General features: G+C 70.2%; 52 protein-coding genes and 3 tRNA genes (1 of these 55 cut by a window edge). 20 read left to right on the plus strand and 35 right to left on the minus strand.

Annotated features, from left to right (window positions below):
* A protein-coding gene (gene ftsY, locus BLT97_RS07300) for a signal recognition particle-docking protein FtsY (protein ID WP_093607945.1) crosses the window boundary here: on the minus strand, positions 1-953 show its 5' portion. The gene continues 262 nt to the left of window position 1, outside the view; 953 of the gene's 1215 nt are visible here — the first part of the coding sequence; it begins with the start codon at positions 951-953; its stop codon lies beyond the left edge, outside the window.
* Between the two features lie 156 nt (positions 954-1109).
* Between ftsY and BLT97_RS07305 the strand changes: the two genes are divergently transcribed.
* Both BLT97_RS07305 and BLT97_RS07310 read left to right on the plus strand, forming a co-directional pair.
* Entirely contained in the window at positions 1110-2627 is a 1518-nt protein-coding gene (locus BLT97_RS07305; RefSeq protein ID WP_093607946.1) for a cytosine permease, read from the plus strand.
* A gap of 122 nt (positions 2628-2749) precedes the next feature.
* Entirely contained in the window at positions 2750-3730 is a 981-nt protein-coding gene (locus BLT97_RS07310; protein ID WP_093607947.1) for an LLM class flavin-dependent oxidoreductase, read from the plus strand.
* Positions 3731-3773: 43 nt separating this feature from the next.
* On the opposite strand, the gene BLT97_RS07315 is transcribed toward BLT97_RS07310, so the two are convergent.
* The 4 genes from BLT97_RS07315 to BLT97_RS07330 all read right to left on the minus strand — a co-directional run bounded on the left by BLT97_RS07315 (position 3774) and on the right by BLT97_RS07330 (position 9923).
* Positions 3774-5183 (minus strand): sugar porter family MFS transporter, encoded by a 1410-nt coding sequence (locus BLT97_RS07315; RefSeq protein ID WP_245769199.1) that lies wholly within the window; start codon positions 5181-5183, stop codon positions 3774-3776.
* A 61-nt stretch (positions 5184-5244) separates the two neighbouring features.
* The gene (gene smc / locus BLT97_RS07320) at positions 5245-8799 is read right to left on the minus strand and encodes a chromosome segregation protein SMC (RefSeq protein WP_093607948.1); all 3555 of its coding nucleotides are present in this window, start codon (positions 8797-8799) and stop codon (positions 5245-5247) included.
* 251 nt (positions 8800-9050) lie between these two features.
* A complete protein-coding gene (locus BLT97_RS07325; RefSeq protein ID WP_093607949.1) occupies positions 9051-9251 on the minus strand; it encodes a hypothetical protein in 201 nt (66 codons plus the stop codon).
* A 390-nt stretch (positions 9252-9641) separates the two neighbouring features.
* On the minus strand, positions 9642-9923 hold the full coding sequence (locus BLT97_RS07330; protein WP_093607950.1) for an acylphosphatase: 282 nt from the start codon (positions 9921-9923) through the stop codon (positions 9642-9644).
* Between the two features lie 147 nt (positions 9924-10070).
* Here BLT97_RS07330 and BLT97_RS07335 point away from each other — a divergent pair, with 147 nt between their 5' ends.
* A complete protein-coding gene (locus BLT97_RS07335) occupies positions 10071-10946 on the plus strand; it encodes a CAP domain-containing protein (RefSeq protein ID WP_093607951.1) in 876 nt (291 codons plus the stop codon).
* 78 nt (positions 10947-11024) lie between these two features.
* Here the strand turns inward: BLT97_RS07335 and mutM are convergent, their stop codons facing one another.
* The 7 genes from mutM to rsmD all read right to left on the minus strand — a co-directional run bounded on the left by mutM (position 11025) and on the right by rsmD (position 16339).
* Positions 11025-11879 carry a bifunctional DNA-formamidopyrimidine glycosylase/DNA-(apurinic or apyrimidinic site) lyase gene (gene mutM, locus BLT97_RS07340; protein WP_093607952.1) on the minus strand — a complete coding sequence of 285 codons (855 nt, stop codon included), beginning with the start codon at positions 11877-11879 and terminating at the stop codon, positions 11025-11027.
* A 203-nt stretch (positions 11880-12082) separates the two neighbouring features.
* Entirely contained in the window at positions 12083-12877 is a 795-nt protein-coding gene (gene rnc / locus BLT97_RS07345) for a ribonuclease III (RefSeq protein ID WP_093607953.1), read from the minus strand.
* A gap of 19 nt (positions 12878-12896) precedes the next feature.
* Entirely contained in the window at positions 12897-13070 is a 174-nt protein-coding gene (gene rpmF / locus BLT97_RS07350; protein ID WP_093607954.1) for a 50S ribosomal protein L32, read from the minus strand.
* Positions 13071-13072: 2 nt separating this feature from the next.
* On the minus strand, positions 13073-13726 hold the full coding sequence (locus BLT97_RS07355) for a YceD family protein (protein WP_245769227.1): 654 nt from the start codon (positions 13724-13726) through the stop codon (positions 13073-13075).
* Between the two features lie 215 nt (positions 13727-13941).
* Positions 13942-15090 (minus strand): F0F1 ATP synthase subunit B, encoded by a 1149-nt coding sequence (locus BLT97_RS07360; RefSeq protein ID WP_093607956.1) that lies wholly within the window; start codon positions 15088-15090, stop codon positions 13942-13944.
* A 107-nt stretch (positions 15091-15197) separates the two neighbouring features.
* Positions 15198-15680 (minus strand): pantetheine-phosphate adenylyltransferase, encoded by a 483-nt coding sequence (coaD, locus tag BLT97_RS07365; protein WP_218137292.1) that lies wholly within the window; start codon positions 15678-15680, stop codon positions 15198-15200.
* Between the two features lie 35 nt (positions 15681-15715).
* Positions 15716-16339 carry a 16S rRNA (guanine(966)-N(2))-methyltransferase RsmD gene (rsmD, locus tag BLT97_RS07370; protein WP_093607958.1) on the minus strand — a complete coding sequence of 208 codons (624 nt, stop codon included), beginning with the start codon at positions 16337-16339 and terminating at the stop codon, positions 15716-15718.
* Between the two features lie 116 nt (positions 16340-16455).
* On the opposite strand from rsmD, the gene recG reads away from it, so the two are divergent.
* Complete coding sequence (gene recG / locus BLT97_RS07375; protein WP_093607959.1) at positions 16456-18648, plus strand: ATP-dependent DNA helicase RecG; 2193 nt, start codon at positions 16456-16458, stop codon at positions 18646-18648.
* Positions 18649-18799: 151 nt separating this feature from the next.
* On the opposite strand, the gene BLT97_RS07380 is transcribed toward recG, so the two are convergent.
* A complete protein-coding gene (locus BLT97_RS07380) occupies positions 18800-20575 on the minus strand; it encodes a DAK2 domain-containing protein (protein WP_093607960.1) in 1776 nt (591 codons plus the stop codon).
* 225 nt (positions 20576-20800) lie between these two features.
* On the opposite strand from BLT97_RS07380, the gene rpmB reads away from it, so the two are divergent.
* A complete protein-coding gene (rpmB, locus tag BLT97_RS07385) occupies positions 20801-20986 on the plus strand; it encodes a 50S ribosomal protein L28 (protein WP_004924906.1) in 186 nt (61 codons plus the stop codon).
* 170 nt (positions 20987-21156) lie between these two features.
* Here rpmB and thiD read toward each other — a convergent pair whose 3' ends face one another.
* The gene (gene thiD / locus BLT97_RS07390) at positions 21157-21942 is read right to left on the minus strand and encodes a bifunctional hydroxymethylpyrimidine kinase/phosphomethylpyrimidine kinase (RefSeq protein WP_093608333.1); all 786 of its coding nucleotides are present in this window, start codon (positions 21940-21942) and stop codon (positions 21157-21159) included.
* 44 nt (positions 21943-21986) lie between these two features.
* A complete protein-coding gene (locus BLT97_RS07395) occupies positions 21987-22952 on the minus strand; it encodes a thiamine-phosphate kinase (RefSeq protein WP_093607961.1) in 966 nt (321 codons plus the stop codon).
* A gap of 299 nt (positions 22953-23251) precedes the next feature.
* Here BLT97_RS07395 and BLT97_RS07400 point away from each other — a divergent pair, with 299 nt between their 5' ends.
* Together BLT97_RS07400 and BLT97_RS07405 are read left to right on the plus strand one after the other, a co-directional pair.
* Positions 23252-23485, plus strand: a complete 234-nt coding sequence (locus BLT97_RS07400; RefSeq protein WP_052579718.1) for an Lrp/AsnC family transcriptional regulator — start codon at positions 23252-23254, stop codon at positions 23483-23485.
* A 20-nt stretch (positions 23486-23505) separates the two neighbouring features.
* A complete protein-coding gene (locus tag BLT97_RS07405; RefSeq protein WP_093607962.1) occupies positions 23506-23997 on the plus strand; it encodes a DUF3515 domain-containing protein in 492 nt (163 codons plus the stop codon).
* 140 nt (positions 23998-24137) lie between these two features.
* Here BLT97_RS07405 and BLT97_RS07410 read toward each other — a convergent pair whose 3' ends face one another.
* The 3 genes from BLT97_RS07410 to BLT97_RS07420 all read right to left on the minus strand — a co-directional run bounded on the left by BLT97_RS07410 (position 24138) and on the right by BLT97_RS07420 (position 27213).
* Positions 24138-25334: a D-alanine--D-alanine ligase family protein gene (locus BLT97_RS07410; protein ID WP_093607963.1), complete on the minus strand. Its 1197-nt coding sequence runs from the start codon at positions 25332-25334 to the stop codon at positions 24138-24140.
* A gap of 71 nt (positions 25335-25405) precedes the next feature.
* Positions 25406-26416, minus strand: coding sequence for an NAD(P)H-dependent glycerol-3-phosphate dehydrogenase (locus BLT97_RS07415; RefSeq protein ID WP_093607964.1), 1011 nt, complete (start codon positions 26414-26416; stop codon positions 25406-25408).
* Positions 26413-27213, minus strand: coding sequence for a lysophospholipid acyltransferase family protein (locus BLT97_RS07420; protein ID WP_093607965.1), 801 nt, complete (start codon positions 27211-27213; stop codon positions 26413-26415). The genes BLT97_RS07415 and BLT97_RS07420 overlap by 4 nt, the downstream gene beginning before the upstream one ends.
* A 228-nt stretch (positions 27214-27441) precedes the next feature.
* On the opposite strand from BLT97_RS07420, the gene cofC reads away from it, so the two are divergent.
* Entirely contained in the window at positions 27442-28080 is a 639-nt protein-coding gene (gene cofC, locus BLT97_RS07425) for a 2-phospho-L-lactate guanylyltransferase (protein ID WP_093608334.1), read from the plus strand.
* Positions 28081-28107: 27 nt separating this feature from the next.
* On the opposite strand, the gene BLT97_RS07430 is transcribed toward cofC, so the two are convergent.
* The 5 genes from BLT97_RS07430 to leuC form a co-directional block, all read right to left on the minus strand.
* The gene (locus tag BLT97_RS07430; protein WP_093607966.1) at positions 28108-28311 is read right to left on the minus strand and encodes a hypothetical protein; all 204 of its coding nucleotides are present in this window, start codon (positions 28309-28311) and stop codon (positions 28108-28110) included.
* A 142-nt stretch (positions 28312-28453) separates the two neighbouring features.
* Entirely contained in the window at positions 28454-29119 is a 666-nt protein-coding gene (locus tag BLT97_RS07435; protein ID WP_093607967.1) for an HU family DNA-binding protein, read from the minus strand.
* Positions 29120-29267: 148 nt separating this feature from the next.
* Positions 29268-29513, minus strand: a complete 246-nt coding sequence (locus BLT97_RS07440) for an SCO5555 family protein (RefSeq protein ID WP_093607968.1) — start codon at positions 29511-29513, stop codon at positions 29268-29270.
* Positions 29514-29764: 251 nt separating this feature from the next.
* Positions 29765-30358 carry a 3-isopropylmalate dehydratase small subunit gene (leuD, locus tag BLT97_RS07445; RefSeq protein ID WP_093607969.1) on the minus strand — a complete coding sequence of 198 codons (594 nt, stop codon included), beginning with the start codon at positions 30356-30358 and terminating at the stop codon, positions 29765-29767.
* 6 nt (positions 30359-30364) lie between these two features.
* The gene (gene leuC / locus BLT97_RS07450; protein ID WP_093607970.1) at positions 30365-31798 is read right to left on the minus strand and encodes a 3-isopropylmalate dehydratase large subunit; all 1434 of its coding nucleotides are present in this window, start codon (positions 31796-31798) and stop codon (positions 30365-30367) included.
* 186 nt (positions 31799-31984) lie between these two features.
* Between leuC and ndgR the strand changes: the two genes are divergently transcribed.
* A complete protein-coding gene (gene ndgR / locus BLT97_RS07455; RefSeq protein ID WP_026278050.1) occupies positions 31985-32701 on the plus strand; it encodes an IclR family transcriptional regulator NdgR in 717 nt (238 codons plus the stop codon).
* A gap of 168 nt (positions 32702-32869) precedes the next feature.
* Here the strand turns inward: ndgR and BLT97_RS07460 are convergent, their stop codons facing one another.
* The gene (locus tag BLT97_RS07460; protein WP_093607971.1) at positions 32870-33355 is read right to left on the minus strand and encodes a DUF4188 domain-containing protein; all 486 of its coding nucleotides are present in this window, start codon (positions 33353-33355) and stop codon (positions 32870-32872) included.
* A gap of 85 nt (positions 33356-33440) precedes the next feature.
* On the opposite strand from BLT97_RS07460, the gene BLT97_RS07465 reads away from it, so the two are divergent.
* Positions 33441-34082: a MerR family transcriptional regulator gene (locus tag BLT97_RS07465; RefSeq protein WP_176953709.1), complete on the plus strand. Its 642-nt coding sequence runs from the start codon at positions 33441-33443 to the stop codon at positions 34080-34082.
* 81 nt (positions 34083-34163) lie between these two features.
* Here the strand turns inward: BLT97_RS07465 and BLT97_RS07470 are convergent.
* From BLT97_RS07470 to BLT97_RS07500, 7 genes are all read right to left on the minus strand, one after another.
* Positions 34164-34236: transfer RNA gene (locus BLT97_RS07470), tRNA-Glu, on the minus strand.
* A 62-nt stretch (positions 34237-34298) separates the two neighbouring features.
* A tRNA-Glu gene (locus BLT97_RS07475) sits at positions 34299-34371 on the minus strand.
* A gap of 40 nt (positions 34372-34411) precedes the next feature.
* Positions 34412-34483 (minus strand) — tRNA-Gln (locus BLT97_RS07480).
* Between the two features lie 85 nt (positions 34484-34568).
* Positions 34569-35291, minus strand: coding sequence for an HAD family hydrolase (locus tag BLT97_RS07485; protein ID WP_245769201.1), 723 nt, complete (start codon positions 35289-35291; stop codon positions 34569-34571).
* Positions 35292-35381: 90 nt separating this feature from the next.
* Positions 35382-36875, minus strand: coding sequence for a glutamate--tRNA ligase (gene gltX / locus BLT97_RS07490; RefSeq protein ID WP_093607973.1), 1494 nt, complete (start codon positions 36873-36875; stop codon positions 35382-35384).
* Positions 36868-37641, minus strand: a complete 774-nt coding sequence (locus BLT97_RS07495) for a fumarylacetoacetate hydrolase family protein (protein ID WP_093607974.1) — start codon at positions 37639-37641, stop codon at positions 36868-36870. Before BLT97_RS07495 ends, gltX begins: the two co-directional genes overlap by 8 nt.
* A 234-nt stretch (positions 37642-37875) precedes the next feature.
* Positions 37876-38088 carry a hypothetical protein gene (locus BLT97_RS07500; protein ID WP_093607975.1) on the minus strand — a complete coding sequence of 71 codons (213 nt, stop codon included), beginning with the start codon at positions 38086-38088 and terminating at the stop codon, positions 37876-37878.
* 576 nt (positions 38089-38664) lie between these two features.
* On the opposite strand from BLT97_RS07500, the gene BLT97_RS07505 reads away from it, so the two are divergent.
* The 8 genes from BLT97_RS07505 (at position 38665) to BLT97_RS07540 (ending at position 49082) form a co-directional block, all read left to right on the plus strand.
* Entirely contained in the window at positions 38665-42279 is a 3615-nt protein-coding gene (locus BLT97_RS07505) for a sensor histidine kinase (protein WP_093607976.1), read from the plus strand.
* Between the two features lie 9 nt (positions 42280-42288).
* On the plus strand, positions 42289-42702 hold the full coding sequence (locus BLT97_RS07510) for a roadblock/LC7 domain-containing protein (RefSeq protein WP_176953686.1): 414 nt from the start codon (positions 42289-42291) through the stop codon (positions 42700-42702).
* Between the two features lie 103 nt (positions 42703-42805).
* Positions 42806-43210 carry a DUF742 domain-containing protein gene (locus BLT97_RS07515; protein WP_093607978.1) on the plus strand — a complete coding sequence of 135 codons (405 nt, stop codon included), beginning with the start codon at positions 42806-42808 and terminating at the stop codon, positions 43208-43210.
* The gene (locus BLT97_RS07520; protein ID WP_093607979.1) at positions 43191-43775 is read left to right on the plus strand and encodes a GTP-binding protein; all 585 of its coding nucleotides are present in this window, start codon (positions 43191-43193) and stop codon (positions 43773-43775) included. Before BLT97_RS07515 ends, BLT97_RS07520 begins: the two co-directional genes overlap by 20 nt.
* Positions 43776-44173: 398 nt before the next feature.
* Positions 44174-47434 (plus strand): sensor histidine kinase, encoded by a 3261-nt coding sequence (locus tag BLT97_RS07525; protein WP_093607980.1) that lies wholly within the window; start codon positions 44174-44176, stop codon positions 47432-47434.
* 10 nt (positions 47435-47444) lie between these two features.
* The gene (locus BLT97_RS07530; protein WP_093608336.1) at positions 47445-47858 is read left to right on the plus strand and encodes a roadblock/LC7 domain-containing protein; all 414 of its coding nucleotides are present in this window, start codon (positions 47445-47447) and stop codon (positions 47856-47858) included.
* A 92-nt stretch (positions 47859-47950) separates the two neighbouring features.
* Positions 47951-48520 (plus strand): DUF742 domain-containing protein, encoded by a 570-nt coding sequence (locus BLT97_RS07535; protein WP_093607981.1) that lies wholly within the window; start codon positions 47951-47953, stop codon positions 48518-48520.
* The gene (locus BLT97_RS07540; protein ID WP_093607982.1) at positions 48501-49082 is read left to right on the plus strand and encodes a GTP-binding protein; all 582 of its coding nucleotides are present in this window, start codon (positions 48501-48503) and stop codon (positions 49080-49082) included. Before BLT97_RS07535 ends, BLT97_RS07540 begins: the two co-directional genes overlap by 20 nt.
* A 320-nt stretch (positions 49083-49402) precedes the next feature.
* Here the strand turns inward: BLT97_RS07540 and BLT97_RS07550 are convergent, their stop codons facing one another.
* Both BLT97_RS07550 and BLT97_RS07555 read right to left on the minus strand, forming a co-directional pair.
* On the minus strand, positions 49403-49612 hold the full coding sequence (locus tag BLT97_RS07550; RefSeq protein ID WP_093607984.1) for an acyl-CoA carboxylase subunit epsilon: 210 nt from the start codon (positions 49610-49612) through the stop codon (positions 49403-49405).
* A 53-nt stretch (positions 49613-49665) separates the two neighbouring features.
* Positions 49666-51258, minus strand: coding sequence for an acyl-CoA carboxylase subunit beta (locus BLT97_RS07555; RefSeq protein WP_093607985.1), 1593 nt, complete (start codon positions 51256-51258; stop codon positions 49666-49668).
* Positions 51259-51557: 299 nt separating this feature from the next.
* Between BLT97_RS07555 and BLT97_RS07560 the strand changes: the two genes are divergently transcribed.
* Together BLT97_RS07560 and BLT97_RS07565 are read left to right on the plus strand one after the other, a co-directional pair.
* Positions 51558-52166, plus strand: coding sequence for a YceI family protein (locus tag BLT97_RS07560; protein ID WP_093607986.1), 609 nt, complete (start codon positions 51558-51560; stop codon positions 52164-52166).
* Between the two features lie 102 nt (positions 52167-52268).
* Positions 52269-53429, plus strand: coding sequence for an epoxide hydrolase family protein (locus tag BLT97_RS07565; RefSeq protein WP_093608337.1), 1161 nt, complete (start codon positions 52269-52271; stop codon positions 53427-53429).
* 23 nt (positions 53430-53452) lie between these two features.
* Here the strand turns inward: BLT97_RS07565 and BLT97_RS07570 are convergent, their stop codons facing one another.
* Positions 53453-54796, minus strand: a complete 1344-nt coding sequence (locus BLT97_RS07570; protein ID WP_093607987.1) for a hypothetical protein — start codon at positions 54794-54796, stop codon at positions 53453-53455.
* 81 nt (positions 54797-54877) lie between these two features.
* Entirely contained in the window at positions 54878-56518 is a 1641-nt protein-coding gene (gene cimA, locus BLT97_RS07575) for a citramalate synthase (protein WP_093607988.1), read from the minus strand.
* Between the last annotated feature and the right edge of the window lie 283 nt (positions 56519-56801).

Below are 56801 nucleotides of genomic sequence, written 5' to 3' on the forward strand. Positions count from 1 at the left end.
TGCTTCTCGACCACGCGCTTGACCTTGCCGAGCTCGTCCATGAGGCCCGTCTTGGTGTGCAGGCGGCCGGCCGTGTCGATGAGCACGACGTCGACGCCCATCTCCTTGCCCTCCTTCACCGCGTCGAACGCGACGGAGGCCGGGTCGCCGCCCTCGGGGCCGCGCACGGTGTAGGCGCCCACGCGCTCGCCCCAGGTCTGGAGCTGGTCGGCGGCGGCGGCACGGAAGGTGTCCGCGGCGCCGAGCACGACGGTGGAGCCGTCGGCGACCAGGACACGGGCGAGCTTGCCGGTGGTGGTGGTCTTGCCGGTGCCGTTGACGCCGACGACCATCACGATGCCCGGGGTGTCACCCTCCTTCTCGGTCTTGACCTGACGGTCGAAGTCCGTGCCGACGAGGGCCAGGAGCTCCTCGCGCAGCAGCGTGCGCAGCTCCTCCGGCGTGCGGGTGCCGAGCACCTTCACGCGCTCGCGCAGGCGCTCGACCAGCTCCTGGGTGGGCTGGACGCCGACGTCCGCGGTGAGCAGCGTGTCCTCGATCTCCTCCCAGGTGTCCTCGTCGAGGTGCTCGCGCGAGAGCAGCGAGAGCAGCCCCTTGCCGAGCGAGTTCTGGGAGCGGGCGAGCCGGGCGCGCAGCCGGACGAGCCGTCCGGCGGTGGGCTCGGGGACCTCGATCTCGGTCTTCGGGAGCTCCTCGACGACCTCGGGCTCGGCCTCCTCCACGGGGGCCGTGGCCTTCGGGAGCTCCACCTCCTCGATCGTGCGGCGCGGCTCTTCCTTCGGCTCCGCGGCCTCGTCGCCGACGTGCGGCTCGGCCGGAGGCGCGGTGATGGTCGGCGTGCTCGACGGGGCCGAGGGCGGCAGCTGCTTCTTCTTGCGGCCGCTGACCACGAGCCCGCTGATCGCTCCGACCGCGACCAGGGCGATGACTACAGCAAGGATGACGATTTCCATAACCCAGCCAGTATCGGCCATGGGCGGCCGAGGGTCGCCGCTTGTACTTTCCCACCAAGGACCTAGGGCTCTATCGGGGCATTTTCGGGCGAATGTACGATGGATCCTTCCCGCCCGCCCCACAGGGCACCCCCGTCCCCCCCACGGAGCATGTGCATGTCCGCGTCTGCCACGCCCGAAGCGCCGCCCGCGATAGCCCCGCCTGCGACAGCACCAGCGGCACCGGAGCCCGAGAGCGCGATCGAGACCCGCGGCCTCGAGCCCGTCCCCGACGCCGAGCGCACCGGCAAGGTCCGCGAGCTCTTCCCGACCTGGGTCGCCGCCAACATCAGCGTGCTGCTCCTGACTATGGGCGCGGGCCTGGTGGTGTTCAACGGGCTCAACATCTGGCAGGTGCTGCTCGTCGCCGCGGTCGCGCCGGTCGTCTCGTACGGGATCGTCGGTCTGATCTCGATCGCCGGCAAGCGCGGCGGCTCCCCCGGCATGGCACTGTCCCGCGCGGTTTTCGGCCAGCGCGGCAACCTCTTCCCCGGCGCCCTGATCTGGGTGGCCCGCTGGGGCTGGGAGACGATCAACGCGGTCACCGGCGCGTACGCGATCCTGACCGTCCTCGACCTGCTCTTCGGCGTCGAGTCCAACACCCTGCTGATCGTGGTCACGCTGCTCGTCTTCGTGGCCCTGACCTTCCTGGTGTCCGGGCTCGGCATCAACGCCGTGCGCGTGTGCAGCAAGTGGTCCACGTACCTCTTCGGCGCCTTCACCGTGCTCGTGCTCTGCTACCTGGTCGCGAACACCGACTGGTCGGCCGTCTTCGGCAAGCCCGCCGGTTCGGCCGCGATGGTGGTCGCGGGCATCGGCATGATCGGCGCGGGCGGCATCAGCTGGGTGCCTTCGGCCCCCGACTTCACGCGCTATCTGCCGCGTACCGCCTCGGCCCCGAAGATGGTCGGCGCCTCGATCGGCGGCGCCGGCATCGTGGTCCTGCCGATGGTCCTGATGGGCGCGGTGATGGCGGTCTCCACGCCGGACCTCGCCAACGCCCAGGACCCGGTGTCCTTCATCGGCGCGCTCCTGCCGACCTGGATCGCGGTCCCGTACCTGCTGATCGCCCTGATCGGCATGCTGCTCATCAACTCGATGTCGATGTACTCCGCCGGCTTCACCGCGCAGACCCTCGGCATCCGCGTCCCGCGCCACTGGGCCGTCTCGGTGAACGCCGTGATCAGCCTCGTCTTCGGCTTCCTCCTGATGGTGGTGGCGACCAGTTTCATCGGCTCGTTCATCTCCTTCCTGACGCTGCTCGCCGTCGCGTTCTCCGCATGGATCGGCGTCTTCGGCATCGACATGCTGACGCGGAAGACGTACGACGCGAAGGCCCTGCTCGACACCACCCGCACCAGCGCCTACTGGTACAAGGGCGGCTTCGCCTGGCAGGCGATGACGGCCTGGGGCGTGGCGCTCCTGACCGGCCTCGCCTTCACCAAGGTCGACTGGTTCGCGGGACCGCTGTCCGACACGTGGATCGGGCAGAACGGCCTCGGCTGGGCGGTCACGATCGTCGTGGCGGCCGCCCTGTACGCGGTCCTGCCGCGCACGAAGCCGGACGCCGTGCAGGCAACCCCCGCCGCGGACACGGCGGTTGAGGAAGAGCGCGTCCCGGCCCTGTCCATCTGACACTACGTCAGCTAACGTCCCCCTTCACCGGCCCACGGCCCGAAGGGGGACGTCCGCATCCCGGCCCCCGCGCCCGACCACCGTCGTGACACCGACCACCGTCGAACAAGGGGACGCCCGCCATGCCCGTCTCGGTCGCACGCTTCAATCTCATCGACCCCGAAGGCACACCCGCGCAGCTCGCCGACCGCTACGGCGCCGCCCTGGAGATGGCCCGGTTCGCCGACAGCGCCGGCATGACGATGATCCAGACCGAGGAGCACCACGGTGTGGAGAACAACTGGCTGCCCTCCCCCTTCACCTTCGCGGCCGGCATCTTCGGCGCCACCCGCACCATCGCCGTCACCATCTCCGCGATCCTCGGCCCGCTGCACGACCCGCTCCGTATCGCCGAGGAGATCGCCGTCCTCGACCTGATGAGCAAGGGCCGTCTGATGACGGTCGCGGGCATCGGCTACCGGCCCGAGGAGTACGAGATGTTCGGTGTCGACTGGGCCCGGCGCGGCAAGCTCCAGGACCACCTGCTCGAGACCCTGCTCAAGGCCTGGACCGGCGAGCCCTTCGCGTACGAGGGCCGCACGGTCCGCGTCACCCCGCGCCCGTACACCGATCCGCACCCGATGCTCGTGGTCGGCGGGTCCTCCAAGCCCGCGGCCCGGCGCGCGGCCCGGCTCGGTCTGCCGTTCTTCCCGAGCGCGCACCTGCCCGAGCTGGAGACGTACTACAACGAGAAGCTCGCGGAGTACGGCACCGAGGGCTGGATCCTCATGCCCGGCAAGGAGACCCCGCTGCTGCACATCTCGGAGGACCCGGACCGCACCTGGGCCGAGTTCGGGCACCACTTCCTGCACGAGGCGCAGATGTACAAGTCCTGGCAGAACAAGGACATCAAGTCGGCGGTCAGCTCGGGCGCGACCACCGTCGAGGAGCTGCGCGCGGAGGGCGTCTACCGGATCCTCACGCCGGACGAGTGCGTGGCGGCCTCGGACAGCACGCTCGACAACCTCGTCCTGCACCCGCTGTGCGGCGGCATGCCCATCGACGAGGGCTGGCGCAGCCTGCACCTGTTCACGGAGCAGGTCCTGCCGCGCTGCAAGAACTGAGACCCGTACGCAGCGGGCTCAGCCCCTCTGCACCAGCGCGGGCTCAGCCCATCTCCTCCAGCGACTTGCCCTTGGTCTCCGGCACGAACTTGAGGATGAACGGGATGGAGAGCAGCGCGAACGCGGTGTAGATCATGTACGCGCCCGACAGGTTCCAGTCGGACAGCGTCGGGAACGTCACCGTGATCACCCAGTTCGCGATCCACTGGGCCGCCGCGGCCACACCGAGCGCGGCGGCACGGATCTTGTTGGGGAACATCTCGCCGAGCAGCACCCAGACGACCACACCCCACGACAGGGCGAAGAAGAGCACGAAGCAGTTGGCGGCGACGATCGCGACGGTGCCCTGGAGATCGGGCAGCGAGATGTCGTCGCCCGTACCGCTCTTGTACGAGAAGGCCCAGGCGGCGAGCCCGAGCGAGACCGCCATACCGGCCGAACCGATCAGGGCCAGCGGCTTGCGGCCGATCCGGTCCACCAGGACCATCGCGATCACGGTGCCGATGATGTTCACGATCGAGGTCTCGAACGAGTAGAAGAACGAGCTCTTCGGGTCGATGCCCACCGACTGCCACAGCGCGTTGCTGTAGTAGAAGATCACGTTGATGCCGACCAGCTGCTGGAAGACGGAGAGACCGATACCGATCCAGACGATCGGCAGGAAGCCCGCCCGGCCGCCCATCAGATCGCGGAAGGTCGACTTGTGCTCGCGGCGCATCGCCAGGTTGATCTCGCCGACCCGGGCGTCGAGGTCGATCTTCGAGCCCTCGACCTCGCGCAGCACTTCCTTGGCCTTCTCGACCTTGCCGGCCGCGATCAGATAGCGCGGCGACTCGGGGATGGCGAAGGAGAGCAGCCCGTAGAGCACGGCCGGGACCACCATCACGCCGAGCATGACCTGCCAGGCCTCCAGGCCCATGATCTTGCCGCGCTGGTCGCCGCCGGCGGCGTTCAGGATGCCCCAGTTGACCAGCTGCGAGACGGCGATGCCGATGACGATGGCGGCCTGCTGGAAGGAGGCGAGCCGGCCGCGGTAGGCGGGCGGCGAGACCTCGGCGATGTACGCGGGGCCGATCACCGAGGCCATGCCGATGGCCACACCGCCGAGCACCCGCCACATCGCCAGGTCCCACAGAGCGAAGGGCAGCGCCGAGCCGATGGCGCTCACGGTGAAGAGCACGGCCGCGATCTGCATCGTGCGGATACGGCCGATGCGGTCGGCGAGCCGGCCCGCGACGGCGGCGCCGATGGCACAGCCGATCAGGGCGGCGGCGATCACCTGGGCGAGGGCCTCGGAGCCCACGTCGAAGCGGTCCCGGATGGCCTCGACCGCGCCGTTGATCACGGAGCTGTCGTAGCCGAACAGGAAACCGCCCATCGCGGCGGCGGCCGTGATGAAGATGACATGGCCGAGGTGCTCGGGAGCTGCTGCACGCGCGTCAGTGCTGGTCACATGTCCAGTGGCGCACACCTTGCAGGCGCCCACCACTTGAGGTGGGCAGAACAGGCCAGTCTCAGCGCAGCCGCTGGCTGATCACCTTCGACACCCCGTCGCCCTGCATCGAGACGCCGTAGAGCGCGTCCGCGACCTCCATCGTGCGCTTCTGGTGCGTGATCACGATCAGCTGCGAGGACTCCTGGAGCTCCTGCATGATCCGGATCAGGCGCTGGAGGTTGGTGTCGTCGAGGGCGGCCTCGACCTCGTCCATCACGTAGAACGGGCTGGGGCGCGCCTTGAAGATCGACACCAGCATGGCCACGGCCGTCAGCGACCGCTCACCGCCGGAGAGCAGCGAGAGCCGCTTGACCTTCTTGCCGGGCGGCCGCGCCTCCACGTCCACGCCGGTGGTCAGCATGTTCTCCGGGTCGGTGAGGATCAGCCGCCCCTCGCCGCCGGGGAACAACCGGCTGAAAACACCCTCGAACTCACGGGCCGTGTCCCGGTACGCCTCGGTGAACACCTGCTCGACCCGCTCGTCGACCTCCTTGACGACCTGGAGCAGGTCGGCGCGGGTCTTCTTCAGGTCCTCCAGCTGCTCGCTGAGGAACTTGTGCCGCTCCTCCAGGGCCGCGAACTCCTCGAGCGCGAGCGGGTTCACCTTGCCGAGCTGCTGGTAGGCCCGCTCGGCGGCCTTGAGCCGCTTCTCCTGCTCGGCCCGTACGAAGGGACGGGGCTTGTTGCGCGGGTGCTCGGGGTCCTCGGGCAGCTCCTCGCCCTCCGCGGGCAGCGACGGCGGGACGAGCTGATCGGGCCCGTAGTCGCTCACCAGGCCGGCCGGCTCCACGCCGAGCTCCTCCAGGGCCTTGGCCTCCAGCTGCTCGATCCGCATCCGCTTCTCGGCGCCGAGCACCTCGCCGCGGTGCACCGAGTCGGTCAGCTTGTCGAGCTCGGACTTGAGGTCGCGGCCCTGCCCGCGCGCGGCGGTCAGCTCCACCTCCCGCTCGGCCTTGGCCCGCTCCGCGGCGTCGCGCTCCTCCTGTGCCCGTACGAGGGAGACCTCCACGTGCGCGAGCAGCTGCCGCGCACCGGAGGCCACGACCTCGGCGACCCGTGCCTCGTAGCGCATCCGGTTGCGCCGCTGCTCGGCCCGGGCCCGCGACTCGCGCTCGGCGCGTGCGGCCCGGTCGAGCCCGTCGGCCCGCCCGGCGAGGCCCTTGACCCGCTCCTCGTGCGTGCGCACCTGGAGCCGGGCCTCCATCTCGGTCTGCCGCGCGTTGGCCCCGTCGGCCGCGAGACGGTCGCGTACGGAGGTGTCGGGCTCCTCCTCGACCGGCTGCTCCTCGGCCACCGCGAGCCGCTCGGCCAGCTCCTCCGCGTCCATCAGCGCCTTGTCGAGCGCTTCCTGCGCCCGGGCGGCGGCGGCCGTGGACCGCTCGGCCTCGCCCGCCGCGCCGCGCGCCTGCCCGGCGAGCCGCCCGAGCTGCTGCGAGACGGCGGACTTCTCGCGGTCGGCGGCCCTGCGCCGCTCCCCCAGCTCCTCGACGAGGGCCGCGCTCGCGCGCCGCCTCTCGGTGGCTGCGTGCTGGGCCTCGGCCAACTCCTCGCAGAGTACGGAGAGTTCCTCCAGCTCGGCCGCGGCCTCGTCCACCGACGCCTGCACTTCGAGCAGACTCGGCGCACCGGCCGAGCCGCCCTGCGCGAAATGCGCCCCGAGCAGATCGCCCTCCGCCGTGACGGCCGTCAGCTCCGGCTGCGCATAGACCAGATCCTCGGCGTCCTCCAAGGTGCCGACCACGACGATCCCGCGCAGCAGCTTGCGCACGGCGGGCATCAACTCCGCGGGCCCGCGCACGAGATCGGCCGCGTACGGCGGTCCGTCCTGCCCCTGCTCGGGCCGTACCTCCTCGGGCCCGCCGCCGAGCAGTATCGCGGCGCGGCCGGCGTCCTGCTTGCGCAGCAGGCGGATCGCCTCCGCCGCGGTGGCCGGGTTCGACACGGCGATCGCGTCGGCCGCGGCGCCGAGCGCGGCGGCGACCGGGACCTCGTAACCGGGCGCGACGGAGAGCAGCTCGGACGCCGGGCCCAGCAGTCCGCCGAGCCGCTCCTTGGCGGCGAGCAGCGTGCCCGTGCCGTCCTTGCGCCGCAGCCCGAGCGCCAGCGCCTCACGCCGCGCGGCCACGGCGGCCCGCTTCCGCTCGGCCGAGGTGGCCGCCTCGCGGGCGGCGGTCAGCGCGGCCTCCGCATCGGCGAGCTCCCGCTTGGCGGCGTCGTGCTGCTCACCGAGCTCGGTGTCATCGGCGTCCAGGCCGTCGACCTCGGCCTTCAGTGCCTCGTACTCCTCCTGCGCCGCGACCGCCCGCTCGTTCGCCTCGTCCCGCGCGGCCGCGAGCCGGTCGATCTCGGACTGTGCGGAAGCGGCCCTGCTGCGGGCCGCGTTGACCTGTCCGCTGAGCCGCGCGAGCCCTTCGCGCCGGTCGGCGATGGCCCGCGCCACGTCCTTGAGCCGGCGCTCCTCGGTCTGCAGCTCCCGCTCCAGTTCGGCCCGGTGCGCGACGGTGTCGTCGAGCGCGCGCTGCGCCGCCTCCAGGGCGGCCTCCAGCTCGGCCTCCTGCTCGCGGATCCGCGCGGCCTCGCGCTCCATGTCCTCGGGGTCGCGCCCGCGCCGCTCCTCCTCCGGCGCCGAGGTGGCGCTCTTGACCCGGGCGTCGGCCAGGCTGATGGTGCCGCGCACCCGCTCGGCCAGCTGCGAGAGCTCCACCCAGGTCTGCTGGGCGCGCTGCAGCCGCGGGGTGAGCCGCCGTACCTCGTCCTCCAGGTCGGCCTCGCGCGCGAGCGCCGCCTTGAGCTCCGCCTCGGCGGCCTCCTTGCGCCGCTTCAGCTCGGCCTCGTCGGCGATCTCGGTCTTCAGGGCCTCCTGCAGCCGTACGAGATCGTCCGCGAGCAGCCGCAGCCGCGCGTCGCGCAGATCGGCCTGGATCACGGCGGCCCTGCGCGCCACCGCGGCCTGCCGCCCGAGCGGCTTCAACTGCCGCCGCAGCTCGTCGGTCAGATCCTGTACGCGCGCGAGGTTGGCCTGCATCGCGTCCAGCTTCCGCAGCGCCTTCTCCTTGCGCTTGCGGTGCTTGAGCACACCCGCGGCCTCCTCGATGAAGGCCCTGCGCCCCATCGGATCGGCGTGCAGCACGGAGTCGAGCTGGCCCTGCCCGACGATGACGTGCATCTCACGGCCGATACCGGAGTCGGACAACAGCTCCTGGATATCCAGAAGTCGGCAGGTGTCGCCATTGATCTGGTATTCGCTGCCACCGTTGCGGAACATGATCCGCGTGATGGTGACCTCGGCGTATTCGATGGGCAGCGCGCCGTCGGAGTTGTCGATCGTCAGCGAGACCTCGGCCCGGCCGAGCGGCGGGCGCCCGGTGGTGCCGGCGAAGATGACGTCCTCCATCTTTCCGCCGCGCAGCGACTTGGCCCCTTGTTCGCCCATGACCCAGCTCAGCGCGTCCACGACATTGGACTTGCCGGAGCCGTTCGGTCCCACGACACACGTGATCCCCGGCTCGAACTTGAGCGTCGTCGCCGAGGCGAAGGATTTGAACCCGCGCAGGGTCAGGGCCTTGAGGTGCACGCCGACGGACTTTACCGGGCGGGGCCCGTGGGACAGAGGGCAAGTCGCCGTGGGGCAGAGGTCAAGTCGCCGGACGGCGAAGCGTTCCCTGAATGAACCTGCGGTTTCGCCTGGGAAGATGCAGGGCACATCAGACGTGAGGAGACACGGCGGGGGCCGGGGAGGGAAAAGAAAAAGGGACGCCGAAGCGTCCCTTGCAATTCTTCAAGCGGCTGACGTGGGCAGCCTGATCCGTGACTCTGTGACGTGGATCAGGTGAGCGCAGGCTCCGCCTGGGGTACGTCGATGAGCTCGCTGTGCGAAGCGACAGCCGTAGCCGTCAGCGCGTCGTTCTCCGCCTGGATCCGTACGAGCTCGGATTCCAGGTCCTGGACGCGCTGCTGGAGCCGTCGCATCTCGGCGAGAAGTCGCGGGTCGGTGCCGCCGACGTAACCGAGAAGCGCCTTTGCCATGATGGATGGTCCTCCACACTGAGTGACCGACCGATGCCGTGTGGGTCGGGTGGGTCGTGAGGGAAATCGCACCCGCGGCTGGCTGGCACTGCTTGTCCTGCTGCCGTTCTCACATGCCAAACAGCTAGGGTGCGCGGGGCTTCCAGCGTCTCACCAAAATGTTTGACGGTCAACACGATCACGCCCCGTATCGGCGGGCAAACCCGGGGGCACAGCGCCGCGAACCTGTCGGCGGTGCTCTCCTGCGGGGCCCCGGGGGCGTGGAGATCTTCGTTATCGCGCAGCCTTGCACGACCTGCCGTTCTTGGCAACCACCAGGTCATTTCTGCCCCGCACAGTTGCCGGCGGCATCTGCCGAAGGCCCGCTCCGAGGTCACGGCGCCGTGACCGTCAGCGGATGGCGAAGGTCTCGTAGATGCCGCGGGGTGTGCCCCAGATCTCGGTCACTCCATCGACCCTCCCGGGTGTGTCGCCGTGCCGGAGCCAGTCCAGGAGTCCCTCACAACCGGAGCGGGTTCCCTCGGCCACGACCTGCACACGCCCGTCGTCCAAATTGAGCGCGAATCCCACGAGGCCGCCGATCTCCAGCGCTTTCGCCCTGGTGAACCAGCGGAACCCCACTCCCTGCACTCGTCCGCGGACCCAGGCGATCATGCGTACTTCCTCATTCATGTGGGAAAGCTAACCGGCCAATTCCTCTCGGAGCACTTCGCCCCCATCTGTCATCGCGTACAGTCGCGAAAGATGAGCCTCACTCGTTCGGGTGACTCACGCAGACCGCAAGAACGATTTTCACTGAACCGCAGGGAAGGCCGGGAGATGGGACGCCACCGACGCGTCGCCGCCGGGGAACAGCAGCACCGCACGGCGACGACTGGCACCGGCGGATCGCACCGTCGCAAGAAGCGCGCCGTCAAGCCCGTGCGCACGGGCCTGCTCGGTGTCTCCGCGGCCGTGGCCATCGGCGCCATAGCGGTCGCCTCGGGTGTGCTGCCGGGCACCGAGAACTACAAGTTCGGCGCTGACGGCTCCCCCGACAAGGTGCAGGCCGCCGACACCACCAGCGATGTCCAGTCGCAGGGCGGCGCCTCGAAGACACCGGAGCGGCAGACGGAGGAGGCCAGCCGCGACGAGCAGCGCCCGTCGCCCTCGGCGAGCGCCTCGAAGCCGGCCGCGAAGCCCACGCCGACCCCGTCGCGTACGGCCGAGGAGTCCGACGAGTCGCCGAAGGACTCCGGCGGCAAGGCCGAGAAGCCGGCCGAGGAGAAGACCAAGGCTCCCGAGAAGAAGCCCGCCGCCCCGGCCGCCCCGGACACGCAGTCCGGTGCCGAGGCGCAGGTCCTCGCCCTGGTCAACCAGGAGCGCGCGCAGGCGGGCTGCCAGCCGGTGAAGGCGGACGCCGAACTGGCCGAGCTGGCCTCGGACTTCAGCGCCGACATGGCCTCGCGCGGCTTCTTCGACCACACCGACCCCGACGGCGACACCCCCTGGGACCGCGCGGACGCGGTCGGCATAGCGAACCTGGGCGGCGAGAACATCGCCCGCGGCCAGGCCAACGCCCAGTCGGTCATGGACTCCTGGATGGACAGCCCGGGCCACCGCGCCAACATCCTCAACTGCGAGTACAAGACCCTCGGCGTCGGCGCCCACTTCGGCGCGGGCGGGCCGTGGTGGACGCAGGACTTCGGTTTCTGAGCCCGAGAGCTTCGTACGCGAGCGGCGCCGGTCTTCATGACCGGCGCCGCTCGCGTATGAATGTTTGTGTATCCGGGGCTACGGCCGGGGCGGGCGCTGGCAGCGGGGGCAGAAATAGCTGGACCGGTTCATCCAGGGGCGGCGGCGCATCGGCGTCGCACACCGACGGCAGGGCAGCCCTTCCCTGCCGTACGCGTCGAGCGAGCGCTCGAAGTAGCCGGACTCGCCGTTCACGTTGACGTACAGGCTGTCGAAGCTGGTGCCGCCGACGGCGAGTGCCGCGTTCATCACGTCCCGGATGTGGCCGAGGAGTTCGGCGGTACGAGGACGCGTGAAGGTGGCGGTCGGCCGCTCGTAGTGCAGCTTCGCGCGCCAGAGCGCCTCGTCGGCGTAGATGTTGCCCACCCCGCTGATCAGCGACTGGTCGAGCAGGGCGCGCTTGATGGTGGTCCGCTTGCGGCGCAGCGCCTCGTGGAAGGCCGCGTCGTCGAAGCCGGGGTCGAGCGGGTCGCGGGCGATGTGCGCGATCACGTCCGGGAGCCCGTCCCCGGTGTTCTCGTGCAGCGAGAGCCCGCCGAAGGTCCGCTGGTCGACGAAGCGCAGCTCGGTCCCCTGGTCGTCGTCGAACCCGACCCGGATCCGCAGATGCTTCTCGTCGGGGGCGCCCTCCGGCTGCACGAGCAGCTGACCGCTCATCCCGAGGTGGGCGAGCACGGAGTACGAGGCGTCGGCCAGCGGCAGCCACAGGTACTTGCCGCGCCGCTGGGCCAGCCCGATGCGATGCCCCTTGAGCCGCGCGGAGAAGTCACCCCCGCCGGCGACATGCCGCCGCACGGCACGCGGATGCAGCACGTCCACGTCGGTCACCACCCGCCCACTGACCCAACGCTCAAGCCCACGACGCACGACTTCGACTTCCGGAAGTTCAGGCACGCCTCAGATTCTCCCGCATGCCTGCGGACAGTCGTGCCGCTATGTCTGCGGGCAGTCGTGCCGCAGGGCGGCGCGGGTGGGCGCAGCCCCGGACTGCGGCGCGACTGCCGATCACGCAAACTGTCGCAACGTAAGGCAGGAAATGACCGACGGCCCGTCACCGGAACGAATCCGGCGACGAGCCGTCGTACAAGCAAAGCGCACTACGCAGTAGCAGCGTCCGCCTCAGCGGAGGCAGAAGCAGCAGCCTCAGCCTCCGCAGCCTTCGCCCGCTCATCCGCAGCCGTCCGAATCGCCCGCCAAGCCGACTCCGCCGCCTGCTGCTCCGCTTCCTTCTTGCTGCGGCCGGTGCCGGTGCCGTACGAGACGCCTCCGACGCGGGCGGCAGCTGTGAAGGTCTTCTCGTGGTCCGGGCCGGTCTCCGAGACCAGGTACTCGGGCACGCCGAGTCCCTCCGTCGCGGTGAGCTCCTGGAGGCTGGTCTTCCAGTCCAGGCCGGCGCCGAGCGAGGAGGACTTCTCGATCAGGGGGTCGAAGAGCCGGTGGACCAGCTCGGAAGCCGCGTCCAGACCCTGGTCGAGATAGACCGCGCCGATCACCGCTTCAAGGGTGTCGGCGAGGATGGATGCCTTGTCCCGGCCGCCCGTGCCCTCTTCACCGCGGCCGAGCCGGATGAAGGAACCGAGGTCGAGCCCACGGCCCACCTCCGCCAGCGCACGCGAATTGACCACCGCGGCCCGCAACTTGGCCAGCTGGCCTTCGGGCAGGTCGGGGTGGGTGCGGTACAGCGTGTCCGTGACGACGAGGCCGAGCACGGAGTCCCCGAGGAACTCCAGACGCTCGTTGGTCGGCAGACCGCCGTTCTCGTATGCGTAGGAACGGTGGGTCAGAGCACGCACCAGAAGGGCGGACTCGACCTGGTAGCCGAGCCGCCCTTCCAGAAGCGTGTGGGACGAGGCCGTGTTCTCCGTCTGCTTTTTGTTCGACGGTTCAGACATCGTGCCTCTCACCAGCCGCTCAGACCTCGAGGACCTGGCGCTTGTTGTAGGTGCCGCAAGACGGGCACGCAATGTGCTGCTGCTTGGGCTCCTGGCAGCGCTCGCACGCAACCAGGGTGGGGACCGCAGCCTTCCACTGCGACCGGCGGTGGCGCGTGTTGCTGCGCGACATCTTCCGCTTCGGAACAGCCACGGCTACTTCTCCTGCTTCTCGTCGACGCCCGCTTCAGCTTCGGCGCCGCTCATCTCGTCCTTCTCGCCGCTCTGGAGCGAACCGGCGAGTCCCTGCAATGCCGCCCAACGGATGTCGACGGCGTCGTGGTGGTGGTCCGGGTTCTCGTTCAGGTTCATTCCGCACTCGGCGCAAAGACCTGCACAGTCCTCCCGGCACACCGGCTGCATCGGCAGTGCGAGCACCACCGCATCACGCAGCACGGGTTCGAGGTCGAAGAGTCCGTCCTCGAGGGGGATGATCTCCTCGTCCTCCTCGGCGTCGTCGCCCGGCTCCGCGTGCTTGCGGCCCCGGTCGTCGGCGTCGGGGTACGAGAACATCTCCTGGAAGTCCGCATCGAGCTGCTGCTCGACCGGCTCCAGACACCTTACGCACTCCCCCTCGGCCCGTGCACGGGCGGTGCCTGTGACAAGCACCCCTTCCATCACCGATTCGAGGCGGAGCTCGAGCTCCACCGGGGTGCCCGCGGGCACTCCGATGACACCCTTGATGCCGAGGATCTCATCCCCGGCGGGCGCCTCCACGGTGCGGGAAATGCGCTGCATGGCACCGGGACGCCGGCCCAGCTCGTGTGTGTCGAACACGAGAGGGTTGCGGTGGTCGAGGCGGCCGTTCAGGGCTTTTCCTGCTTTCGAATCATGGAAGTCGAGAGGCGGCTGCCGACGCTTCGAAGCGGGCAGCCGAGATCGCGGGCGTATGCGCGACCGAAGAGCCAGGATACTGGACCTTTCGCTCTCGGCCCAATCCGGTCCTCGGAGACCGTCCGGAGGCCCGCCGTCAGGCCCCTTCCGAGACCCGCGCGCGGACCGGACCGGCCCCCGGCCCGGGCCCGTCAGTTCTGGCCGCGCCCCTGCTCGTACTGACGCAGCTGGTCGACGCTGATCATGCTCGTGTCGAAGAGGCTGGTCTCGTCGAGCGCCGAGGGCTGCGGCTGGTGCTGGTGCGACTGACCGTCTTCCTGCCCGTAGCCGCCGGTCTGGTCGTAGCCCTGCTGCTGGTAGCCGTACGGGTCCTGCTGGTGCGACTGCTGCTGGTACGCGTACGGGTCGGTCTGACCGTAGCCGCCGGACTGGTCGTAGCCCTGCTGCTGGTAGCCGTACGGGTCCTGCTGGTGCGACTGCTGCTGGTAGCCGTAGGGGTCCTGCTGGTACGGGTCCTGCTGGTAGGCGGCCTGGGGCGGGACGCCGGGCTGCTGCGGGGCCTCGGGGCGGTGGGACGCATCGGACTGCCGGGAAGCCCCCGACTGTCGGGGGGTCTCGGGCTCCGGCTCGGCGAGGTCCGCGAGGAAGTCGGCGTCCGTGGTCTGCTGCTGCGGCAGCGCGTCCAGGCGGCTGAGATCGTCCGTGGCGATGCGGCCCTGGAGCTTCTGCCGGCCGCGGCCGACCGCCTCCAGGGTCTTGGCCAGGACCGCCTCGAAGGCGCCGAGCTTGCCGTCCACGTACGCGTCGGCGTTCTGCCGCTGGGTCTGCGGGTCGAGGCTGCGCTCGGGGGCCTCGGTGAAGTCCGGGTCCTCGTAACCCTGCTCGTCCAGGCCCTGGCCCGTGCCGAGCAGCTTCTCGCGGCCGCGGCCGACCGAGCCGAGGGTCTTGGTGAGGACGACCTCGAAGTTGGCGAGCTTGGAGTCGACGTACTCGTCGGCCTCCGCCTTGATCTCCTCGGCCTCCTGGCGAGCGGCCGCGAGGATGCGCTCGGCCTCCTCCTGGGACTGGCGGGCGATCGCGGTGTCGGAGATCAGCGAGCCGCGCTCGGCGCGGGCCGACTCCACGATCCGCTCCGCCTCCTGACGGGCCTGCTCGACCAGCTGCTCACTGCCGCCGAGCACCTGCTGCGCCTGGGCGAGCGAGCCGGGCAGCGCGCCGCGCACCTCCTCCAGCATCGCGAGCAGGTCGGCGCGGTTGACCACGCACGAGGCGGACATCGGCATCGATCTGGCGCCCTCGACCGCCTCGACGATCTCGTCGAGCTTCTTCTGCACGTCCACCGTGGCTCGCCGCTTTCTGGAACTGGTTGGGAGACGGACGGCACGACTGTACGGCCACGGGGTGCGCCCGCGACACCAACTGACGGGCCGTCAGCTCCGGGGAGGTCTCAGCGCTCCTTGGCGAGGCGCTCCGTGAGCGCTTCGAGCACCACCGGCGGGACGAGGTGCGCCACGTCGCCACCCCAGGCCGCGACCTCCTTGACGAGCGAGGAGGACAGGAAGCTGTAGGTGGGGTTGGTGGGGACGAAGAGGGTCTCCACGCCCGAGAGCCCGTTGTTCATCTGGGCCATCTGCAACTCGTAGTCGAAGTCGCTGACCGCGCGCAGGCCCTTCACGATGGCCGGGATGTCGCGCTGCTTGCAGAAGTCGACGAGCAGGCCGTGGAAGGACTCGACCTCCACGTTGCCGAACTCGGCGGTGACCTGGCGGATCAGCTCGATCCGCTCGTCGACCGCGAACAGGCCCGACTTGGACTTGTTGATCATCACGGCCACGTGCACCACGTCGTACAGCTTGGAGGCGCGGGCGATGATGTCGAGATGTCCGTTGGTGATGGGGTCGAACGACCCCGGACAGACGGCGCGGCGCAACTGGTGTCCCTCGCTCCCCGGTACGGACCGGATGGTCATGACGGCTGGTCCTCGCTGGTGGAGGACTCCGTGTCCGAGGAGTCCTCGCCGGTCGAGGCGGCGCGACCGTACCAAAACGTGCCCTCGCCGTACCGCCTGGACCTGAGCGGCTCGAAGCCGTCCGGCCAGGCGAATTCGCCGCCTCTGGTGCTGCGCTCCACGGTGACGAGCGCATCGTCCGCGAGCCAGCCCTGGGCGGCGAGTGTGAGCAGGATCTCGCGAAGATCGTCGTCGGTGACGGCGTACGGAGGGTCCAGGAAGACGATGTCGTACGGGGCCGAAGGGGCCGGTCCGGCGACGGTCTGCTCGGCCTTGCCGGCCCGGACCTCGGCGCCGGGCAGGCCGAGGGACTTCACGTTCTCGCGGATCGTGCGGACGGCCCTGGCGTCGGACTCGACGAGCAGGGCGTGGCCCGCCCCGCGGGACAGCGCCTCCAGGCCCACGGCGCCCGAGCCCCCGTACAGGTCGAGCACGCGCTCGCCGTCGAGCGGGCCGCCGATGAGCGACTGCCACGTGGAGAACAGGCCCTCGCGGGCGCGGTCCGACGTGGGGCGGGTGCCGTTGCCCGGCGGTACGGACAGCCGGCGCCCGCGGGCGCTGCCGGCGATCACGCGGGTCATGTGGGGTCCTTCTGGGGCGGGAGCGGTGCGACATGTCCACGATATGGGGCTACTCGGTTGTCCACAGGGCCCGGGTTGTCCACAGGTCGCACCTCGTGTCAGTCCCGTGGTGTGCAATGGACCGCGTGCCCGTGCTCGAAGAACCTCTGAAGAAAGTGCTCGGCCCCGCCACCGCGAAGGTGATGGCCGAGCATCTCGACCTGCACACCGTCGGCGATCTGCTGCACCACTATCCGCGGCGCTATGCCGAGCGGGGTGAGCTGACCGCGCTCTCCGATCTGCCGCTCGACGAGCATGTGACGGTCGTGGCGCAGGTGGCGAGCGCGCGGATCCTGAAGTTCAACAACGGGCGCGGGCAGCGCCTCGAAGTCACCATCACCGACGGCAGCGGCCAGCTCCAGCTGGTGTTCTTCGGGCGCGGGATCCACAAGCCGCACAAGGATCTGCTGCCGGGGACGCGGGCGATGTTCGCCGGCAAGGTCTCGGCGTTCAACCGCAAGCTCCAACTGGCGCATCCGGCCTACGAGTTGCTGCGCGGCGAAGGCGCCGACGCGGCGGTGGACAGCTGGGCCGGCGCCCTGATCCCGATCTATCCGGCGACCGCGAAGCTGGAGTCCTGGAAGATCGCGAAGGCCGTGGACGCGGTGCTGCCGAGCGCGCAGGAGGCGGTGGACCCGCTGCCGCGCAGCCTGCGGGCGGGACGCGGGCTGGTCACGCTGCCGGAGGCGCTGCTCAAGATCCACCGGCCGCACAGCAAGACGGACATCGACGAGGCCAAGGCCCGGCTGAAGTGGGACGAGGCCTTCGTCCTCCAGGTCGCGCTGGCCCGGCGCCGCCATGCGGACCTCCAGTTGCCGGCCGTGGCCCGCGTGCCGCAGCCCGGCGGTCTGCTCGACGCCTTCGACGCGAAGCTGCCGTTCACGCTGACCGAGGGCCAGCAGAAGGTGTCCAAGGAGATCTTCGACGACCTGGCCACGGAGCATCCGATGCACCGGCTGCTCCAGGGCGAGGTCGGATCGGGCAAGACGATGGTGGCGCTGCGCGCCATGCTCGCCGTGGTGGACGCGGGCGGGCAGGCCGCGATGCTGGCGCCCACCGAGGTCCTGGCCCAGCAGCACCACCGTTCGGTCACCGAGATGATGGGCGAGCTCGCCGAGGGCGGGATGCTGGGCGGGGCCGAGCAGGCCACCAAGGTGGTGCTGCTCACCGGCTCGATGGGGGCGGCCGCGCGGCGGCAGGCGCTGCTCGACCTGGTGACCGGCGAGGCCGGGATCGTGATCGGCACGCATGCGCTGATCGAGGACAAGGTGCAGTTCCACGACCTGGGTCTGGTCGTGGTGGACGAGCAGCACCGCTTCGGTGTGGAGCAGCGCGACGCCCTGCGCTCGAAGGGCAAGCAGCCGCCGCACCTCCTCGTCATGACGGCCACGCCGATCCCGCGTACGGTCGCGATGACCGTCTTCGGCGACCTGGAGACCTCGGTACTCGACCAGCTCCCGGCCGGCCGCTCCCCCATCGCCACCCACGTCGTGCCGGCCGCCGACAAGCCGCACTTCCTCGCGCGCGCCTGGGAGCGCGTGCGCGAGGAGGTGGAGAACGGGCACCAGGGGTACGTGGTCTGTCCGCGGATCGGCGACGATCTGGACGAGAAGGCCTCGGCGAAGAAGAAGTCGGCCGAGGACGAGGCGGAGAAGCGCCCGCCGCTGGCCGTGGTCGAGGTCGCCGAACAGCTCACGGCCGGTCCCCTGGCCGGGCTGCGCGTGGAGATCCTGCACGGCCGGATGGCGCCGGAGGACAAGGACGACGTGATGCGGCGGTTCGCCGCGGGCGCGGTGGACGTCCTGGTGGCGACCACGGTCATCGAGGTCGGGGTGAACGTGCCGAATGCGACGGCCATGGTGATCATGGACGCCGACCGCTTCGGCGTCTCGCAGCTGCACCAGCTGCGCGGCCGGGTGGGCCGTGGCTCGGCGCCCGGTCTGTGCCTGCTCGTGACGGAGATGCCGGAGGCGAGCCCGGCACGTGGGCGCCTGGCCGCGGTGGCCTCCACGCTGGACGGCTTCGAGCTCTCCCGTATCGACCTCGAACAGCGCCGCGAGGGCGATGTGCTCGGCCAGGCCCAGTCGGGCGTGCGCTCCTCGCTGCGGGTGCTCGCGGTCATCGACGACGAGGAGGTCATCGCGGAGGCGCGGGAGGAGGCGGTGGAGATCGTCCGCAAGGACCCGGAGCTCACCCACTACCCGGAGCTGCGGACGGCACTGGACGCGCTGGTGGACAAGGACCGGGAGGAGTTCCTGGAGAAGGGCTGAGCACACCCAGCCCCTGCGGCGTTTGAGCAGATCCGACCGCAGGTCGGATGCGGGGGTCCGGGGGCGAAGCCCCCGGTTTCGGGAAGGGGCGGGGCGGGGAGAAAAGCCCGCCGCAGGCCCCCCACCACCGGGCCCGCACGCGAAGGGTGCCCTACTCCACCCCGATGAGCAGCAGCGCCGACTTCCGCCCACCCCGGTACACCACCGTGTCCACGGCCAGGTACGCCTCGCGGACATGCTGTTCCAGCGCGTCCGCCACGTCCTCCGGCACCTCCTCGCCCACGACCAGCGTCACCATCTCGCCGCCCGCCGAGAGCATCCGGTCGAGCACGGACCGGGCCGTCGACGTGAGCTCCTCGCCGATCACCGCCACATCCCCGTCGATCAGGCCGAGCATGTCCCCGGCCTGGCAGATGCCGGCCATGGTCCACGACTGCCGCTCCGCGACGGCCAGTTCGCCGTAGCGGGTGGCACCGGCGGCGGCCGTCATCGCGACCACGTCCTCGTCGAAGCGCCGCTCCGGCTCGTGCACGGCGAGGGCCGCGATGCCCTGCACCGCCGAGCGGGTCGGGATCAGCGCGACCCGTACACCCTCCGTACGCCCCTGCTCCGCGGCCGCCGCGGCCGTGTGCCGCAGGTCGGCGTCGTTCGGCAGCAGCACCACCTCACGCGCGTGCGCACGCCGGATCGCCTCGACCAGCTCGCCGCTCGCGGGCGGTTCGCCGGGCCGCGCGAGCACGGGGGTCGCACCCGCCTCGGCGTACAGACCCGCGAGCCCTTCCCCCGGCACGACGGCGACGATCGCGCGCTGCGCCTTCTCGCGCGCCGGAGGCACGAAGCCGGCGCTGTGCGCGTCCTCGGCGCCGAAGTGCGTGATCCGGATCCGGTACGGGCGCCCCGCCTCCACACCGGCCTCGACCGCCGCACCCGCGTCGTCCACATGCACATGGACGTTCCACAGACCGTCGCCGCCGACCACGACCAGGGAGTCGCCGAGCGCGTCGAGCCGCCGCTTCAGGCGCTCGACCCGGGCGTCGTCCTCGGCCTCCAGGAGGTAGATCACCTCGAAGGCGGGACCACCGGAGGCTTCAGGAGCGCAGGACTCCGCCGGTGCGCCGGCGAGCGGTTCCCCGTGCCCGTCTCGGTGCCCGTCCCCGGCCTCCGTCCCGTACGCCGCGACCACCTGCCCGGACACCGCCTCGACCAGCGCCCCGAGCACCGCCACCAGACCGCGTCCGCCGGCGTCCACCACCCCGGCCCGGCCGAGCACGGCCAGCTGTCCGGGCGTCCGCTCCAGCGCGGCCACCGCCCCGTCGTACGCGGCCCGCACGACCGCGGCGCAGTCGTCCTCGGCACCCTCCGCGGCCTGCGCCGCCGCCGTCGCCACCGAGAGCACCGTGCCCTCCACGGGGTGCGCCACTGCCTGGTAGCCGGACGCGGCGGCATGGCTCAGCGCCTTCTTCAGACGCCGGGCCCGCACTCCGGCAGCCTCAGCGCCCTCGCGAGAAGGCTCGGCACCGCCACGACCAAGCCCGGCACCCTCGTGAGAAAGCTCACCCTCCCCCGCAAGCACCTGGCTCATCCCCCGCAACAGTTGCGCGAGGATCGTCCCGGAGTTGCCCCGCGCCCCGATCAGCGCGCCGTGCGCCAACGCCCGCACCGCTTCCGCGAGCGAGGGGCCCGCGGGCTCCTCGTCCGGTTCCGCGGTCTCGTGCGCGGCGAACACGGCCTCGACCGCGCGGGCCGCCGATTCCACCGTCAGATAGAGGTTCGTCCCCGTATCGCCGTCCGCCACGGGATAGACGTTGATGGCGTCGATCTCCTCGCGGGCCCGCCCGAGTGCGTCCAGCGCGAGTCCGCACCAGCCGCGCACCACGAGGGCGTCGGGGGTCTGCGGCACGGTGCCTCCTGTGAGCGGCGGGATCATTCGCAGACTAGTGCTGCCCGGTACGCCGGGTAACCGGGGCCCGGACCGGAGGCCGGGGCGGACATGGTAGTTTTCTTGTACCGACGCAGCCGATGTATGCTGCTTCGGTTGCCCGATTCAGATCGGGCCATTCCCTGGCAGCGCCACTCAGATCCTTCAACGGAACTCGACTCGGCCTTGCCGGGTTTTCCACCGTAAGTGCATCTGAAGTCTTTGGAGTGACCCGTGGCTGCCAACTGCGACGTCTGTGGCAAGGGCCCGGGCTTCGGCAACAACATCTCGCACTCGCACCGCCGTACGCCGCGCCGCTGGAACCCGAACATCCAGCGCGTTCGTACCGTGGTGGGCGGGACGCCGAAGCGCGTGAACGCTTGCACCTCGTGCATCAAGGCCGGCAAGGTCTCGCGCTAATCGCAGCGCGGCCACCTAGCTGGTTGCTGCAGAGCCGGTTCGCCTTCGGGCGGGCCGGCTTCTTGCTTTTCTCCGGCACGCGGAGCCTGACGCGCGGCCGGACATGAGCGGAGATACGGAGAGGGCCCGCGCACCCCGCGCGGGCCCTCTCCGTATCTCCGTTCAGGGATTCACCCCCTGAACCGCCAGCCGTGGTCCACCGGCCCGATCCCCTCGCCCAGCGCGAACCCCGCCGCGATCGCCCCCGTCACGTACTCCTTGGCGGCCGTGACCGCCTCGGGCACCCCGAGCCCCTTCGCCAGCCCCGCGGCGATCGCGCTGGCCAGCGTGCAGCCCGTGCCGTGCGTGTGCCGGTTGTCGTGGCGCGGAGCCCGCAGCCACAGCTCCTCCGAGCCGTCCGTCAGGAGGTCCACGGCCTCACCGGTCAGGTGCCCGCCCTTGATCAGCGCCCAGCGCGGCCCGAACTCCAGGAGGGCGGCCGCGGCCCGGCGCAGATCGGACTCCGCCGTGACCCGTACGCCGGTGAGCTGGAGCACCTCGTCCAGGTTGGGCGTGGCGACCGTGGCGACGGGGAGGAGTTTCGTCCGTACGGAGTCGAGTGCCGCCTCGGCAAGGAGCGAGTCCCCGTGCTTGGAGACCCCGACCGGGTCGACCACCGCCGGCGTGTCCGTGCCGGCCAGCAACTCCGCGACCGCCTCGACCAGTTCGGTCGAGGCGAGCATGCCGGTCTTCACGGCCTGGACGCCGATGTCGTCGACGACGCTGCGGTACTGGGCGCGCACCGCCTCCACCGGCAGCTCCCAAACCCCCTGGACCCCCAGGGAGTTCTGCGCCGTGACGGCGGTGAGCACGCTCATGCCGTGCGTGCCGAGCGCGAGCATCGTCTTGAGGTCGGCCTGGATGCCGGCGCCGCCGCCGGAGTCGGAGCCGGCCACCGTGAGCACCCGCGCGGGTATGCCCCCCGGGCCGTCCCCCGCGTCTCCCGGGCGCTCCGCCGCGCTCACGCCTCGCCCTCCGCGCCGAAGTGGTCCCAGCCCTTTCCGGTCCACGGCGCACCGTCGACCGTCACCTGGGGCTGCGCGGACGGGTTGAGCACCTCGCCGATCACCTTCCAGCGGGCCGGCAGCTTCACGTCCTCGGGGAAGGTGGCCACGATCGCGTGGTCCTCACCGCCGTTGAGCACCCACTGCAACGGGTCCACGCCGACGGCCTGCCCGATGTCGTTCATCTGCGAAGGCACGTCGATGGCACCGGACTTGATGTCGATCCGGACCTTGCTGGCCTCGGCGATATGGCCGAGATCGGCGATCAGACCGTCGCTCACGTCCGTCATCGACGTGGCACCGAGCCCGGCCGCGGCGGGGCCCGCGTGGTACGGCGGCTCGGGGCGGCGGTGCGCCTCGACGAACGCACGCGGCGAGCGGAAGCCCCGCGAGAGCACCGCGTGCCCGGCCGCCGACCAGCCCAGCCAGCCCGTGTACGCCACGACATCGCCGGGCTGCGCGCCCGCGCGCGTGACCGGCTCGTGGTTGCGCAGATCGCCAAGTGCCGTGATGGACACGGTGATCGTGTCCCCGCGTACGACGTCACCGCCCACCACGGCGGCGCCCGCGACCTGGCACTCGTCGCGCAGGCCGTCCATCAACTCCGTTGCCCAGGTGACCGGAAGGTCCGCCGGGACCACAAGTCCCAGCAGGAGCGCGGTCGGTACGGCGCCCATCGCGGCGATGTCCGCGAGGTTCTGCGCGGCGGCCTTGCGGCCGACGTCGTACGCCGTGGACCAGTCGCGCCGGAAGTGCCGTCCTTCGAGCAGAAGGTCGGTGCTCGCCACGACCCTGCGGTCGGGCGCGGACACGACCGCGGCGTCGTCCCCGGGGCCGATCCTGACCGCCGGTGTGGTCGTGAGCCGGGAGGTGAGCTCCCTGATGAGCCCGAACTCCCCGAGCTCTCCCACGGTGCCCTTCATCGAAACGCCCTTTCTGCGCCAGCGCCCTTGCGGTAGCGGGCCCCATCGGCCGCGGGTACCGTCAACGAATACGTCAACTTCTGTGGTGCGCACGCCGAGGCATGCGCAGATGCGTACGCCTCGGTGCACGCGGGAGCGTACGCCCGGACCGGACCCGCGGCGTGAGCTCCCGAGTCACCGCGGGTCTCCCCGCGGGATGCGGCAACGCGATACCGTGGCGTCCCTTCCCCCTGCATGATCCCCGCGCATCCGATCCCCGCGATCCCCGCGATGATCCTCGTGGCCGCCCTGGAGGTTCCGTGGTACAGGCGTACATCCTGATCCAGACCGAGGTCGGCAAGGCGTCGACCGTCGCCGATCTGATCGGCAAGATCCCGGGAGTGATCCAGGCCGAGGACGTCACCGGTCCCTACGACGTCATCGTGCGCGCACAGGCCGACACCGTCGACGACCTCGGCCGCATGGTGGTCGCCAAGGTCCAGCAAGTGGACGGCATCACCCGCACCCTGACCTGCCCGGTCGTGCACTTGTAGCCCCCGTCTACGCTTGGCCGGTGATCTCGTACCGCCACCGGCTCGTCTCGCTGCCCGCCCTCGGCCTGCTCCTGCCGGCTGTGCTGGCCGGGGGCTGCTCTTCGACGGACGACACGGCGACGGTCGCGGTTCCCTCCCCCGACGCACGGACTTCCGGCCACTGCCGCAAGCTGGACGGGGCGCTGCCCGACAAGCTCGACGGCCTCGACCGGAGCGATCCCGAGCCTGACTCGGAGTTCACCGCGGGGTGGGGAGGCTCGGCGATCATACTGCGCTGCGGAGTGCCGCAGCCCGCGAAGATGCTGGAGGAGAATCCGCCGTCGACGACGGTGGACGGCCAGGGCTGGCTGGTCGAGGAGCCCGGGGACGGTTCGTACCGGTTCACGAGCGCGCTGCGCGAGGCCTACGTCGAGGTCACCATCAGCAAGGAGCACGCGAAGCAGGGCGCGGGCTCGCTGGTGGACCTCAGCCGGGTGCTCAGGAAGACGATCCCCGAAGGCATCCCGACCTGACCTTCGTAAGCGCGCACGCACACGGCAACGGGCCCTTGTCCCCATACGCACACGAAGACCCCCGTACGCACACGAAAGCCGGACCCCGTCCACGGACAGGATCCGGCTTTTCGCGGTCGTCGTGCCGGCGCTTCCTCGCGTCAGCGCAGGCCGGTCGAGCGGCTGAGCGCCGCCTGCACCAGGCGGTCCACCAGCTCCGGGTACGAGACGCCGCTCTCCTGCCACATGCGCGGGTACATGGAGATGGGCGTGAATCCGGGCATCGTGTTGATCTCGTTGATCACGAACTCCCCGTCCTCGGTGAGGAAGAAGTCCGCGCGCACCAGGCCCTCGCAGCTCGCCGCCTCGAAGGCCGCGACCGCGAGCCGCTGCACCTCGGCGGTCTGCTCGGGCGTGAGCGGGGCGGGCACGATGCCGGAGGCCGAGTCGATGTACTTGGCCTCGAAGTCGTAGAACGCGTGGTCGGTGACCGGCGGGATCTCGGCCGGCACGCTCGCGCGCGGCCCGTCCTCGAACTCCAGGACCCCGCACTCGATCTCGCGGCCCTTGATCCCGGCCTCGATGAGGATCTTCGGGTCGTGGCGCTGCGCCTCCTCGATGGCCTCGTCCAGGCCGTCGAAGGAGTCGACCTTGGTGATGCCGAAGGAGGAGCCGGCGCGGGCGGGCTTCACGAACAGCGGCCAGCCGTGCTCACCGGCGAACTCGGCGATCTCCTGGCGGACGGCGGCCCGGTCGGCGTGCCACTGACGCGGGCGGATCACCATGTACGGGCCCACCGCGAGGCCGAAGGAGGTGAAGACGCGCTTCATGTACTCCTTGTCCTGGCCGACCGCGGAGGCCAGAACTCCGGAGCCCACGTAGGGCGTTCCGGACAGTTCGAGGAGGCCCTGGAGGGTGCCGTCCTCGCCGTAGGGGCCGTGCAGCATCGGGAAGACCACGTCGACCTCGCCGAGCGCCTTCGGCACGGAGCCGGGCTCGGTGTAGACGACCTCGCGGTTGGCGGGGTCGACCGGCAGGATGACGCCGCCCTCGCTGTTCTCCGCGACCTCTTCGACGGTGGGAACCTTGCGGTCGGCGATCGCCATCCGCTCGGGCTCGTCGGCGGTCAGCATCCAGCGGCCGTCGGACGTGATGCCGATGGGCAGCACGTCGTACTTGGTGCGGTCGATCGCATGGAGGACCGCACCGGCCGTCACGACCGAGATGCCGTGCTCGGAACTGCGCCCGCCGAACACGACGGCCACGCGCGGCTTGCGGACATTCCCTCCAGAAGTGGCGACCGCATCGATGTGCGGCTCCGCGGCAGGGGGGTTCTGGGACGAGATCTCGCTGCTCATATCAAGCTGAGACTACCTTGCGTGACCGCGCCCCTGGGAGCCCCGGCACGCGCTCACGAAGGACGTGACGGTCAGTGACGCTCGGACTTCGCGCTGCGCGACATGAGCTCCTTGAGCGCGACCAGCGGCGGCTTCCCGTTGTGCACGATGTCCACCACGGTGTCCGTGATCGGCATCTCGACCCCGTGCCGCCGGGCCAGATCGGCCACGGATTCACAGGACTTGACACCCTCGGCGGTCTGCTTGGTGACCGCGATGGTCTCCTCCAGGGTCATGCCCCTGCCGAGGTTCGTGCCGAAGGTGTGGTTGCGCGAGAGCGGCGAGGAGCAGGTCGCCACCAGGTCGCCCAGGCCCGCGAGTCCGGAGAACGTCAGCGGGTCGGCGCCCATCGCGAGGCCGAGCCGGGTGGTCTCGGCGAGTCCGCGGGTGATCAGCGAGCCCTTGGTGTTGTCGCCGAGGCCCATGCCGTCGGCGATGCCGACCGCGAGCCCGATCACGTTCTTGACCGCGCCGCCGAGTTCGCAGCCGACCACGTCGGTGTTCGTGTACGGGCGGAAGTACGGCGTGTGGCAGGCGGACTGAAGCCGCTGGGCCACCGCTTCGTCGGTGCAGGCGACCACGGAGGCGGCGGGCTGCCGTGCGGCGATCTCACGGGCCAGGTTGGGACCGGTGACCACGGCGATGCGCTCGGCGGGCACCTTGGTGACGTCGGCGATCACCTCGCTCATGCGCATCGCGGAGCCGAGCTCGACGCCCTTCATGAGCGAGACGAGGACGGTGTCCGGCTCGAGCAGCGGGGTCCAGGCGGTGAGGTTGGCTCGCAGGGTCTGCGAGGGCACGGCGAGCACCGTGAACTCCGCGCCGGCCGCGGCCTCGGCGGCATCCGTCGTCGCCCGTACCCGCTCGGGGAGTTCGACGTCCGGGAGGTAGTCGGGGTTCCTGCGCGTGGAGTTGAGCGCCTCGGCGAGCTCGGGCCTGCGGCCCCAGAGCGTCACCTCGCAGCCCGCGTCCGCGAGCACCATCGCGAAGGCCGTCCCCCACGAACCCGTACCGAAGACGGCCGCCTTCACCGGTGCAGTCACTTCTTCTCGTCCTCGCCTTCGCGTTCGCCGTTCCCTGCGCCTGCCCCCGCGGCCTCGCCCTTGGCCGCCGCCAGCTTGCGGCGCTGCTCGATCCGCGCGAGACGCGGGTCGTAGGGCTTCTCGGGCGCCTTCTCGCCGCGCAGTTCCTCGAGCAGGCCGGTGATGCGGCGCATGATGACCTCCGTTGCCTCCTGAAGGAGTTCGGGGGTCATCTCCCGGTCGTAGAAGGCCGAAAGGTCCACCGGCGGGCCGGCGAGCACGTGGCTGGTCTTGCGCGGGAAGAGGTTCGGCTTCTTCGCGTACGGGGGCAGCAGTTCGTTGGCGCCCCACTGGGCCACGGGGATGACCGGGCACTTGGTCTGAAGGGCCACGCGGGCGGCACCGGTCTTCGCGGTCATCGGCCACTGGTCCGGGTCACGCGTGATGGTGCCCTCCGGATAGAAAGCGACGCATTCCCCGCGCTCGACCGCGTCGATGGCGGCGCGGAAGGCGCTCAGGGCGTCCGTGGACTCGCGGTAGACGGGGATCTGTCCGGTCCCCCGCATCACCTTGCCGACAAATCCGCTCTTGAAAAGCCCGTGCTTGGCGAGGAAACGCGGCACACGTCCGGTGTTGTACTGAAAATGGGCGTATGCGAATGGGTCCACATGCGAATTGTGGTTCACCGCGGTGATAAATCCGCCCTCGGCCGGAATGTGTTCCATCCCGCGCCAGTCCCGCTTGAGGAGAACAATCAGCGGCGGTTTGGCGATGACCGCCGCAAGGCGGTACCAGAAGCCGATTCTGCGGCGGGGCACTCGGACACCTTCCTCTACGGACCTGCTGCTCCGGGGTGATGCGCCGGGTGGGCGGCCGCACAAGTGTCGCCCCAGGTCCCCGGTCTGTCGAGAACACCGTACGCCCACCCCTGCGGGTCCACCCTCGGTGGCATTGGCTTCGCCACCTGCCGACCCCACTGCCTCCACAGCCCCTTCCCGCGGGCCAGAATGGGCGCGATGCGCACCGACGACGGCCGGACCACTCCGCTGGCGTGGACCCTGGTCATACCCCTGAAGCCCTTGGCCCGGGCGAAGAGCAGGCTCGCGGAGCCGGTGACGGCACCGCTGCGCCCTTCGCTGGCCCTGGCGTTCGCCCAGGACACGGTGGCGGCCGTCGCGGCCTGTCCGGCGGTACGGGATGTGGTGGTCGTCACGGACGACGAGCTGGCCGGGCGGGAACTCACGGCACTCGGCGCCCGTATCGTGCGCGACGAGCCGGCCACCGGCCTGAACGCCGCGCTCCGGCACGGGGAGCGGGCCGTACGGTCCCTGCGCCCGCACGCGGCGGTCGCGGCGCTCAACGCGGATCTGCCGGCGCTGCGCCCGGCCGAATTGACCGCGGTGCTCGATGCCGCCGCGCAATTCCCGCGCGCATTTCTGGCGGATGCCGCAGGAATCGGTACGACTCTGCTGTCGGCCGGCCCCGGCACGGAATTGGCCCCCGCATTCGGCGGCGCCTCACGGGCCCGGCACACGGCGTCCGGGGCGGTCGAACTGGCCCTGTCCGGCGTCGACAGCGTCCGTCAGGACGTGGACACCTGGGCGGACCTTCAGGCGGCACACCGCCTGGGACTCGGGCCGCGCAGCGCCGAGATGTTCAGAAGGTCCGCGGAATCACCGGCGTGACCCCGGTTCGCGAGAAGTGGCGCGTGCTCAGAAGGTCTGGAGCGTCACCAGCGTGATCCGCCGGGCGTCGCCCTCGCCCTCGACCTCGATCCGCACCCGCTGACCGGGCCGCAGCAGCCTGAGTCCGCCGGCGTCGAAGGCCTCGGCGGGGAAGTCGACGGGCGTGCCGTCGTCGAGGAGCACACTGCCGCTGCGGGTGACGGGGTCGTACGTGTACGCGGTGGCCTGCATGCCCGCAGCGTATCGGGCACCCGCCGCACCCTTGAACTCCGTACGGCGCACAGGGCACGGGGCGGACACACCGCGGGCCGGTCCCCCCGTGAGGGGACCGGCCCGGCGTGTGAGTGAGCCCTGCGAGGCGGTACCGCCGCCGTCACTTCTTCCTGGCGGTGGCCTTCTTGGCGGTGGTCTTGCGCGCCGTGGACTTCTTGGCGGGCGCCTTCTTCGCCGTGGCCTTCTTGGCGGGGGCGGTCTTCTTCGCCGTCGCCTTCTTGGCCGGAGCCGCCTTCTTGGCCGTGGTCTTCTTCGCCGTGGCCTTCTTGGCGGTGGTCGCCTTCTTGGCGGTCGTCGCCTTCTTGGCGGTGGTCTTCTTGGCCGCCGTGGTCTTCTTGGCGGTGGTCTTCTTCGCCGCCGTGGTCTTCTTCGCGGCGGTCTTCTTGGCGGTGGCCTTCTTGGCCGCGGCCTTCTTCACCGTCGCGGAAGCACCGCCGGAGAGGCTGCCCTTGGGGGCCTTCTTGACGGCCACGTCGTTCTTCGGGAGCTTCTTCGAGCCGCTCACGAGGTCCTTGAAGCCCTGGCCCGCACGGAAGCGCGGCACCGAGGTCTTCTTGACCCGGACACGCTCGCCGGTCTGCGGGTTGCGCGCGTAGCGGGCCGGGCGGTCGACCTTCTCGAACGAACCGAAGCCCGTGACCGACACACGGTCGCCACTGACAACGGCACGGACGATGGCGTCGAGTACGGCGTCGACCGCGTCGGAGGCCTGCTGACGGCCACCGAGCTTGTCGGCAATCGTTTCTACGAGCTGCGCCTTGTTCACGTCTTCCCCTTCGGAGACATTGCCGGAACGAATCTGTTCTGGCTTTTTCGCACGTTAGGCAGATATATACCGCAAATCAAACACGAAACGGGCGAATCACCCACCCGCAGCAGCGAACTGGGGCTTCAACCGCAGCGCACTGAGGGGTTCAGGGAGTTCCGTCCGCGGATCCGCCATCGGATAAGGCCCTTGCGTCCAGCTCGTCCATGAACTGCCCAAGGCGTCTTGCCGCATCGGCGAGGTCGTGTTTGGCCGCGGCCGTAATGACCAGCAGCTTCCGGGTCAGCGCCATCCGTACGCTCTCCGGTACTTGCAGTGCGCGCACCTTGCGGTGCGCCTCTTTCAGCTGGTCCGCGACCTCGCCGTAGAGCTCGAGTTGGCGTTCGCGTTCCATGCACCGATTGTGCCATCTGGCCTGAGTTGTCGCCTCACGAGGTCTCAGCGTGCCGCGTAGAAGGGGTTTTCGGGGCGGCCGGAGGTCTGAAGTCGCTCCACGCGTACGGCCGGTGCGGCGCCTGCCGTACGCGGCCAACTCGCCTGCATGTACGAGGACTTGATGCCGTACGGGCTCAAAACGCCGAACCGCGGCCTGCACGCAGACCGCGGTTCGGAAAACTCGTCGGGCTCAGGTGCCCGAATGGCCCATCACACCTGGACGGTGCGCGGCTTGTAGGCGGGGCGGCTCGTCTCGTACGCCGCGATGTCCGCCTCGTTCTGGAGGGTGATGCTGATGTCGTCCAGGCCGTTGAGCAGCCGCCAGCGGGAGTTCTCGTCCAGCTCGAAGTCGGCGGTGACGCCCTCGGCGCGCACCTGGCGCTCCTGGAGGTCGACGGTGATCTCGGCCGTCGGGTCGTTCTCGGTCAGCTCCCACAGGGCGTCCACGATCTTCTGGTCGAGGACCACGGTGAGCAGGCCGTTCTTCAGCGAGTTGCCGCGGAAGATGTCGGCGAAGCGGGAGGAGATGACCGTCTTGAAGCCGTAGTTCTGCAGGGCCCAGACGGCGTGCTCACGCGAGGAACCCGTACCGAAGTCGGGGCCGGCGACCAGGACCGTGGCGCCTTGGCGCTCCTCGCGGTTGAGGATGAACTCCGGGTCCTTGCGCCAGGCCTCGAAGAGCCCGTCCTCGAACCCGTCGCGCGTGACCTTCTTGAGCCAGTGGGCGGGGATGATCTGGTCGGTGTCGACGTTGCTGCGGCGCAGCGGGACGGCCCGGCCGGTGTGCGTGGTGAATGCTTCCATGGCTGATCAGACTCCAGCGGGCGTACGGGCGTCGGCTTCGGACAGGTCGGCGGGCGAGGCCAAGTGGCCCAGCACCGCGGTGGCGGCGGCGACCTGGGGCGAGACCAGGTGGGTGCGGCCGCCCTTGCCCTGCCGGCCCTCGAAGTTGCGGTTGGAGGTGGACGCGGAGCGCTCGCCCGGGGCGAGTTGGTCGGGGTTCATGCCCAGACACATCGAGCAGCCCGCGTGCCGCCATTCGGCGCCGGCCTCCTTGAACACCTTGTCCAGGCCCTCGGACACGGCCTGCAGACCCACACGCGCCGAACCCGGCACGATCAGCATCCGTACGCCGTCGGCGATTTTGCGGCCCTCGACGATCGCGGCGGCCGCCCGCAGGTCCTCGATACGGCCGTTGGTGCAGGAACCGACGAAGACGGTGTCCACCTTGATGTCGCGCAGCGGCTGGCCGGCCTCAAGACCCATGTACTCCAGGGCCTTCTCGGCCGCCAGGCGCTCCGAAGCGTCTTCGTACGAAGCCGGGTCGGGGACGTTGGCCGACAGGGGCGCGCCCTGGCCGGGGTTGGTGCCCCAGGTGACGAACGGCGAGAGTTCCTCGGCCTTGATGACGACCTCGGCGTCGAACACCGCGTCCTCGTCGGTCTTCAGGGTCTTCCAGTACGCGACGGCGGCGTCCCAGTCCTCGCCCTTCGGGGCGTGGTCGCGGCCCTTGATGTACTCGAAGGTGGTCTCGTCGGGGGCGATCATGCCCGCGCGGGCACCGGCCTCGATCGACATGTTGCAGATGGTCATGCGGGCTTCCATCGAGAGCTTCTCGATGGCGGGGCCGCGGTATTCGAGGATGTAGCCCTGGCCGCCGCCCGTGCCGATCTTCGCGATGATGGCCAGGATCAGGTCCTTCGCCGTGACGCCCTCGGGCAGTTCGTCGCCCTCGACCGTGATGGCCATCGTCTTCGGACGCGCCAGCGGCAGCGTCTGCGTGGCCAGCACGTGCTCCACCTGCGAGGTGCCGATGCCGAACGCCAGGGCGCCGAAGGCACCGTGGGTGGAGGTGTGGGAGTCACCGCACACGACGGTGGTGCCCGGCTGGGTCAGGCCCAGCTGCGGTCCCACCACGTGCACGACGCCCTGCTCGACGTCGCCCAGGGAGTGCAGCCGTACGCCGAAGTCCGCGCAGTTCTTGCGCAGCGTCTCCAGCTGGGCGCGGGACACGGGGTCCGCGATCGGCTTGTCGATGTCGAGGGTGGGGGTGTTGTGGTCCTCGGTCGCGATGGTGAGGTCGAGGCGCCGCACCTGCCGGCCGCTCTTGCGGAGGCCGTCGAAGGCCTGCGGGCTGGTCACCTCGTGCAGCAGGTGCAGATCGATGTAGAGGAGGTCGGGCTCGCCCTCGGCGCGCCGGACGACGTGGTCGTCCCAGACCTTCTCCGCGAGTGTCCTACCCATCGCTTTCCCTCCGGCCGGCCACCAGTGCCCGGCTCAACTAGAGATGTGTGACGGCTACGTCCGTTCCCCACGTGCCGGACGTCCGCCGCCTGACCCGCTGGTCCCCGGGCCGTCGTCCGTACAGGGTGGCAAGTTCCCGGGAAATTTGAACTTGCGTTTCACAGAGTGAGACGCGAATATCGACGCATGGACAACTCTAGCGGCGTCGGCGTTCTCGACAAGGCGGCTCTGGTCTTGAGCGCCCTGGAGTCCGGTCCGGCCACCCTCGCAGGGCTGGTCGCGGCGACAGGACTGGCACGACCCACGGCACACCGCCTTGCCGTGGCCCTTGAGCACCACCGCATGGTGGCGCGTGACATGCAGGGCCGTTTCATTCTCGGCCCCCGGCTCGCGGAGCTCGCGGCGGCGGCCGGCGAGGACCGCCTGCTCGCGACCGCGGGACCGGTGCTCACGCACCTGCGCGACGTGACGGGCGAGAGCGCCCAGCTCTACCGCCGCCAGGGCGACATGCGCATCTGCGTGGCCGCGGCCGAGCGCCTGTCCGGCCTGCGGGACACCGTCCCGGTCGGCTCCACGCTCACCATGAAGGCAGGCTCCTCCGCGCAGATCCTGATGGCCTGGGAGGAGCCGGAGCGCCTGCACCGCGGCCTCCAGGGCGCCCGCTTCACGGCCACGGCGCTTTCGGGCGTACGCCGCCGGGGCTGGGCCCAGTCCATCGGCGAGCGCGAGCCGGGCGTGGCCTCGGTCTCGGCGCCCGTACGCGGTCCGTCCAACCGCGTGGTCGCGGCCGTCTCGGTCTCCGGCCCCATCGAGCGCCTGACCCGGCACCCGGGCCGGATGCACGCCCAGGCCGTCATCGACGCGGCCGCCCGCCTCTCCGAGGCGCTGCGCCGCTCGGGCTGAGCCCCGCCCCCGCATGAAGGAGGGCCCGCCTCAACGCCGCGGCGGACCCTCCGAGTTGGCGCCCACCGTCCATGAGCGCCCCTGCTTCCCGTACGACCTCTCGACCTCTCGAAGCTCTGGAAGCTCGCGAACTCCCGAAGCTCGCGAACTCCCGAAGAACGAAATCTCTCAGACCGCCTTCAGCCGGTCGGCCGCGCGATCCCCGCGACGGGCGACCGGCTGAGTGCCGTGTGCGGCACCGAGGCCGAACTCCGGCATGTTGACGTAGATGCTCTCGTAGCCGCCGGCCGGCACCAGATACGTCTCGTGCCAAATCCCCACCGCCCCACCGGAGTTGCGCGCCGCCTTGTTGTACGCGCCCCAGGCCGGCCGGTGCTTCTTGTCCGCGGCGGAGACGTAGGCCAGGAGCTTCTCCTTCGACTCCCAGTACTGGACGATGTACGGCACGCGCGGGCCGGCGAACATCAGCCGGTAGCCGAGCAGTCCGGACTCCTTGTCCTCGGACAGCTCGCGCAGCATGCCCGGCATGGCCAGGAAGACGGGCAGCCAACGGCGCACCGCCCGCCACTTGTTGATGCGCATCCCGATGTGGAACACGACGATGTCGCCCTCGGCGGCCGCGGTCCTGCGCTCGGTGATCACTTCGGTGCTCATGAGGTCCCCTCCTCCATGAGTGTTGGATAGCGTCGCTATCCATGTTTAGATAGTGCCACTCTCCAATGAAGGGCGCAAGGGCGACATGAAGCTCTCGGAACTGAGCGAGCAGAGCGGCGTCTCGACCGCCACGATCAAGTACTACCTGCGCGAGGGCCTGCTGCAGCCGGGCCGCCGGATCACGGCCACCCAGGCCGAGTACGGCGAGGAGCACCTGCGCCGGTTGCGGCTCGTGCGCGCGCTGATCCAGGTGGGCCGGGTCCCGGTGAGCACGACCCGCGAGGTGATCGCCGCACTCGCCGACGACTCCCTCGACCAGCACAGCCGGATCGGCGTCGCGGTCGAGGCACTCCCCCACGCGCCCCTGCCGGAGGAGGACGACCCGGCGACCGAACGCGCCCGCCACGAGGTGGCGAAGCTCTTCGAGCAGCTGGACTGGGACGACTCCCGTGGCGCCGGGCCGAGTTCACCGGCTTACGGGACGCTCGTGACCGCGGTGGCGGCCCTGACGCGGCTCGGATATCCGTGCGGCATCGAGGAGTTGCTGCCGTACGCCCGCACCGCCGCCCAACTGTCGGTCACCGAGCTGGACTTGGTGGCGCGCTTCCCGGACGAGGAGCGGGTGGAGGCCGCGGTCGCGCTCACGGTCCTGTACGAGCCGGTGCTGCTCAGCCTGCGCCGGCTCGCGGAGACGGATGAATCCGGGCGGCGGTTCATGAGTACTTAGCCCGAAACGGCCGGGACCGGGAAACCGAAGCCGGAAAACACGGAATCCCCTTTCCCGGAGGAAAGGGGATTCCGTTTCGTGTACCCCCGACCGGATTCGAACCGGCGCTACCGCCTTGAGAGGGCGGCGTGCTAGGCCGCTACACAACGGGGGCCCTAGCGATCCTGCATTGAGGTCAGTGGGTGCGACCCGAACTGTCCTCACGGGAAGGATCTGTACCCCCGACCGGATTCGAACCGGCGCTACTGCCTTGAGAGGGCAGCGTGCTAGGCCGCTACACAACGGGGGCTTTGCGGATCATGATCCGCGGTGCAGATGAGCTCTGCGAGCTGGCCTACCTGGACTCGAACCAAGACTAACTGAACCAGAATCAGTCGTGCTGCCAATTACACCATAGGCCATCAAAACGCAACCCCTGGCCGGGATCTTGTTCTGTGTTCTGCGCCTCTCCCGGGGTTCCCCCTCGTTCGCGGCGCAGGAAGAACATTACCCGAAGGAGTCCGGCGCTCCAAAACGGGTATTGCCTGCCAGCACCCCGGGGAGCTCCTCCAGGCTCCTGATACGCAGGAGTTCACTCCTGCCGCCCAGGCCCGCGCGGTCCAGCCAGATCCCCAGGAGTCCCGCCTCGACGGCTCCCCGGGCATCGGTGTCGGGCTGGTCGCCCACGTACGCCACCTCGTGCGGCGCGAGCCCCATCGCCTCGCACGCGGCATGGAAGGCGGCCGCCTCCGGCTTGGCCACGCCCAGTTCAGCGGCGCACAGGACGGCCTCGAAGCGGTCGCGCACGCCGAGGGTACGCAGCTTGCGGTCCTGGTTGAGGAGCGAGGAGTTGGAGAGGATGCCGTGCCGGTAGGCGCCGGCGAGGGCGTCGAGCGCGGGGAGCGTGTCGGGGAAGAGCGACCAGGCGGCCTCGTAGTGACCGAGATAACGCTCGAACCAGTTGTCCGCCTCGGCGTCGGAGAGCTGCTCGCCGGTGAAGGCCCGCACGCGGTCGCGGCGCTGCCCCTCCCAGTCGACGAGCCCCGCCTCGAAGCGGGCCCAGTGCTCGCGCGTGATCCGCTTCCAGTCGTCGAGGGTGCGGGTGGTGAGGCCCTCGGCCGTCAGGTGGGCCTGCATGCCGAGGGAGTCGGCCGAGGCGTAGTCGAAGATCGTGTCGTCGATGTCCCAGACGATGGCCTTGATCATGCGGTCGTCGCGGTGGGTGGGCATGGGCCCGAACGTACGCGAAAGGCCCGGAAACCGTGGCGGTTCCGGGCCTTTCGGCGACTTATCGCTTATGCGCCTCGTCCAGGAGTCGGCTCAGGCGGCGAGCTTCGCCAGGGCCGCGTCGATGCGGGCCAGGCTCTTGTCCTTGCCGAGGATCTCCAGGGACTCGAAGAGCGGCAGGCCGACGGTGCGGCCGGTGACCGCGACGCGGACCGGGGCCTGGGCCTTGCCGAGCTTGAGGCCGTGCTCCTCGCCGGCGGCCAGGACCGCGTTCTTGAGGGACTCCGGGTCCGACCAGTCGGCCGCTTCGAGCTTGGCGCGGGCCGTGGTGAGCAGCGCGACCGGGTCGCCCTTCATGGCCTTGGTCCAGGAGGCCTCGTCCTCGACCGGCTCCTTCAGGAACAGGAAGTCGACGTTGGCCGTGATGTCCGAGAGGACCTGGAGGCGGGTCTGGGCGTGCGGGGCGATGGCCTCCCACTTCGCCTGGTCGAAGTCCTCGGGGGCCCAGTTGGCGTGCGGGGCCTTCAGCCAGGGCTCGCAGGCGGCCGTGAAGGACGCGACGTCGAGCATGCGGATGTGGTCGGCGTTGATCGCCTCGGCCTTCTTCAGGTCGAAGCGGGCCGGGTTGGCGTTCACGTCCGCGATGTCGAACTTCTCGATCAGCTCGGCGACCGTGAAGACGTCCTTGTCCGCGGAGAACGACCAGCCCAGGAGGGAGAGGTAGTTGAGGAGGCCCTCGGGCAGGAAGCCGCGCTCGCGGTAGAGGTTCAGCGAGGCCTGCGGGTCGCGCTTGGAGAGCTTCTTGTTGCCCTCGCCCATCACATACGGGAGGTGGCCGAAGGCCGGGATCGTCTTGGCGTAGCCGAGCTCGATCAGGGCCTTGTAGAGCGCGATCTGGCGGGGGGTCGAGGAGAGCAGGTCCTCGCCGCGCAGGACGTGGGTGATCTCCATGGCCGCGTCGTCGACGGGGTTCACCAGGGTGTACAGCGGGGCGCCGTTGGCGCGCACGATGCCGTAGTCCGTGACGTTCTCCGCCTGGACGGTGATCTCGCCGCGCACCAGGTCGGTGAAGGTGGTGGCCTCGTCGGGCATGCGGAAGCGGATGATGTGGCTGCGGCCCTCGGCCTCGTACGCCTGGATCTGCTCGGCGCTCAGGTCGCGGCACTGCCCGTCGTAGCCGGAGGGCTTGCCGGCGGCGCGGGCGGCCTCGCGGCGGGCGTCCAGCTCCTCGGTGGTGCAGTAGCAGGGGTACGCGAAGCCGCCGGCGACCAGCTTGTCCGCGACCTCCTTGTAGAGGTCCATGCGCTGCGACTGGCGGTAGGGGGCGTGCGGGCCGCCCACCTCGGGGCCTTCGTCCCAGGTCAGGCCGAGCCAGCGCATCGAGTCGAGCAGCTGCTCGTACGACTCCTCGGAGTCGCGGGCCGCGTCGGTGTCCTCGATGCGGAAGACCATGGTGCCGCCGTTGTGCCGGGCGAAGGCCCAGTTGAACAGGGCGGTGCGGACCAGGCCCACGTGCGGGTTGCCGGTCGGCGAGGGACAGAAGCGGACGCGGATGCTTGCGTCCGTGCCGTCAGGGGAGTTAGCCACGCTTGATCACCTTGTTGGTGAGAGTGCCGATGCCTTGGATGGTGACGGCGACCTCGTCGCCGACGTTGAGGGGGCCGACGCCCGCGGGGGTGCCGGTCAGGATGACGTCGCCCGGGAGCAGGGTCATCGCCTCGGTGATGTTGACGATCAGATCCTCGATGGAGTGGATCATCTGGCTCGTCGAGCCGAGCTGGCGCTGCTCGCCGTTGACCGTGCATTGGATCGCGAGGTCGCTCGGGTCGAGTTCGGTCTCGACCCACGGGCCGATCGGGCAGGAGCTGTCGAAGCCCTTGGCCCGGGCCCACTGCTTCTCGCGCTTCTGCACGTCGCGGGCCGTGACGTCGTTGGCGCAGGTGTAGCCGAAGATGACGTCCTTGACGCGCTCGCGCGGGACCTCGCGGCACATGCGGCCGATGACGACGGCGAGCTCGGCCTCGTGGTGCAGCTCGTTCGAGAAGCCCGGGTACTCGATGGGGTCGCCGTCGCCGACCATCGACGTGGTCGGCTTGAAGAAGGCGAACGGGGCGTCGGGCACCTCGTTGCCGAGCTCCTTGGCGTGCTCCGCGTAGTTGCGGCCGAACGCCACGATCTTGTTGCCGATCACGGGCGGAAGGAGGCGGACCTTGGCGAGCGGCACCTTGACGCCGCTGAGCTCGAAGTCCGCGTACGGGATGCCCTTGATGATGTCGAGCACGAGGCCGTCGGGGCCTTCCTCGACCGCGCCGAAGGCGACATTGCCGTCGATGGAGAATCTGGCGATGCGCACGGATGCCTCTTGATTCCTGCTGGGGAGCTGCGACCGGGGTCCTTGCGGAGCCGGTGGTCGCGACCTGGGATCGTTGAGGCTTCAGGCTAACGCGATCGGACTGCTGCGGGCTCGCCGATAACGTCCGGTGCGAGCCCGCGGCAGGGTGCCGTGCAAAGGGCGCCTGTGCGGCGGCCGCTTCGGCGACTGCGCGGCGGCCGCTCGGTGACTGCCGGGCGGCCGCGTCGGAGACGGTTACTTGGCGACCGCGTCCGCGACGGTGATCACCACGGGCTCCGGGGTGGCCGGGGCGTTCTGCAGAACCGTGCGGCGGGGGTTGGCCGTGTTGGTGGGCAGCTCCGTGGTGTGCTCGGCGGGCTGGAGCCCGTCGAGGTCCGTCGCGTCCGCGAGGTGCGCCAGGGTGGTGCGGCGCGGGTTGGCTATACGGAACATCGGAGTCGTCTTCACGGCTGAACTGACCTCTGGTCTCTGGTGGTCTCTGCTGGCGTACATGGCCGCTTGTCGAACAGGCCATCCCTGTAAAGCGTCAGGCTAAACATGCACATTCCTTGCGGTGGCGGGTTCCAGCCGTGATCAGCATGTGAGTTTGCTCACCAGGGTGCGGACGAATCGGGCATACGGGCACCCCAACTCCGCGCCACGGAACGGACATTCCGTAGCTGAAGCCATCATTCCGATTCTGATCATGGCGACTGGGACACCCCCGCCCCGTAAGCAGTTCACTGCCATATGTCCGCTATGCAGCGGATCCCGCTCTACGCCTTGTGACCCTCTCCTCACGTGGCGTCACGCAGGTCACGGCCCGATACCTGGCCCTTGTTGGAGATCCGGCACTGTGCTGGAATTCCCGGGACCGCCGCGGGTATGAGCCGGCGCGCATGGCGCAACGCAGCGTCGAGCGGCGGTGGGAAAAGGGGGAAGACGCGCCGGTCACTGACGACCACCGGGGCATTTCGCTCCACAACGCCGACACCGTCCCACCGTCTACGCGGGGGGACGCCTGGTCCAGAGGTTGCGACGCTAGTGCAGGGACGTTTCAAGAGGGACGGCTCGGGGTCTCCCCAGGGCCGCCAGACCGGAGGGGTGGCCGAGCCGGAGCTGCGCGGCGGGACCGGCCCCACCCCAGGCAACTCCGCACCCCCGCACGCCTCGGGCTCCTCACCGGCCGGTGACACCGAGCGGCCCACGGGCGGTGCCTCGGCAGGAGGTCCGACCACCCCTGCCCCGGGCAGCCGGACCCCCAAGGGTCCCGGCCCCCGGATAGCCCTGCGCAACTGGCGTATCTCCACCCGTCTCGTCTCGCTGCTCGCCCTGCCCGTGGTCGCGGCCACGTCGCTCGGTGCGCTGCGGATCAACGAGTCGATGGACGAGATCGAGCAGCTCGACAACATGAAGCTGCTCACGGAGATGACCAAGAGCGCCACCGAGCTGGCCAACGCGCTCCAGGAGGAGCGGGACAAGTCGGCCGGTCCGCTGTCGACCGGGACCTCCCTCAAGGCCACGGAGATCGTCGGCCTGCAGGACCGGACCCGGTCCGAGCAGGAGCAGTTCCTGAAGGCCACCATCGGCCTCAACGAAGAGCGGGACGACCCGGCGCTCAAGGCGATCCGGCAGGACCTGACGCAGATCGCGCAGCAGCTCGCGGACCTCAAGGACATCCGCAGGGACGCGTACCAGGGCGATGCCCCGAGCTCACAGACGATCCAGCGCTACAACCGTCTGATCGAGCAGCTCCTGGACCTCTCCCGCGACATGGCGCTCGCGACCAGCAACCCGGAGATCATCCAGCGCACGCGCATCCTCTCCGCCTTCTCCTCCGCCAAGGAGTACGCGTCGATCCAGCGCGCCGTCATCGCGGCCGCGCTCCCGGACAACGACAGCAAGCGCGGCGAGATCTCCGACACCGACCGCCTCTACGGCTACGCGGCCTTCGACAGCGAGACGGCCGCCCGCAACAGCGTGTCCCGCGCGTACGAGGACGCCGGCGGCGACGCCAGCGAGCTGATGCGGACGCTCGAGGACGGCCCCGCGGACATCGAGGAGTCCGAGGCCTACGCGAAGCGCGTCCTCGAGAGCTCCAAGGGCATGAAGAACGAGGCGCCCCGCTCGTACCGCGACTGGACCGACCAGGCCGACACCAAGATCGGCAACATGCGCCTCATCGAGACGCAGCTGCTCAACGAGATGGAGCAGGAGGCCCGCAAGCTCCGTAACGAGTCCGAGCAGTCCGCCATCCTCAACGGTGCGATCATCCTGCTCGTCCTCGGCATCTCGCTGATCGGCGCGTTCGTCGTGGCGCGGTCCATGATCCGCTCGCTGCGCCGGCTCCAGGACACCGCGACCAAGGTCGCCCAGGACCGGCTGCCCGAGCTGGTCAAGCAGCTCTCGGAGGCCGACCCGCAGGACGTCGACACCTCCGTCGAGTCCGTCGGTGTGCACTCCCGGGACGAGATCGGCCAGGTGGCCGCGGCCTTCGACGACGTGCACCGCGAGGCCGTCCGCCTCGCCGCCGAGCAGGCCCTCCTGCGGGGCAACGTCAACGCGATGTTCACCAACCTCTCGCGCCGTTCGCAGGGCCTCATCCAGCGTCAGCTCTCGCTCATCTCCGAGCTGGAGTCGCGCGAGGCCGACCCGGACCAGCTGTCCTCGCTGTTCAAGCTCGACCACCTCGCGACCCGCATGCGCCGTAACGGTGAGAACCTCCTCGTTCTCGCCGGTGAAGAGCCCGGCCGCCGCTGGACCCGCCCGGTTCCGCTGGTCGACGTGCTCCGCGCCGCCGCCTCCGAGGTGGAGCAGTACGAGCGCATCGAACTGGCCGCGGTGCCCGCGACCGAGGTCGCCGGCCGCGTGGTCAACGACCTCGTGCACCTGCTCGCCGAGCTGCTCGAGAACGCCACCTCGTTCTCCTCGCCGCAGACCAAGGTCAAGGTGACCGGTCACGCGCTGCCCGACGGGCGCGTCCTGATCGAGATCCACGACACCGGTATCGGTCTGTCGCCCGAGGACCTCGCGGCGATCAACGAGCGGCTCGCCTCGCCGCCCACCGTGGACGTCTCGGTCTCGCGCCGCATGGGTCTGTTCGTGGTCGGCCGTCTGTCGCAGCGCCACGGCATCCGTATCCAGCTGCGTCCCTCGGACTCCGGCGGTACGACCGCGCTCGTCATGCTGCCCGTCGATGTCGCCCAGGGCGGCAAGAAGGCCCCGGCCTCGCCGGGTGCCGGCGCGGGCGGCGGCGGGATAGCCCAGGCCGCGGCGGGCGCCGCGGCCGCGCGTCAGCAGACTTCGAACAACGGGCAGTCGGGCCGGCTCGCCGCTCCCCCGCAGCGCGGCCAGGTCGCGGGCTCCGGTCCGCGGGCGGCGCTGCCCGGCCGCGACGGCGGTCCGGCCGCGCCGCGGCCCACCGCACCTCAGGCGGGCGGCACCGGCGGCAACGCCTTCGGCGGTCCGCGCGGCGGTGCTGCCCCGGCAGCCGGCCAGGGCGGCCGTGGTCCCGGCCAGCCGGCCGGTGCCCAGCAGCCCGCGGCTCCGCAGCCGCAGCGCGCGCAGGGCGGCCAGGGTGCGCAGGGCGACGGCCGTCAGCTGCCGCCCAAGGGCGGTCCGCGTGCCGAGCTGCCCGGCGGCAACCCCCAGGCCCGTACGCCCAGTTGGGGCAAGGACATTCCGCAGGAGCACCCGCGCGGGCACGAGGAGCCGGAGACCACCGGTCGCTTCGGGCGTCCGGGCGCCGGCCGGGACGACCGCCAGGGCCCGGGCTCCACGGCCCAGTTCGACCGCCCCGACTTCAACGGGCCGCGTCCGGCCGGGATACCCAACCCGCCCGTGCCGCAGCGTCCGCAGGGCCAGGACACCGGCCAGTTCGCGCGCCCCCAGGCGCAGGACACCACCGGTCAGTTCGCCCGGCCCCAAGGCCCCGGCGCCACCGGCCAGTTCGCCCAGCCCGGCCAGCAGGGTCAGCCCGGGCAGCACAGTCAGCAGGGTCAGCCCGGCTCGCAGGGCCAGCCCGCGCAGCCGCGCGGCGCACGGGACACCGCCGACTTCGGCATCCCGCGGCCGCCGGCCCAGCGCCCTGGTCAGCAGCCCGTGCCGCCGCAGGCCGTCCCCCCGCAGCCGGTCCCGCCGCAGCAGCAGGTGCAGCCCGCTCCGCAGCAGGCCGACAGCGACGCGTGGGCCCTGCCGCCGGCGAGCGGTCCCGGCGACGGCCGTACCCCGCTGTACGACACGCTGGAGACCAACTGGTTCCGCGGCGGTCCGCAGGGTCAGCAGGCGCAGCAGCAGTCCGCGCAGCAGGACCAGGGTCCGGCGCAGGCTCCCGTGCCGCCCCGCCCCCAGCAGAACCCTGCCGGTCCGGCGTGGCGCAACTCCCCCAACGACGAACTCGTCCGTCAGGCCGAGCGGGTGCGTCAGCCCTCCGCGGGCGGCGTCACCACCTCCGGTCTGCCGCGCCGTGTGCCGCGCGCCAACCTTGTGGCGGGCACGGCCGAACAGCAGCAGCACCAGGGCGGGCCGCAGGTGTCCCGCCGTCCCGACGATGTCCGTGGACGCCTGACGAATCTGCGTCGGGGCATCCAGCAGGGCCGGCAGGCGGGCTCCGGCGACACCGGTACCTTCCCCAGCCCTTCTCACCAGCAGGAGCGATAGTTGAGTCCGATGAGCCAGGCGGCACAGAACCTGAACTGGTTGATCACCAACTTCGTGGACAACACCCCCGGGGTGTCGCACACGGTGGTGGTCTCGGCCGACGGTCTGCTGCTCGCCCTGTCCGAGGGTTTCCCGCGTGACCGCGCCGACCAGCTGGCGGCGGTCGCCTCCGGCCTGACCTCGCTGACCGCGGGCGCGTCGAGGATCTTCGAGGGCGGGAACGTCGCCCAGACCGTGGTGGAGATGGAGCGCGGCTTCCTCTTCCTCATGTCGATCTCCGACGGCTCCTCGCTCGCCGTACTCGCCCACCCCGAGGCGGACATCGGCCTCGTCGGGTACGAGATGGCACTGCTCGTCGACCGCGCCGGCACGGTCCTCACCCCGGACCTGCGCGCGGAGCTCCAGGGCAGCCTGCTGCACTGACGGCGCCCACCCGAACCGTACGACCCGTCCGGCCGCCCCCCGCGATCCCCCCACCGGCCACATCAGACGGCACTGACAACTTGCTGTCCCGCCCGGAGGATTCATGACCCCGCCCACCGCCTCTCACGATCCGTACGGCGCCCAGGCCGACTACGGCATGGAGGCAGAGCAGCCGCTGGTGCGCCCGTATGCCATGACGGGCGGCCGGACCCGGCCGCGCTACCAGCTGGCCATCGAGGCCCTGGTGAGCACCACGGCCGATCCGATGCAGCTGCAGGGTCTGCTCCCCGAGCACCAGCGGATCTGCCATCTGTGCCGCGAGGTCAAGTCGGTGGCGGAGGTCTCGGCGCTGCTCACCATGCCGCTGGGAGTGGCCCGGATCCTGGTCGCCGACCTGGCCGAGGCCGGGTTCGTGGCCATCCACCAGCCGGGCGGCGACGAGAACGCCGGCGGCCAGCCTGACGTAACACTGCTCGAGAGGGTGCTCAGTGGACTTCGCAAGCTCTAGCGGCGAGGCCGTACGTTCCGCCACCACCAGCGCGAAGATCGTGGTGGCGGGCGGCTTCGGCGTGGGCAAGACCACGTTCGTCGGCTCCGTCTCGGAGATCAACCCGCTGCGTACCGAGGCCGTGATGACCTCGGCCTCGGCCGGCATCGACGACCTGACCCACACCGGGAACAAGTCGACCACCACGGTGGCCATGGACTTCGGCCGCATCACGCTGGACCAGGACCTGATCCTGTACCTGTTCGGTACGCCGGGTCAGGACCGCTTCTGGTTCATGTGGGACGACCTGGTGAAGGGTGCGATCGGCGCCGTGGTGCTCGTGGACACCCGCCGGCTCGCGGACTGCTTCCCGGCGGTGGACTACTTCGAGAACTCCGGGCTGCCTTTCGTCATCGCGCTCAACGGATTCGACGGCCACCAGCCGTACCAGCCGGACGAAGTGCGTGAAGCGCTCCAGATCGGACCCGACACCCCGATCATCACGACGGACGCGCGACACCGTGCGGATGCGAAGTCCGCGCTGATCACGCTGGTCGAGCATGCGCTGATGGCACGGTTGAAGTAGTCGCCCGCAGACGCCAAGTGCTCCTGGACATACGGAAGTTGTCGTATGTTGCCGTGAGACCTGTGTGAGCACTCTGTGTCGTTTGACACGATCCGCCCGTGTGTTCATAACGTTTCGACAGAGAATTCCGGGCCCTCCGACACCGCGTGCTGTCACTCGGTACCGCTGCGCTCACAAGAGCCCCGCCATTTGGCGGGGCTCGCTCTTTATGTCGGTTTTACGTGAGGCGCAGATCACCCGGAATCATTTCTTCCGAACGTTTGGAATCGCCTGCGCTGACGTGCTGGAATGCGCTGAACTGCCCAGTAGTAGCGGGCTGAACGAACTGCCCCGTACCCGGGCCGGAAGACGACAGCGGCACAGCGTAGGTGTGCCGACGCCGAGAGGTTGTTGGTCGAGTGAGGCGAAGCAAGAACAGTCCCGAGCCGTCGGCGCGGGGCAACTTCACCCCGCCCCAGCGGGAGGCCGTGGCTCCCGCGCCCATGCCGGGCAACGACCCCGCGCCGGCCGGCGGCGGGGGACGGCTGTCCCCGCGCAACTGGCGTGTGCCCGTACGCCTGAACGCGATCCTCCTCATACCCGCGCTCGTCGCCCTCGTCATGGGCGGCTTCCAGGTGAAGGGGTCCATCGACACCTGGTCCGAGGCGCAGGACGCGGAGAAGACCGCACTCGTGGTGCGCGCGGCCGCCGACTACAGCCAGGCGCTGCTGAACGAGCGTGACCTGTCCGCGCCCGACCTGCTCCAGAGCAAGGGCGAGACCGACCAGGTCAAGAAGCTCAGGGACGCCACCGCCGAGGCCAAGGCGAAGTTCGACGCCGCCGTCGCGGACATGCCCGCCAACGCCGGCCTCGAGCGCCGCCTCAAGCTCTTCCAGGCCAACGAGGGCAAGCTCGCCGACGTACGCAAGAAGGCCTACACGCGGTCCCAGGACCCGCTGAAGACCGAAGAGGCGTACACCGACATCCAGCACTTCCTGATGGAGTTCGCCAACGAGCTCAGCCTCGGGTCGGGCAACGTGACGAGCTACGGCCGTACCGTCTACGCCGTCTCGCTCGCCAAGGCCTCCGCCTCGCTCCAGCGCTCCATCGGTACGCACATCCTCGTCCGCCCGAGCCAGAACCCGAAGGTCCTGACCGAGCAGCTGCGGCAGCTCAGCACGTACCGCTACCTGGAGAGCATCGCCATCGGCGAGTACGTCTCCGGCGGTTCGGAGGAGGACGTCGCGGCCCTCGAGTCCGAGATGGCCAAGCAGCAGAAGGCCACCGGCGTGGAGGCGGACGGCGACACCGGCCTGCAGAGCCGCCAGTACAGCGCCCTGCCGGCCATGGACATCACGCTGACGAAGATGGCCGCGGCCTTCCAGTCCGACGACCCGCGCGGCGCCCTCCAGAAGGACGGCATCAACGCCAAGGTCTGGCTGGAGCTCGGCACCGCCAAGATGGACGGCTACGGCGCCGTCGAGACCGACCTCATCGACAAGGCCGTGTCCGACGCCGCGCAGATCTCCTCCGACGCCAAGACCGACGCGTACGTCAACGGCGCGATCGTGGTCGCCGCCCTGCTCGCCGCGTTCATCATCGCCGGGCTCATGGCCCGCCAGATGTCCCGCTCGATGCGCCGCCTGCGCACCGCCGCCTTCGACGTGGCCGAGCAGCGCCTGCCGATGCTCGTCGACCAGCTCTCGCGCACCGAGCCCGGCCGGGTCGACACCCGCGTGCAGCCCATCCCGATCTCGTCCACCGACGAGATCGGCGAGGTCGCCCGCGCCTTCGACCAGGTGCACCGCGAGGCCGTACGACTCGCCGCCGAGCAGGCTCTGCTCCGGGGCAACATCAACGCGATCTTCACCAACCTGTCGCGCCGCAACCAGTCGCTGATCGAGGGCCAGTTGACCCTGATCACCGACCTGGAGAACAACGAGGCCGACCCGGACCAGCTGGAGAACCTCTTCCGCCTGGACCACCTCGCGACCCGTATGCGCCGCAACGGCGAGAACCTCCTGGTCCTCGCCGGCGAGGAGCCGGGCCGCCGCTGGGACCAGCCGGTCCCGCTGGTCGACGTGCTGCGCGCCGCCTCCTCCGAGGTGGAGCAGTACGAGCGCATCGAGCTCACCGGCGTCCCGGAGGCCGAGATCCACGGCCGCGCCGTGACCGACCTCGTGCACCTGCTCGCCGAGCTCCTGGAGAACGCCACCACGTTCTCCTCGCCGCAGACCAAGGTGCGCGTCACCGCGACCCGTCTGCCGGACGGCCGCGTGATGATCGAGATCCACGACAAGGGCATCGGCCTGACCGCCGAGGACTTCGCGGACATCAACCACAAGCTGGCCAACCCGCCGACCGTGGACGCCGCGATCTCCCAGCGCATGGGCCTGTTCGTGGTCGGCCGCCTGGCGGACCGGCACGGTGTCCGCGTCCAGCTGCGCCCCTCGGGCGAGCAGGCCGGCACGACCTCGCTCGTCATGCTCCCGGACGTCATCACCCACGGTGGCGGCGGCTCCGAGGTGCCCGAGAGCGAGTTCACCGTCTCGCAGATGATCCCGCAGCAGCAGTCGTACGAGACCGGTGGCCCCGCGCCGCTGCGCACCGCCGCCGAACTCGGCTTCGACGACAGCCGCTACGAGCAGCAGGCGCTCAGCGACGAGGCCGTGCGCGAGCTCGACCCGGTGGGCCGCTCGCTGATGCGCGAGGAGCGCCGCGCCGCGCTCGAGGCGCAGGCGGCCGACCAGAACGGCCGTCCGCTCTTCCGCGACGAGGTCGGGCAGGACGGTTACGACCAGCAGGGTGCGTACCCGCAGCAGGACGGTTACCCGGGCGAGCAGGGCTACGCGGACCAGGGCGCCTACGCCCAGAGCCAGAACGGCTACGACCAGCAGGACGCGTACGAGCCGGTACCGCAGGGTGCGTACGCGCAGCAGGACGGCTACCAGGACACCGGCTATGCGGAACCCGGTTACGCGGACCGGTCCGGCGCGCAGCAGGACGGCTACGGCGACTACAACGGGCAGGCCGACTGGCAGAACCAGGGCGGCTACCAGGAGCAGTACGCGGACGGCTACGGAGCCGAAGCGGAATCTGCTCCGGACGCTCCCGCGGCCGACCGCGACGGCGTAGGCTTCGACGGGCCGGGCACCGCGGGTCCCTCGCCGAGCGTCGTCCACGAGACGACCGAAGCGGGCCTGCCGCGCCGCGGCACCGCCGGCGGTGGCAACGGCCAGCAGTGGCAGGGCGGTTCGGACCGGCCCCAGGACCAGGGCGCACTGCCCCAGCGTCCGCTCGCGGGCGGTCCGCAGCCGAGCGCTCCGCAGGCCGACGGCGGCTCGGAGTCGCGCGGTCTGCTGGCTGGCGGCAGCGGCAGCGGCAGCGACGACTGGCAGTCCGCCAACGACGTGCGCTGGCAGCGGGCCGAGCAGCTCAAGCAGCCGCGGGCGGGCGGGGTCACCTCCTCCGGCCTCCCGCGCCGGGTCCCCCGTGCCAATCTGGTCGAGGGCACCGCGGAACAGACCCCGCAGGGCGGCCCCCAGGTCTCCCGCGCCCCCGAGGACGTCCGGGGCAGGCTGAGCAACCTGCGCCGCGGCGTGCAGCGTGGGCGGGACGCAGGCAATGAGACGAACGGCCAGGGCTTCGGCTCCGGCAGCAACTACAACCAGGAGCGTTAGTGTGAGCCCGATGAGCCAGGCGGCGCAGAACCTGAACTGGTTGATCACCAACTTCGTGGACAACACCCCCGGGGTGTCGCACACGGTGGTGGTCTCCGCCGACGGACTTCTTCTGGCGATGTCCGAAGGGTTCCCGCGCGACCGCGCCGACCAGCTGGCGGCCGTCGCATCCGGTCTGACCTCGCTGACCGCGGGTGCCTCCCGCATCTTCGAGGGCGGCCTCGTGAACCAGACCGTTGTGGAGATGGAGCGAGGGTTTCTCTTCCTCATGTCCATCTCGGACGGTTCCTCGCTCGCCGTTCTCGCACACCCCGAGGCCGACATCGGTCTCATTGGGTACGAGATGGCCCTTTTGGTCGACCGCGCAGGCACGGTTCTCACCCCGGACCTGCGTGCGGAGCTCCAGGGGAGCCTTCTCAACTAACAGACAGGCAGTGCGAATTCGCGTCCCGTGGCCTTAAAGTTTCGGGACGCGGCTCCACTTGATGGAAGCCCGGGAAAGTCGGAGGAGGAGCAGTGGCAGGTCCCACACCGCGAGACGGTTCGTCTTCGGGGAACTGGTCGTATGGCCAGAACCAGGGCGACAACTCGCCCAACCGCTACAACTTCCCCTCCACACCCAGCCATCAGGAGCGGTTCGCACCGCCGCAGCGGCCGCGTGACCCTTACGAGCAGCAGCAGGCACCCCGGATCCAGCCGGTGCAGCCCGCACCCCGCTCCCCCGAGGCCTCGCCCGGCCGTGCGCAGAACCCTCTCGTCCGCCCGTACGCCATGACGGGCGGACGGACCCGGCCGCGGTACCAGCTCGCCATCGAGGCGCTGGTGCACACGACCGCGCAGCCGCACCAGCTCCAGGGCCAGCTCCCTGAGCACCAGCGGATCTGCAACCTGTGCCACGAGATCAAGTCGGTCGCCGAGGTCTCGGCACTGCTCTCCATCCCCCTCGGCGTGGCCCGGATCCTCGTCGCCGACCTGGCCGAGGCCGGCCTCGTGGCCATCCACCAGCCCGGCGGCGACGAGAACGCCGGCGGCCAGCCTGATGTGACACTGCTCGAAAGGGTGCTCAGTGGACTTCGAAAGCTCTAGCGGCGGTGCGGCCCGCTCCACCACCAGCGCGAAGATCGTGGTGGCGGGAGGCTTCGGCGTGGGCAAGACCACGTTCGTGGGCGCCGTCTCGGAGATCAACCCGCTGCGTACCGAGGCCGTGATGACGTCCGCGTCCGCGGGGATCGACGACTTGACCCACACGGGGGACAAGACGACGACGACTGTGGCGATGGACTTCGGCCGTATCACCCTGGACCAGGACCTGATCCTGTACCTGTTCGGTACGCCCGGCCAGGACCGCTTCTGGTTCATGTGGGACGACCTGGTGCGCGGTGCGATCGGCGCGATCGTGCTCGTGGACACGCGTCGTCTGGCGGACTGCTTCCCGGCGGTGGACTACTTCGAGAACTCGGGTCTGCCGTTCGTGATCGCGCTCAACGGCTTCGACGGGCAGCAGCCGTATCAGCCGGACGAGGTTCGTGAGGCGCTGCAGATCGGGCCGGACACGCCGATCATCACTACGGACGCGCGTCACCGTGCGGACGCGAAGTCGGCGCTCATCACGCTGGTGGAGCACGCGCTGATGGCGCGGCTTCGGTAGATCTTCCCGGGCTACGGCCCGCGGGCCCCGTGTCCCCTTGTGGGGGTGCGGGGCCTTTTTGTCTCCCCCACCCCGCCCCTTCCCGAAACCGGGGCTCCGCCCCGGACCCCGCATCCGAGCTCCGCTCGGATCTGCTCAAACGCCGCAGGGGCTGAACCTTTCAGCCCGTCCGGCGTTTGAGGACGAGCGCGTTCAGCGCGATACGGGGGTCCGGGGGCGGAGCCCCCGGTTTCGGGAAGGGGCGGGGTGGGGGAAAAGCAAACCGCCCCGCACCCCCACAAGGGGACACGGGGCGGCTGAAGCCCAGAGAAGGCGAGGGGTCAGCCCTGCCAGGAGTGGGGGGCGCGGAAGCCCGGGGTGCGCTCCAGGCGGCGCCAGCCGGCCTTGTCGCGGCCGCGGGACGGGGCGGGAGCCGCGGCGGACTCGGACGCGGCCGCACGGGCCAGCAGGACGGCCGTGATGGCGGCCAGCTCCTCCGGCTCGGCGTGGCCCTTCTCGACGCGGAGGAGGTTCTCGGCAGGAGAGGTCATGGGGTTCGGATCTCCGTAGGGCAGAGGGCAGGAAGGAAGTCAGGGGCGCCGCGTCACTGCGGCGGGTTGCCGTGCTTGCGCGAGGGCAGATCGGCGTGCTTGTTGCGCAGCATCGACAGGGAGGCGATCAGCACGGACCGCGTCTCGGACGGGTCGATGACGTCGTCCACGAGACCGCGCTCGGCCGCGTAGTACGGGTGCATCAGCTCGGCCTTGTACTCCTTGACCATGCGCGCCCGCATCGCCTCGGGGTCCTCGGCGTCCGCGATCTGGCGGCGGAAGATGACGTTGGCGGCACCTTCGGCGCCCATCACCGCGATCTCGTTGGTGGGCCAGGCGTACGTGAGGTCGGCACCGATGGACTGGGAGTCCATGACGATGTACGCACCTCCGTACGCCTTGCGCAGGATCAGGGAGATCCGGGGCACGGTCGCGTTGCAGTACGCGTACAGGAGCTTGGCGCCGTGGCGGATGATTCCACCGTGCTCCTGGTCGACTCCGGGCAGGAAGCCGGGTACGTCCAAAAGGGTGACGATCGGGATGTTGAAGGCGTCACACATCTGGACGAAGCGCGCGGCCTTCTCGGAGGCCTCGATGTCGAGCACGCCCGCGAGGGTCTGCGGCTGGTTGGCGACGATGCCGACCACCTGGCCGTCCAGACGCGCGAGGGCACAGACGATGTTCCGCGCCCAGCGCTCGTGGACCTCGAGGTAGTCGCCGTCGTCGACGAGCTCCTCGATCACCTTGTGCATGTCGTACGGGCGGTTGCCATCGGCCGGGACCAGGTCCAGGAGCACGTCCGAGCGGCGGTCCGCCGGGTCCTCGGAGGAGACGACCGGCGGGTTCTCGCGGTTGTTCGAGGGCAGCATCGAGATGAGGTAGCGCACCTCGGCGATGCAGGTCTCCTCGTCGTCGTACGCGAAGTGCGCGACGCCGGAGGTCTCGGCGTGCACGTCGGCGCCGCCCAGGCCGTTCTGCGTGATCTCCTCGCCGGTGACCGCCTTGACGACGTCGGGACCGGTGATGAACATCTGCGAGGTCTCGCGGACCATGAACACGAAGTCGGTGAGGGCGGGGCTGTAGGCCGCGCCGCCCGCGCACGGGCCGAGCATCACGCTGATCTGCGGGATGACGCCGGAGGCCTTGGTGTTGCGCTGGAAGATGCCGCCGTACCCGGCGAGCGCGGAGACGCCCTCCTGGATACGGGCGCCGGCGCCGTCGTTCAGGGAGACCAGCGGTGCACCGGCCGCGATGGCCATGTCCATGATCTTGTGGATCTTGGTGGCGTGGGCCTCGCCCAGGGCGCCGCCGAAGATCCGGAAGTCGTGCGCGTAGACGAAGACCGTGCGGCCGTCGACCGTGCCCCAGCCGGTGATGACACCGTCGGTGTAGGGCTTCTTGTTCTCCAGACCGAAACCGGTGGCCCGGTGCCGACGCAGCTGCTCGACCTCCTGGAAGGAGCCGGCGTCCAGGAGCAGCTCGATGCGCTCCCGTGCGGTCAGCTTGCCCTTGGCGTGCTGCGCCTCGGTGGCCTTCTCGCTCGGTCCCGCGACGGCCTTGGCACGGATCGCGTGCAGCTCGGCCACGCGTCCGCGGGCATCGGTGGGCTCGCCGCCGGCAAAAGCAGCCTCATCCAAAACGGTCATGTAGCGACCTTACGAAGCCGGGGCGGGGAAACGGTCCGTCGACTTCGCACAGTCTCCGGCCCGTTTTCCTGGTACCCCCGGACAGAAGCCCACTTCAGTGCAGGCGATCCCACTGCTCAGGGGGCGGCGGCGTTGTAGAGGTCACACAATGACCTACGGGGCCCCGGCCCGCGCAGACGTTACGCCATGCGAGTCCGCCCCATGAAGGACGATGCGGAGCCCACGTACCTGTTGAAAGTTAAACCAAATAGGTCTACTGTCGAAGGCAGCAGCAGGAAACCATCCCCAAGGAGCACAAAATGGGCATCTTCGGCCGCAAGAACGACGCCACCGAGACCACCGCCGCCCCGGCCCCGGTCAACCCCGAGCTGGCCGGCCTCACCGGCGACTACACGATCGACCCCGCACACACCTCGCTCGGCTTCACGGCCCGGCACGCGATGGTGACCAACGTGAAGGGCTCCTTCCTCGACTTCGAGGGCACCCTGCACCTGGACGGCAGCGACCCCTCGCAGTCCACCGCCTCCCTCGACGTGAAGATGGACAGCATCGAGACGGGCCAGGGCGACCGCGACGGCCACCTCAAGAGCGCCGACTTCTTCGACGTGGAGAAGTTCCCGACGATGACCTTCCGCTCCACCTCGGCCGAGGCGCTCGGCGGCGAGGACTACCGGATCACCGGCGACCTCACCATCAAGGACGTCACCAAGCCGATCACCATCGACCTGGAGTTCAACGGCGCGGCCAAGGACCCGTTCGGCAACGAGCGCGTGGGCTTCGAGGGCAAGGCCGAGCTGCTCCGCTCGGAGTGGGGCCTGACCTGGAACGCGGCCCTGGAGACGGGCGGCGTCCTGGTGTCCGACAAGATCAAGCTGGTCTTCGACATCTCGGCGATCCGCAACGCCTGAGCCGCGGGCAGCGTGCGGCCCGGCACGGTCCGGGCCAAGCTGCACAAGCGGATGTGCGTGGTCCCGTTGTCGGCGGTACGGCACGGGACAAAGGTGGACGGCATGACTTCCGCCGACACGATCCACCCCTTCCGCATCGACATACCTCAGGCCGCCTTAGACGACCTGAACGACCGCCTCTCCAGGGCCCGTTGGACCGACGACGGGCCCGGTGAGCCGGGTGAGTACGGGACGAGCACCGACCTCGTGCGGCGGCTCGCCGCGTACTGGCGCGACGGCTACGACTGGCGTGCCCAGGAAGCGAAGATCAACGAGTACCCGCAGTTCACGACGGAGATCGACGGGCAGACCATCCACTTCCTGCACGTCCGCTCCCCCGAGCCGGACGCCTTCCCGCTGATCCTCACCCACGGCTGGCCCGGCTCCTTCGTGGAGTACCTGAAGGTGATCGGGCCGCTCACCGACCCGGCGGCGCACGGCGGCGACCGCGCCGACGCCTTCCACCTGGTCATCCCCTCCATCCCCGGCTTCGGCTTCTCCGGTCCCACCAAGGAGAAGGGCTGGGGCATCACCCGTACGACCAAGGCCTGGGCCGAGCTCATGCGGCGGCTCGGATACGCGCGCTACGGGGCCGGCGGCAACGACGGCGGGTCCTTCATCGCACCGCAGCTCGGGCGGCTGGCCCCCGAGCAGGTCGCCGGGGTGCACGTCACCCAGGTGTTCTCTTATCCCTCCGGCGATCCCGCGGAGTTCGAGCGGCTCACCGAGGACGAGCGGCAGGCGATGGGGATCCTCCAGTGGTTCATGGAGAACAAGCTCTCCTTCAACACCTTGCAGTCCCAGCAGCCGCAGACCCTCGCGCACGCGCTCGCCGACTCACCGGTCGGGCTGCTCGGCTGGAACCTTCAGCTGTTCGCCGCGGGCACACCCGGGGAGGTCGTGCCGGACGACGACTTCATCCTGACGAACGTCGCCCTGTACTGGCTGACGGGGACGGCCGGTTCGGCCATGCGCTTCTACTACGAGATGGCCCACGAGGAAGTGCCCACGACGGGCGGGGCCGCGGCCGAGCCGACGACGGTGCCGCTCGGTGTGGCCTCGTTCGAGGGGGACATGCGGCCGTTCCGCACCTTCGCCGAGCGCGACCACAGCAACATCGTGCAGTGGAACCTCTACAAGGAGCCGGGCGGGCATTACGCGGCCCACATGGAGCCCGAGGTCATGGCCCGCGATATCCGGGGGTTCTTCCGCGGGCTGAGGTGAACCGGTGAGGAGGCGGGGACGGCTCAGAACCCTCCGCCGAAGTCCCCGCCTCCTCCCCCGCCGAAGTCGCCTCCGCCGAAGCCTCCGTCCCCGAAACCCCCTCCGAAATCATCGGAGCCGAAGTCCGAGCCGGACCCGTCGCCGCCCCAGCCGCCCGCCGACGGGTCGGAGTACGCGTAGGCCGGGCTCGCCATCATCGAGCCGAGCATCGTGCCGACCAGGAGGCCGGGCAGGATGCCGCCGGCGAAGTAGCCGCCGGCCCACGGGCCGTACACCGGGCCCGCCTCGTAGTACGGGCGGCGCCCCTGGTCGGTGTCGACCGTACGGACCGCGGGGTCCTCGCCGTCGTCGATGCGGGCCTTGTCCGCCGCGCACACCGGCACGGCGCGGACGGGCGCGCCGGGCGGGGCCCAGTCGGCGTCAGCCACGGACGGGCCGTGGCGCGGGTCGAAGAAGCAGGGCAGCCGGCGCTCGGGCAGCTCACGGCCCTCGCGCCGCGCGGCCAGGACCGCCAGCGCGAACCGGCCGTCCTCCAGGGCCTGGGTCACGCCGGTGACGTCCTCGGGCCGCTGGGCCGAAGCCATGATCGACTTGGCTTGTTCGTACGAGTCCAGGGCGCGCTCGTAGTCCTCGCGCATCGCGTCCGTGGCGCCCTGCTCACCGGGGTGGAAGTCGAGCCGCTCCAGCTCCTCGCCGAACGCCGTGATGTCCTCGTCCACGACCACGCGCAGCTTGTCGAGGGCGGCCCGCTGCTCCTCGGCCTTCTTCCGCTTGTTCCGCCTGACCAGGGCGTACGCGCCCGCGCCGCCGGCCACGGCCACCGCGCCGAGACCGATCAGGGCGCCGGCGGACACCCCGTCGTCGGCCGCGCCGCCCCAGGAGGCGGGCGCGCTGCCGCGTGCGTCACGGACGGCCGCGTCCACAAAGGCGTCGAGGCCCGCCGAGCTGCCGAGGCTCTCCAGGTTCTGCGTCGCCTGCGACGAGAGGACCGAAGGGTCGGCCCGCACCCGGAAGGTGTCGCCGTGCTGCACCGCGTACACGCCCGGGTCGCCGACCGCCGTCCGCAAATTCCTGAAGTCGTCCGGTGTCACGGGGAAGTCCTCGGGCAGGACGGCCAGGAACACCGGCTTGCCCGCGTCCTCGATCTGCTGCGCCAGCTTGTCCGCATCCGCGGCGGAGAGCTGCCCCGACGCCGCGGGGTCGACGTACACCGGGCCCTTCTCCAGCGCGTTCGCCACGGTCGAGATGTCCGAAGCGGCTGCGGCCCCGGGCGCCACCGCGAGGGAGGCGCCCAGGGCCAGCAGCAGTCCGGACAGGGCGACCATGATCCGCCTTGTCCCGTTGATCCGCTTCGTAAGCTTTCTCATACTTCGAAGCTAACGCAGCGGGCGGCCCGATGACGGGGCCGGAGGGCGGGGACCGCGAACCGTAAGAACTACTCCGTCGAGCTATTCCGTGGGCTCGACCCCGGCCCGCAGCAGGCCGTAGGTGTAGGCGTCCTCCAGTGCCTGCCAGGACGCGGCGATCACGTTGTCCGCGACGCCGACCGTGGCCCACTCGCCCTGGCCGTCCGAGGTGGAGATCAGGACGCGGGTCGTGGACTCCGTCCCGTGCCGGCCCTCCAGGATGCGGACCTTGTAGTCGACGAGCTCCAGCTTGGCGAGCTGCGGGTAGATGCGCTCCAGGCCGCGGCGCAGGGCGTTGTCCAGGGCGTTGACCGGACCGTTGCCCTCCCCCGTCGTGACGATGCGCTCGCCCTTCGCCCACAGCTTCACGGTGGCCTCGTTGGCGTGGGTGCCGTCGGGCAGGTCCTCGACGATGGCCCGCCAGGACTCGACGCGGAAGTAGCGGCGGGCGCGGCCCTCGACCTCCTCGCGGAGCAGCAGCTCGAAGGAGGCGTCGGCGGCCTCGTACGTGTAGCCCTTGAGCTCGCGCTCCTTGACCCGCTCGACCACGCGGCCGACCAGGGCGCGGTCGCCGCCGAGGTCGACGCCGAGCTCCTTGCCCTTGAGCTCGACGGAGGCGCGGCCCGCCATGTCGGAGACCAGCATGCGCATGGTGTTGCCGACGAGCTCGGGGTCGATGTGCTGGTACAGGTCCGGGTCGACCTTGATCGCGGAGGCGTGCAGGCCGGCCTTGTGGGCGAAGGCCGAGACGCCCACGTACGGCTGATGCGTCGAAGGCGTCAGATTCACGACCTCGGCGATCGCGTGCGAGATGCGGGTCATCTCCTTGAGGGAGCCCTCGGGGAGTACGCGCTTGCCGTACTTGAGCTCCAGGGCGGCGACGACCGGGAAGAGGTTGGCGTTGCCGACGCGCTCGCCGTAGCCGTTGGCCGTGCACTGGACGTGGGTGGCGCCGGCGTCCACGGCGGCGAGGGTGTTGGCCACCGCGCAGCCGGTGTCGTCCTGGGCGTGGATGCCCAGGCGTGCGCCGGTGTCGGCGAGGACGGTGGAGACCACGGCCTGCACCTGGGCGGGGAGCATGCCGCCGTTGGTGTCGCAGAGGATGACGACGTCCGCGCCCGCCTCGTGTGCCGTGCGGACCACGGACTTCGCGTAGGCCGGGTTGGCGCGGTAGCCGTCGAAGAAGTGCTCGCAGTCGACGAAGACGCGGCGGCCCTGCTCGCGCAGATACGCCACGGTGTCGGCGATCATCGCGAGGTTCTCGTCGAGGGTGGTGCGCAGGGCGAGTTCGACATGGCGGTCGTGGGACTTGGCGACCAGGGTGATCACCGGGGCGCCGGACGCGAGCAGCGCGTTGACCTGCGGGTCGTCCGCGGCCTTGGCGCCGGCGCGGCGGGTGGCGCCGAAGGCCACCAGCTGGGCGTTCTTGAACGTGATCTCTTCGGCGGCGCGTGCGAAGAACTCGGTGTCGCGCGGGTTGGCCCCGGGCCAGCCGCCTTCGATGAAGCCGACGCCGAACTCGTCCAGGTGCCGCGCGATCGTCAGCTTGTCCGCGACGGTGAGGTTGATGCCCTCGCGCTGTGCGCCGTCGCGCAGCGTCGTGTCGAAGACATGGAAAGCGTCGTGGGCGTCGCGGGGGCCGAAGGGCCCTGCGGTATCCGCGTTTTCCGTGGCTTGGGTCATGCTGCTGGCTCCTGATTCGGATGTCGGTCGACCGGAATGACCGGCTCCGCCTTCCTCCTATGATCCCTGGCGCTCCGCCTCCGGCTGCGGGTGGGCCGGACTGCGATCTTTTCAATGAAATGAAAAAACCCCTCGCGGGTGCGAGAGGTCTGCGCGCGGGTCGAGGACGACGGTGTCCGCCCGTACGTCGGTCGGTACGGAGCGGTCACTGCGGACCGGCGCGCCTGCTGCCAATAATCATGGCGAACGAGAACACGGTCGCAGTCTTGCACAGACGGTGAGT

Origin of the sequence: Streptomyces indicus (assembly GCF_900100315.1) — a bacterium.
Taxonomy (GTDB): domain Bacteria; phylum Actinomycetota; class Actinomycetes; order Streptomycetales; family Streptomycetaceae; genus Streptomyces; species Streptomyces indicus.

What these genes read in the sequence shown, in the direction of transcription:
- BLT97_RS07305 (WP_093607946.1), top strand. Translation starts at nt 1,110, where the DNA reads ATGTCCGCGTCTGCCACGCCCGAAGCGCCGCCCGCGATAGCCCCGCCT.
- BLT97_RS07310 (WP_093607947.1), top strand. Translation starts at nt 2,750, where the DNA reads ATGCCCGTCTCGGTCGCACGCTTCAATCTCATCGACCCCGAAGGCACA.
- BLT97_RS07325 (WP_093607949.1), bottom strand. Translation starts at nt 9,251, where the DNA reads ATGGCAAAGGCGCTTCTCGGTTACGTCGGCGGCACCGACCCGCGACTT.
- BLT97_RS07330 (WP_093607950.1), bottom strand. Translation starts at nt 9,923, where the DNA reads ATGAATGAGGAAGTACGCATGATCGCCTGGGTCCGCGGACGAGTGCAG.
- BLT97_RS07335 (WP_093607951.1), top strand. Translation starts at nt 10,071, where the DNA reads ATGGGACGCCACCGACGCGTCGCCGCCGGGGAACAGCAGCACCGCACG.
- rnc (WP_093607953.1), bottom strand. Translation starts at nt 12,877, where the DNA reads ATGTCTGAACCGTCGAACAAAAAGCAGACGGAGAACACGGCCTCGTCC.
- rsmD (WP_093607958.1), bottom strand. Translation starts at nt 16,339, where the DNA reads ATGACCCGCGTGATCGCCGGCAGCGCCCGCGGGCGCCGGCTGTCCGTA.
- recG (WP_093607959.1), top strand. Translation starts at nt 16,456, where the DNA reads ATGGACCGCGTGCCCGTGCTCGAAGAACCTCTGAAGAAAGTGCTCGGC.
- BLT97_RS07380 (WP_093607960.1), bottom strand. Translation starts at nt 20,575, where the DNA reads ATGATCCCGCCGCTCACAGGAGGCACCGTGCCGCAGACCCCCGACGCC.
- BLT97_RS07395 (WP_093607961.1), bottom strand. Translation starts at nt 22,952, where the DNA reads ATGAAGGGCACCGTGGGAGAGCTCGGGGAGTTCGGGCTCATCAGGGAG.
- BLT97_RS07410 (WP_093607963.1), bottom strand. Translation starts at nt 25,334, where the DNA reads ATGAGCAGCGAGATCTCGTCCCAGAACCCCCCTGCCGCGGAGCCGCAC.
- BLT97_RS07430 (WP_093607966.1), bottom strand. Translation starts at nt 28,311, where the DNA reads ATGCAGGCCACCGCGTACACGTACGACCCCGTCACCCGCAGCGGCAGT.
- BLT97_RS07440 (WP_093607968.1), bottom strand. Translation starts at nt 29,513, where the DNA reads ATGGAACGCGAACGCCAACTCGAGCTCTACGGCGAGGTCGCGGACCAG.
- leuD (WP_093607969.1), bottom strand. Translation starts at nt 30,358, where the DNA reads ATGGAAGCATTCACCACGCACACCGGCCGGGCCGTCCCGCTGCGCCGC.
- leuC (WP_093607970.1), bottom strand. Translation starts at nt 31,798, where the DNA reads ATGGGTAGGACACTCGCGGAGAAGGTCTGGGACGACCACGTCGTCCGG.
- ndgR (WP_026278050.1), top strand. Translation starts at nt 31,985, where the DNA reads ATGGACAACTCTAGCGGCGTCGGCGTTCTCGACAAGGCGGCTCTGGTC.
- BLT97_RS07460 (WP_093607971.1), bottom strand. Translation starts at nt 33,355, where the DNA reads ATGAGCACCGAAGTGATCACCGAGCGCAGGACCGCGGCCGCCGAGGGC.
- BLT97_RS07465 (WP_176953709.1), top strand. Translation starts at nt 33,441, where the DNA reads ATGAAGCTCTCGGAACTGAGCGAGCAGAGCGGCGTCTCGACCGCCACG.
- BLT97_RS07485 (WP_245769201.1), bottom strand. Translation starts at nt 35,291, where the DNA reads ATGCCCACCCACCGCGACGACCGCATGATCAAGGCCATCGTCTGGGAC.
- BLT97_RS07510 (WP_176953686.1), top strand. Translation starts at nt 42,289, where the DNA reads ATGAGCCAGGCGGCACAGAACCTGAACTGGTTGATCACCAACTTCGTG.
- BLT97_RS07515 (WP_093607978.1), top strand. Translation starts at nt 42,806, where the DNA reads ATGACCCCGCCCACCGCCTCTCACGATCCGTACGGCGCCCAGGCCGAC.
- BLT97_RS07530 (WP_093608336.1), top strand. Translation starts at nt 47,445, where the DNA reads ATGAGCCAGGCGGCGCAGAACCTGAACTGGTTGATCACCAACTTCGTG.
- BLT97_RS07550 (WP_093607984.1), bottom strand. Translation starts at nt 49,612, where the DNA reads ATGACCTCTCCTGCCGAGAACCTCCTCCGCGTCGAGAAGGGCCACGCC.
- BLT97_RS07555 (WP_093607985.1), bottom strand. Translation starts at nt 51,258, where the DNA reads ATGACCGTTTTGGATGAGGCTGCTTTTGCCGGCGGCGAGCCCACCGAT.
- BLT97_RS07560 (WP_093607986.1), top strand. Translation starts at nt 51,558, where the DNA reads ATGGGCATCTTCGGCCGCAAGAACGACGCCACCGAGACCACCGCCGCC.
- BLT97_RS07565 (WP_093608337.1), top strand. Translation starts at nt 52,269, where the DNA reads ATGACTTCCGCCGACACGATCCACCCCTTCCGCATCGACATACCTCAG.
- BLT97_RS07570 (WP_093607987.1), bottom strand. Translation starts at nt 54,796, where the DNA reads ATGAGAAAGCTTACGAAGCGGATCAACGGGACAAGGCGGATCATGGTC.
- cimA (WP_093607988.1), bottom strand. Translation starts at nt 56,518, where the DNA reads ATGACCCAAGCCACGGAAAACGCGGATACCGCAGGGCCCTTCGGCCCC.